At 73.4% G+C, this 55,190-nt stretch carries 52 protein-coding genes and 3 pseudogenes (1 of these 55 running past the window's edge); 33 read left to right on the top strand and 22 right to left on the bottom strand.

Annotated features, from left to right (window positions below; translation table 11 throughout):
- The 3 genes in view from ACFF45_RS11645 to ACFF45_RS11635 are tightly spaced (at most 33 nt apart) and all read right to left on the bottom strand, a layout consistent with a single transcriptional unit that may run on beyond the window.
- Window positions 1–2,096, bottom strand: partial view of a 3-hydroxyacyl-CoA dehydrogenase NAD-binding domain-containing protein gene (locus tag ACFF45_RS11645; protein ID WP_381345432.1) — the 5' portion only. Its footprint begins 103 nt before the window's first position; the window shows 2,096 of its 2,199 coding nt (coding positions 1–2,096); the start codon lies at window positions 2,094–2,096; the stop codon falls past the left edge of the window.
- A 33-nt stretch (window positions 2,097–2,129) separates the two neighbouring features.
- On the bottom strand, window positions 2,130–3,344 hold the full coding sequence (locus ACFF45_RS11640) for an acetyl-CoA C-acetyltransferase (RefSeq protein WP_381345430.1): 1,215 nt from the start codon (window positions 3,342–3,344) through the stop codon (window positions 2,130–2,132).
- A complete protein-coding gene (locus ACFF45_RS11635; RefSeq protein ID WP_381345428.1) occupies window positions 3,341–4,528 on the bottom strand; it encodes a CaiB/BaiF CoA transferase family protein in 1,188 nt (395 codons plus the stop codon). The genes ACFF45_RS11640 and ACFF45_RS11635 overlap by 4 nt, the downstream gene beginning before the upstream one ends.
- Window positions 4,529–4,937: 409 nt before the next feature.
- Between ACFF45_RS11635 and ACFF45_RS11630 the strand changes: the two genes are divergently transcribed.
- Window positions 4,938–6,128 carry a saccharopine dehydrogenase family protein gene (locus ACFF45_RS11630; protein ID WP_381345426.1) on the top strand — a complete coding sequence of 397 codons (1,191 nt, stop codon included), beginning with the start codon at window positions 4,938–4,940 and terminating at the stop codon, window positions 6,126–6,128.
- A gap of 14 nt (window positions 6,129–6,142) precedes the next feature.
- Here the strand turns inward: ACFF45_RS11630 and mmpA are convergent, their stop codons facing one another.
- From mmpA to ACFF45_RS11615, 3 genes are all read right to left on the bottom strand, one after another.
- Window positions 6,143–6,295 carry a morphogenic membrane protein MmpA gene (gene mmpA, locus ACFF45_RS11625; RefSeq protein WP_381345424.1) on the bottom strand — a complete coding sequence of 51 codons (153 nt, stop codon included), beginning with the start codon at window positions 6,293–6,295 and terminating at the stop codon, window positions 6,143–6,145.
- Between the two features lie 196 nt (window positions 6,296–6,491).
- The gene (locus tag ACFF45_RS11620) at window positions 6,492–7,208 is read right to left on the bottom strand and encodes an endonuclease V (protein WP_381345422.1); all 717 of its coding nucleotides are present in this window, start codon (window positions 7,206–7,208) and stop codon (window positions 6,492–6,494) included.
- A 57-nt stretch (window positions 7,209–7,265) separates the two neighbouring features.
- Window positions 7,266–7,589: a plasmid stabilization protein gene (locus tag ACFF45_RS11615; RefSeq protein WP_381345421.1), complete on the bottom strand. Its 324-nt coding sequence runs from the start codon at window positions 7,587–7,589 to the stop codon at window positions 7,266–7,268.
- Window positions 7,590–7,825: 236 nt separating this feature from the next.
- On the opposite strand from ACFF45_RS11615, the gene ssgD reads away from it, so the two are divergent.
- The 4 genes and pseudogenes from ssgD (at window position 7,826) to ACFF45_RS11595 (ending at window position 10,901) form a co-directional block, all read left to right on the top strand.
- Window positions 7,826–8,242 carry a spore wall synthesis regulator SsgD gene (gene ssgD / locus ACFF45_RS11610; RefSeq protein WP_381345419.1) on the top strand — a complete coding sequence of 139 codons (417 nt, stop codon included), beginning with the start codon at window positions 7,826–7,828 and terminating at the stop codon, window positions 8,240–8,242.
- Between the two features lie 291 nt (window positions 8,243–8,533).
- Window positions 8,534–8,821 (top strand): annotated as a pseudogene (locus ACFF45_RS11605) (ABC transporter ATP-binding protein); the annotation flags it as partial.
- A 169-nt stretch (window positions 8,822–8,990) separates the two neighbouring features.
- Entirely contained in the window at window positions 8,991–9,767 is a 777-nt protein-coding gene (gene ddaH, locus ACFF45_RS11600; protein WP_381345417.1) for a dimethylargininase, read from the top strand.
- A 159-nt stretch (window positions 9,768–9,926) separates the two neighbouring features.
- A complete protein-coding gene (locus tag ACFF45_RS11595; RefSeq protein WP_381345415.1) occupies window positions 9,927–10,901 on the top strand; it encodes an acyl-ACP desaturase in 975 nt (324 codons plus the stop codon).
- A gap of 41 nt (window positions 10,902–10,942) precedes the next feature.
- Here the strand turns inward: ACFF45_RS11595 and ACFF45_RS11590 are convergent, their stop codons facing one another.
- Window positions 10,943–11,188: a WhiB family transcriptional regulator gene (locus ACFF45_RS11590; RefSeq protein ID WP_381345413.1), complete on the bottom strand. Its 246-nt coding sequence runs from the start codon at window positions 11,186–11,188 to the stop codon at window positions 10,943–10,945.
- Between the two features lie 293 nt (window positions 11,189–11,481).
- Between ACFF45_RS11590 and ACFF45_RS11585 the strand changes: the two genes are divergently transcribed.
- Complete coding sequence (locus ACFF45_RS11585; protein ID WP_381345411.1) at window positions 11,482–11,892, top strand: hypothetical protein; 411 nt, start codon at window positions 11,482–11,484, stop codon at window positions 11,890–11,892.
- Between the two features lie 33 nt (window positions 11,893–11,925).
- Here the strand turns inward: ACFF45_RS11585 and ACFF45_RS11580 are convergent, their stop codons facing one another.
- Both ACFF45_RS11580 and ACFF45_RS11575 read right to left on the bottom strand, forming a co-directional pair.
- Window positions 11,926–12,960 carry a LacI family DNA-binding transcriptional regulator gene (locus ACFF45_RS11580; protein WP_381345409.1) on the bottom strand — a complete coding sequence of 345 codons (1,035 nt, stop codon included), beginning with the start codon at window positions 12,958–12,960 and terminating at the stop codon, window positions 11,926–11,928.
- A gap of 265 nt (window positions 12,961–13,225) precedes the next feature.
- Window positions 13,226–14,266, bottom strand: a complete 1,041-nt coding sequence (locus ACFF45_RS11575) for a multicopper oxidase domain-containing protein (protein WP_381345408.1) — start codon at window positions 14,264–14,266, stop codon at window positions 13,226–13,228.
- Between the two features lie 197 nt (window positions 14,267–14,463).
- Between ACFF45_RS11575 and ACFF45_RS11570 the strand changes: the two genes are divergently transcribed.
- Window positions 14,464–16,956 (top strand): ThuA domain-containing protein, encoded by a 2,493-nt coding sequence (locus ACFF45_RS11570; RefSeq protein WP_381345407.1) that lies wholly within the window; start codon window positions 14,464–14,466, stop codon window positions 16,954–16,956.
- 44 nt (window positions 16,957–17,000) lie between these two features.
- A complete protein-coding gene (locus tag ACFF45_RS11565) occupies window positions 17,001–19,154 on the top strand; it encodes an OmpL47-type beta-barrel domain-containing protein (protein WP_381345525.1) in 2,154 nt (717 codons plus the stop codon).
- Here the strand turns inward: ACFF45_RS11565 and ligD are convergent.
- Window positions 19,141–20,166, bottom strand: a complete 1,026-nt coding sequence (gene ligD / locus ACFF45_RS11560) for a non-homologous end-joining DNA ligase (protein WP_381345405.1) — start codon at window positions 20,164–20,166, stop codon at window positions 19,141–19,143. The two genes, ACFF45_RS11565 and ligD, sit on opposite strands and share 14 nt — an antisense overlap.
- Window positions 20,167–20,236: 70 nt before the next feature.
- On the opposite strand from ligD, the gene ACFF45_RS11555 reads away from it, so the two are divergent.
- Window positions 20,237–21,307 (top strand): ATP-dependent DNA ligase, encoded by a 1,071-nt coding sequence (locus ACFF45_RS11555; RefSeq protein WP_381345403.1) that lies wholly within the window; start codon window positions 20,237–20,239, stop codon window positions 21,305–21,307.
- Window positions 21,308–21,320: 13 nt separating this feature from the next.
- Here the strand turns inward: ACFF45_RS11555 and ACFF45_RS11550 are convergent, their stop codons facing one another.
- Complete coding sequence (locus tag ACFF45_RS11550; protein ID WP_381345401.1) at window positions 21,321–22,511, bottom strand: zinc-dependent alcohol dehydrogenase; 1,191 nt, start codon at window positions 22,509–22,511, stop codon at window positions 21,321–21,323.
- Between the two features lie 248 nt (window positions 22,512–22,759).
- Here ACFF45_RS11550 and ACFF45_RS11545 point away from each other — a divergent pair, with 248 nt between their 5' ends.
- Window positions 22,760–23,779, top strand: a complete 1,020-nt coding sequence (locus ACFF45_RS11545; protein ID WP_381345399.1) for a DUF3048 domain-containing protein — start codon at window positions 22,760–22,762, stop codon at window positions 23,777–23,779.
- Window position 23,780: 1 nt separating this feature from the next.
- Here the strand turns inward: ACFF45_RS11545 and ACFF45_RS11540 are convergent.
- Window positions 23,781–24,243 (bottom strand): annotated as a pseudogene (locus ACFF45_RS11540) (MarR family winged helix-turn-helix transcriptional regulator); the annotation flags it as partial.
- On the opposite strand from ACFF45_RS11540, the gene ACFF45_RS11535 reads away from it, so the two are divergent.
- From ACFF45_RS11535 to ACFF45_RS11525, 3 genes and pseudogenes are all read left to right on the top strand, one after another.
- Window positions 24,196–24,408 (top strand): hypothetical protein, encoded by a 213-nt coding sequence (locus ACFF45_RS11535; RefSeq protein WP_381345540.1) that lies wholly within the window; start codon window positions 24,196–24,198, stop codon window positions 24,406–24,408. The pseudogene ACFF45_RS11540 and the gene ACFF45_RS11535 sit on opposite strands and share 48 nt — an antisense overlap.
- Window positions 24,405–24,479 (top strand): annotated as a pseudogene (locus ACFF45_RS11530) (hypothetical protein); the annotation flags it as partial. The gene ACFF45_RS11535 and the pseudogene ACFF45_RS11530, both read left to right, overlap by 4 nt.
- Before the next feature lie 283 nt (window positions 24,480–24,762).
- A complete protein-coding gene (locus ACFF45_RS11525) occupies window positions 24,763–25,272 on the top strand; it encodes a hypothetical protein (RefSeq protein WP_381345538.1) in 510 nt (169 codons plus the stop codon).
- Here the strand turns inward: ACFF45_RS11525 and ACFF45_RS11520 are convergent.
- Window positions 25,265–27,952 carry an ATP-binding protein gene (locus ACFF45_RS11520; protein ID WP_381345398.1) on the bottom strand — a complete coding sequence of 896 codons (2,688 nt, stop codon included), beginning with the start codon at window positions 27,950–27,952 and terminating at the stop codon, window positions 25,265–25,267. The two genes, ACFF45_RS11525 and ACFF45_RS11520, sit on opposite strands and share 8 nt — an antisense overlap.
- 198 nt (window positions 27,953–28,150) lie before the next feature.
- Between ACFF45_RS11520 and ACFF45_RS11515 the strand changes: the two genes are divergently transcribed.
- From ACFF45_RS11515 to ACFF45_RS11505, 3 genes are all read left to right on the top strand, one after another.
- Entirely contained in the window at window positions 28,151–29,440 is a 1,290-nt protein-coding gene (locus ACFF45_RS11515; protein ID WP_381345396.1) for an MFS transporter, read from the top strand.
- A gap of 4 nt (window positions 29,441–29,444) precedes the next feature.
- Window positions 29,445–30,599, top strand: a complete 1,155-nt coding sequence (locus ACFF45_RS11510; RefSeq protein WP_381345394.1) for an anhydro-N-acetylmuramic acid kinase — start codon at window positions 29,445–29,447, stop codon at window positions 30,597–30,599.
- 85 nt (window positions 30,600–30,684) lie between these two features.
- Window positions 30,685–31,713 carry a DUF2510 domain-containing protein gene (locus ACFF45_RS11505; protein ID WP_381345392.1) on the top strand — a complete coding sequence of 343 codons (1,029 nt, stop codon included), beginning with the start codon at window positions 30,685–30,687 and terminating at the stop codon, window positions 31,711–31,713.
- A 148-nt stretch (window positions 31,714–31,861) separates the two neighbouring features.
- Here the strand turns inward: ACFF45_RS11505 and ACFF45_RS11500 are convergent, their stop codons facing one another.
- On the bottom strand, window positions 31,862–32,476 hold the full coding sequence (locus tag ACFF45_RS11500) for a TetR/AcrR family transcriptional regulator (protein WP_381345391.1): 615 nt from the start codon (window positions 32,474–32,476) through the stop codon (window positions 31,862–31,864).
- Between the two features lie 174 nt (window positions 32,477–32,650).
- Between ACFF45_RS11500 and ACFF45_RS11495 the strand changes: the two genes are divergently transcribed.
- Entirely contained in the window at window positions 32,651–33,436 is a 786-nt protein-coding gene (locus ACFF45_RS11495) for a phosphatase PAP2 family protein (protein ID WP_381345389.1), read from the top strand.
- A complete protein-coding gene (locus ACFF45_RS11490) occupies window positions 33,433–34,335 on the top strand; it encodes a DMT family transporter (protein ID WP_381345387.1) in 903 nt (300 codons plus the stop codon). The genes ACFF45_RS11495 and ACFF45_RS11490 overlap by 4 nt, the downstream gene beginning before the upstream one ends.
- 17 nt (window positions 34,336–34,352) lie before the next feature.
- On the opposite strand, the gene ACFF45_RS11485 is transcribed toward ACFF45_RS11490, so the two are convergent.
- Window positions 34,353–36,278 carry a phosphocholine-specific phospholipase C gene (locus ACFF45_RS11485; protein ID WP_381345385.1) on the bottom strand — a complete coding sequence of 642 codons (1,926 nt, stop codon included), beginning with the start codon at window positions 36,276–36,278 and terminating at the stop codon, window positions 34,353–34,355.
- Window positions 36,279–36,341: 63 nt separating this feature from the next.
- Between ACFF45_RS11485 and ACFF45_RS11480 the strand changes: the two genes are divergently transcribed.
- The 5 genes from ACFF45_RS11480 (at window position 36,342) to ACFF45_RS11460 (ending at window position 41,105) form a co-directional block, all read left to right on the top strand.
- Window positions 36,342–37,913 (top strand): recombinase family protein, encoded by a 1,572-nt coding sequence (locus tag ACFF45_RS11480; protein WP_381345383.1) that lies wholly within the window; start codon window positions 36,342–36,344, stop codon window positions 37,911–37,913.
- A 796-nt stretch (window positions 37,914–38,709) separates the two neighbouring features.
- Complete coding sequence (locus tag ACFF45_RS11475; RefSeq protein WP_381345381.1) at window positions 38,710–39,393, top strand: AAA family ATPase; 684 nt, start codon at window positions 38,710–38,712, stop codon at window positions 39,391–39,393.
- A gap of 145 nt (window positions 39,394–39,538) precedes the next feature.
- The gene (locus ACFF45_RS11470; protein WP_381345379.1) at window positions 39,539–39,733 is read left to right on the top strand and encodes a hypothetical protein; all 195 of its coding nucleotides are present in this window, start codon (window positions 39,539–39,541) and stop codon (window positions 39,731–39,733) included.
- Between the two features lie 689 nt (window positions 39,734–40,422).
- Window positions 40,423–40,833, top strand: coding sequence for a hypothetical protein (locus tag ACFF45_RS11465; RefSeq protein WP_381345377.1), 411 nt, complete (start codon window positions 40,423–40,425; stop codon window positions 40,831–40,833).
- Window positions 40,833–41,105, top strand: coding sequence for a hypothetical protein (locus ACFF45_RS11460; RefSeq protein ID WP_381345375.1), 273 nt, complete (start codon window positions 40,833–40,835; stop codon window positions 41,103–41,105). Before ACFF45_RS11465 ends, ACFF45_RS11460 begins: the two co-directional genes overlap by 1 nt.
- A gap of 118 nt (window positions 41,106–41,223) precedes the next feature.
- On the opposite strand, the gene ACFF45_RS11455 is transcribed toward ACFF45_RS11460, so the two are convergent.
- Entirely contained in the window at window positions 41,224–42,549 is a 1,326-nt protein-coding gene (locus ACFF45_RS11455; RefSeq protein WP_381345373.1) for a tetratricopeptide repeat protein, read from the bottom strand.
- A 127-nt stretch (window positions 42,550–42,676) separates the two neighbouring features.
- On the opposite strand from ACFF45_RS11455, the gene ACFF45_RS11450 reads away from it, so the two are divergent.
- From ACFF45_RS11450 to tgmC, 6 genes are all read left to right on the top strand, one after another.
- A complete protein-coding gene (locus tag ACFF45_RS11450) occupies window positions 42,677–42,862 on the top strand; it encodes a hypothetical protein (protein ID WP_381345372.1) in 186 nt (61 codons plus the stop codon).
- Window positions 42,863–43,232: 370 nt separating this feature from the next.
- Window positions 43,233–43,436, top strand: coding sequence for a hypothetical protein (locus ACFF45_RS11445; protein WP_381345370.1), 204 nt, complete (start codon window positions 43,233–43,235; stop codon window positions 43,434–43,436).
- A complete protein-coding gene (locus ACFF45_RS11440; RefSeq protein ID WP_381345369.1) occupies window positions 43,433–43,627 on the top strand; it encodes a hypothetical protein in 195 nt (64 codons plus the stop codon). Before ACFF45_RS11445 ends, ACFF45_RS11440 begins: the two co-directional genes overlap by 4 nt.
- A gap of 148 nt (window positions 43,628–43,775) precedes the next feature.
- On the top strand, window positions 43,776–44,036 hold the full coding sequence (gene tgmA, locus ACFF45_RS11435) for a putative ATP-grasp-modified RiPP (RefSeq protein ID WP_381345367.1): 261 nt from the start codon (window positions 43,776–43,778) through the stop codon (window positions 44,034–44,036).
- A complete protein-coding gene (gene tgmB, locus ACFF45_RS11430; protein ID WP_381345365.1) occupies window positions 44,036–45,001 on the top strand; it encodes an ATP-grasp ribosomal peptide maturase in 966 nt (321 codons plus the stop codon). The genes tgmA and tgmB overlap by 1 nt, the downstream gene beginning before the upstream one ends.
- Window positions 44,998–46,233: an ATP-grasp peptide maturase system methyltransferase gene (tgmC, locus tag ACFF45_RS11425; protein WP_381345363.1), complete on the top strand. Its 1,236-nt coding sequence runs from the start codon at window positions 44,998–45,000 to the stop codon at window positions 46,231–46,233. The genes tgmB and tgmC overlap by 4 nt, the downstream gene beginning before the upstream one ends.
- Before the next feature lie 130 nt (window positions 46,234–46,363).
- Here tgmC and ACFF45_RS11420 read toward each other — a convergent pair whose 3' ends face one another.
- Complete coding sequence (locus ACFF45_RS11420) at window positions 46,364–46,543, bottom strand: hypothetical protein (protein ID WP_381345537.1); 180 nt, start codon at window positions 46,541–46,543, stop codon at window positions 46,364–46,366.
- A gap of 290 nt (window positions 46,544–46,833) precedes the next feature.
- Window positions 46,834–47,502, bottom strand: a complete 669-nt coding sequence (locus ACFF45_RS11415) for an MmyB family transcriptional regulator (protein WP_381345361.1) — start codon at window positions 47,500–47,502, stop codon at window positions 46,834–46,836.
- Between the two features lie 223 nt (window positions 47,503–47,725).
- Between ACFF45_RS11415 and ACFF45_RS11410 the strand changes: the two genes are divergently transcribed.
- The 3 genes from ACFF45_RS11410 to ACFF45_RS11400 all read left to right on the top strand — a co-directional run bounded on the left by ACFF45_RS11410 (window position 47,726) and on the right by ACFF45_RS11400 (window position 49,352).
- Window positions 47,726–48,382, top strand: coding sequence for a helix-turn-helix domain-containing protein (locus tag ACFF45_RS11410; RefSeq protein WP_381345523.1), 657 nt, complete (start codon window positions 47,726–47,728; stop codon window positions 48,380–48,382).
- A 32-nt stretch (window positions 48,383–48,414) separates the two neighbouring features.
- A complete protein-coding gene (locus tag ACFF45_RS11405) occupies window positions 48,415–48,945 on the top strand; it encodes a toxin-antitoxin system, toxin component (protein ID WP_381345521.1) in 531 nt (176 codons plus the stop codon).
- 170 nt (window positions 48,946–49,115) lie between these two features.
- Entirely contained in the window at window positions 49,116–49,352 is a 237-nt protein-coding gene (locus ACFF45_RS11400; protein WP_381345360.1) for a hypothetical protein, read from the top strand.
- Between the two features lie 22 nt (window positions 49,353–49,374).
- Here ACFF45_RS11400 and ACFF45_RS11395 read toward each other — a convergent pair whose 3' ends face one another.
- Together ACFF45_RS11395 and ACFF45_RS11390 are read right to left on the bottom strand one after the other, a co-directional pair.
- A complete protein-coding gene (locus ACFF45_RS11395) occupies window positions 49,375–50,055 on the bottom strand; it encodes a 4'-phosphopantetheinyl transferase family protein (protein ID WP_381345358.1) in 681 nt (226 codons plus the stop codon).
- Window positions 50,052–50,912 carry a metallophosphoesterase family protein gene (locus ACFF45_RS11390; RefSeq protein WP_381345357.1) on the bottom strand — a complete coding sequence of 287 codons (861 nt, stop codon included), beginning with the start codon at window positions 50,910–50,912 and terminating at the stop codon, window positions 50,052–50,054. The genes ACFF45_RS11395 and ACFF45_RS11390 overlap by 4 nt, the downstream gene beginning before the upstream one ends.
- Window positions 50,913–51,207: 295 nt before the next feature.
- Between ACFF45_RS11390 and ACFF45_RS11385 the strand changes: the two genes are divergently transcribed.
- Window positions 51,208–52,335, top strand: coding sequence for an ATP-grasp domain-containing protein (locus ACFF45_RS11385; protein ID WP_381345355.1), 1,128 nt, complete (start codon window positions 51,208–51,210; stop codon window positions 52,333–52,335).
- Between the two features lie 97 nt (window positions 52,336–52,432).
- On the opposite strand, the gene ACFF45_RS11380 is transcribed toward ACFF45_RS11385, so the two are convergent.
- Window positions 52,433–53,254: a sulfotransferase family protein gene (locus tag ACFF45_RS11380; protein ID WP_381345354.1), complete on the bottom strand. Its 822-nt coding sequence runs from the start codon at window positions 53,252–53,254 to the stop codon at window positions 52,433–52,435.
- 245 nt (window positions 53,255–53,499) lie between these two features.
- Window positions 53,500–54,840, bottom strand: coding sequence for a 6-phospho-beta-glucosidase (locus ACFF45_RS11375; protein ID WP_381345352.1), 1,341 nt, complete (start codon window positions 54,838–54,840; stop codon window positions 53,500–53,502).
- Between the last annotated feature and the right edge of the window lie 350 nt (window positions 54,841–55,190).

The following is a 55,190-nucleotide window of genomic DNA, read 5'->3' as shown; positions in this document are numbered from 1 at the left end:
GCGCGGGCCACGAAGCCGGGCAGGCCGGTACCGCCCCCGCCGCCGTCGTAGCCGTTGACGTACTGCAGCACGCCGCCGGTCCAGCCGGGGAAGCCGATGCCGAGGATCGAGCCGATGTTGGCGTCGGCGACCGACGTCAGCACGCCCTCCTCCAGCAGCCGGACGGTGTCCAGGGCCTCGGCGAAGAGCATGCGCTCCTGCATGTCGCGGAAGGGGATGTCGGTGCCCGGGCGGGTGAAGTGCTCCCGCAGGCCGGGCCACAGGCCGGTGCGCCCGCCGTCCTCCGCGTAGTCGTAGAAGCCGGCGCCGCCGCTGCGGCCGGTGCGGCCGAACTCGTCGACCATGCGGTCGATGACGGCCTCCGCCGGGTGCGGGGTCCAGGTGCCGCCCGCCTCCTGCACGGCCCGCCTGCTCTCGTCGCGGATCCTGCGCGGCAGGGTGAGCGTCAGCTCGTCCACCAGGGACAGCACCCTGGCCGGGTACCCGGCCTGGGCCGCCGCCTGCTCGACGGAGGCGGGCTCGACGCCCTCGCCGACCATGGCCACGCCCTCGTTGAGGAAGTGGCCGATGACCCGGGAGGTGAAGAAGCCGCGCGAGTCGTTGACGACGATCGGCGTCTTGCCGATCTGCCGGACCAGGTCGAAGGCGCGGGCGAGGGTCTCGTCGCCGGTCCGCTCGCCCTTGATGATCTCGACCAGCGGCATCTTGTCGACCGGCGAGAAGAAGTGCAGCCCGATGAAGTCGGACTGGCGCTCGACGCCCTCGGCGAGGGCGGTGATCGGGAGCGTGGAGGTGTTGGAGCACAGCAGCGCGTCCGGCGCCACGACCTGCTCGGTCTCCTGGAAGACCTTGTGCTTGAGCGCGGTGTCCTCGAAGACCGCCTCGATCACCGCGTCGCACCCGGCGAGGTCCTGGACCTCGGCGCTGGGCGTGATGCGGGCGAGCAGCGCGTCGGCCTTCTCCCGCGTCGTCCGGCCCTTGGCGACGGCCTTGGCGCACAGCCTCTCGGAGTGGCCCTTGCCCTTGAGGGCGGCCTCCAGGGAGACGTCCTTCAGGACGACCTCGATGCCGGCCCGCGCGCACGCGTAGGCGATGCCCGCGCCCATCATCCCGGCGCCGAGGACGGCCGCCTTGCGGACCTGGCGGGGCTCGACGCCCGGGGGGCGGTTGGCGCCGGAGTTGACGGCCTGGAGGTCGAAGAAGAACGCCTGGATCATGTTCTTCGAGGTCTGGCCGGCCGCCAGCTCCACGAAGTAGCGGGCCTCGATGACCTGGGCGGTCTCGAAGTCGACCTGGGAGCCCTCGACGGCGGCCGCGAGGATGTTGCGCGGGGCCGGGTAGGGGGCGCCGTTCGTCTGCTTGCGCAGGTTGGCGGGGAAGGCGGGCAGGTCGGCGGCGAACTTCGGGTGGGCGGGCGTACCGCCGGGGATCCTGTAGCCGGGCCGGTCCCAGGGCTGCTGCGACTCGGGGTGGGCGTCGATGAAGGCGCGCGCCTTGGCGAGCATCTCCTCCGGGGTCTCGGCCACCTCGTCGACCAGGCCGTTGTCCAGGGCGCGGCGCGGGCTGTACTGGGTGCCCTGGAGGAGGACCTTCAGCAGGGCGTCGGCGATGCCCAGCAGACGGACCGTGCGCACCACGCCGCCGCCGCCGGGCAGCAGGCCGAGGGTGACCTCGGGGCAGCCGATCTTCGAGCCGGGCGCGTCCAGGGCGACGCGGTGGTGGCAGGCCAGGGCGATCTCGTAACCGCCGCCCAGGGCGGCGCCGTTGATCGCGGCGACGACCGGCTTGCCCAGGGTCTCGATGCGGCGCAGGTCGCGCTTGACCGCCAGGCCGCCGTCGAACAGTTCCTGGGCGGTCTCGGGGGTGACCCGGATCAGGTCGCGCAGGTCGCCGCCGGCGAAGAAGGTCTTCTTGGCGGAGGTGAGGACGACGCCGCGGACGGAGTCCCGCTCGGCCTCCAGCCGGTCGGCGACCGCGGCGAGGGAGTTGTGGAAGGCCTGGTTCATGGTGTTCGCGGACTGGCCCGGGTCGTCCAGGACGAGGGTGACGACGCCGGTCTCGTCCTGCTCCCAGCGGATGGTGGTGCTCTCGGTCATGGCTTCTCCGTATCGGGGTCCGGGACGGGCCGGTCAGACGCGTTCGACGATCGTGGCGACGCCCATGCCGCCGCCGACGCACAGCGTGGCGAGGCCGAACCGCTTGTCCTGGCGCTCCAGTTCGTCCACGAGGGTGCCGAGGATCATCGCGCCGGTGGCGCCGAGCGGGTGGCCGAGGGCGATGGCGCCGCCGTTGACGTTGACCTTGTCCAGGTCCAGGCCCATGTCCTTGACGAAGCGCAGGACGACCGCGGCGAACGCCTCGTTGATCTCGACCAGGTCGATGTCGTCGATGGTCAGCCCGGCCTTGGCGAGCGCCTTGCGGGTGGCGGGGGCGGGACCGGTGAGCATGATGGTCGGCTCGGAGCCGGAGACCGCGACGGAGACGATCCGCGCGCGGGGGGTGAGGCCGTACCGCTCCCCCACCTCCCGGGAGCCGACCGCGACGAGGGCGGCGCCGTCGACGATGCCGGAGGAGTTGCCCGCGTGGTGGACGTGGTCGATCCTCTCCACCCAGTGGTACTCCTGCAGTGCCACGGCGTCGAAGCCGCCGAGGTCGCCGATGTCCGCGAACGACGGCTTGAGCCCGGCCAGCGAGTCGGCGGTGGTGCCGGGGCGCAGGTGCTCGTCGCGGTCGAGCACGACCAGGCCGTTGCGGTCCCGCACCGGCACGACCGAGCGGTCGAAGCGGCCGTCCTTCCAGGCGTGGGCGGCCCGCTCCTGCGACAGCGCCGCGTACGCGTCGACGTCCCGGCGGGAGAAGCCCTCGATGGTGGCGATCAGGTCGGCGCCGATGCCCTGCGGGACGAAATTGGCCGCGAGGTTGGTCATCGGGTCGTGGAACCAGGCGCCGCCGTCCGAGGCCATCGGCACCCGGGACATCGACTCCACGCCGCCCGCCAGGACGAGGTCCTCCCAGCCCGAACGGACCTTCATCGCGGCCATGTTGACGGCTTCCAGGCCGGACGCACAGAAGCGGTTCTCCTGCACGCCGGCCACCGTGTCCGGCAGGCCGGCGGCGATCGCGGCGATCCGGGCGATGTCGGAGCCCTGGTCGCCGACGGGGCCGACGACGCCGAGCACGATGTCGTCGACGGCGGCGGGGTCGAGGTCCGGGAAGCGGTCGCGGATCTCGTGGATGAGCCCCACGACCAGGTCGATGGGCTTGGTGCCGTGCAGGGCGCCGTTGGCCTTGCCGCGTCCGCGCGGGGTGCGGATCGCGTCGTACACGTACGCTTCGGTGGTCACTGGGCGGCCTTTCGGTGAGGGGCTGTGGACGGGGCCTGGGACGTCCCGGACCCGCCGGGCGCCAGGCCTGGCAGGTCCCAGTCGCGGGCCACGTCCGCGGTGTGGGCGCCGGGCTCTGCCGGGCCGGTGCGGACCGCGGTGGGGGTGGCGGAGAAGCGGGGGGCGGGGGCGGGCTGGGTGATGCCTCCGTGGTCGGTGAAGGTGCCGCGCGCGGCGAGATGCGGGTGGTGCGGGGCCTCCCGCAGCGACAGGACGGGCGCCACGCAGGCGTCGGTGCCCTCGAAGACGGCCGTCCACGCGTCCCTCGTACGGGTCTTGAAGCGGGCGGCGACGGCCTCGCGCAGTTCACTCCAGCGGGCGACGTCCTCGCGGGCCGGGGCCCGGTCGGCGATGCCGAGCAGCGTGACGAACTCGTCGTAGAACCGCCGCTCCAGCGCGCCGACCGCCATGTACCGGCCGTCGGCCGTCTCGTAGGTGCCGTAGAACGGGCAGCCGCCGTCCAGGAGGTTGGCGCCGCGCCGGTCCTGCCAGGCGCCGGCGGCGAGCATGCCGTGGATCATCGCGGCGAGGTGGGCGGCGCCGTCCACGATGGCGGCGTCGACGACCTGGCCGGTGCCGGTGGCGCGGGCGTGGTGCAGGGCGGCGAGGACGCCGACGACGAGGTAGAGGGAGCCGCCCGCGTAGTCGCCGAGCAGGTTGGCGGGGACGGCCGGGGCCTCGCCGGGGCGGCCGATCAGGCCGAGGGTGCCGGTCGGGGCGAGGTAGGCGATGTCGTGGCCGGCGCGGTCGGCGAGGGGGCCGTCCTGGCCCCAGCCGGTCATCCGGCCGTAGACGAGCGCGGGGTTGCGGGCGTGGCAGGCCTCGGGGCCGACGCCGAGGCGCTCGGCGACGCCGGGGCGGTAGCCCTCGACCAGGATGTCGGCGCGGGCCGCGAGGTCCAGGACACGGGCCGGGCCGTCGGGGGACTTGAGGTCGACGACCACCGAGCGCTTGTTGCGGTGGGTGACGTCGTGGGCGGGGTCGATCGCGAGGCCGGGGCCGCCGGGGCGGTCCACGCGGACCACGTCGGCGCCGAGGTCGGCGAGGAGCATGGCGGCGAAGGGGCCGGGGCCGATGCCGGCCAGTTCCACCACCCGGACGCCGGTGAGCGGGCCGTGCGGTGACGGCGTCGTCGCCGTGGTCATCGAGCCCCCTGTCGCTGTGACACGACCGGTGTAACACCGGTGATGGTAGGAACGGGTTCCCGTCGGGCACGAGGCCTGGACGAGCAAGCGCTTGAACATCAAGGGTGCCAGGCGGTGGGCCGCACCACCACGCGGACGCGGCGTCAGGTCACGGGCCACCTCCGGGCTCGTCGTCGAGCTCCGCACCGGCCACGCTAGTGCGTGAGGGCAGGCAGCGTCTGCCCGTGGCGGAGCGGCGTCCGGTGCGTGCTCCCGGCGTGCCGGCCGGAAGCCCTGTACGGGACGTACCCGGGCTTCCGGCCGGTGCGGCGGGAGTGCGTGCCGGGCGTCGTGACGGGGTGAACGTCGCCTGCCGCGGCACTGGCCTCGGCCACCGACAGCGGCGCGGGCTGCGGGAACGAGGGGCGTCATGACCAAGCCGAGCAGGGCGGACCGTCCGTACGACATCGTGCTCTTCGGGGCCACGGGCTTCGTCGGGACGCTCACGGCCGAGTATCTCGCCGCGCACGCTCCCTCGGACCTGCGCTGGGCCGTCGCCGGCCGCAGTGAGCCGCGGCTGGCACGGCTGCGCGAACGGCTGCGGGAGCGGCCGCCGCGGGGCGCGGAGACCGGGGTGGTGCGGGCCGACGTGGCCGATCCGGCGTCGCTGCGCCGGCTCGCCGGGCAGGCGCGCGTGGTGGCCACCACGGTGGGCCCCTACGTGACGTACGGGGAGGACCTGGTGGCCGCCTGCGCGGACCTCGGCACGGACTACCTCGACCTGTCGGGCGAGCCCGAGTTCGTGGACCTGACGTACGTCCGGCACGACGCCCGCGCGCGGGAGACCGGCGCCCGCCTGGTGCACGCCTGCGGCTTCGACTCGGTACCGCACGACCTGGGCGTGTACGTCACCGTCCGGCAGCTGCCCGAGGGCGTGCCGCTGACGGTGGACGGGTTCGTGACCGTCGACGCCGCCTTCTCGGGCGGGACGCTCGCCTCCGCGCTGAACCAGTTCGCCCGGCCCCGGCAGCTGGCGGCCGCCGCACGCGAGCGGCGCCGGCACGAGCCGCGGCCGGCGGCGCGGCGGGCGGCCGCGCCGGACGGGGCACCGCGGTTCGTCCCCGAGGTACGGGCCTGGGCGCTGCCGCTGCCGACCGTGGACCCGCAGATCGTGCGCCGGTCGGCGCGGGCGCTGGAGCGGTACGGCCCCGACTTCCGCTACCGGCACTACGCCGCCGTCCGGCGGCTGCCGGTCGCGGTGGGCGGGATCGCGGCGGTCGGCGCGGTGGCGGCGGTGGCCCAGGTGCCGCCCGCGCGGCGCTGGTTGTCCGGGCGGCTGCGGCCCGGGCAGGGGCCGAGCGCCGAGCGGCGGGCGAGGAGCTGGTTCACCGTGCGCTTCGTGGGCGAGGGCGGCGGGCGCAAGGTGTTCACCGAGGTCGCGGGCGGCGATCCCGGGTACGGCGAGACGGCGAAGATGTTCGCCGAGGGCGCGCTGGCCCTGGCCTGCGACGACCTGCCGCCGGCCGCCGGGCAGGTCACCACGGCGGTGGCGATGGGCGACGCGCTGCTGGACCGGCTGCGCCGGGCGGGGATCACGTTCCGCGTGGCGGCGAGCCGGTGACCCCCGCGGCCCCGCTACAGCGACCACACGGCCAGCGTGTAGACCATCGCGGCGAGCCAGGCGAGACCGGCCGGCACGGCCAGGACCAGCGCGAGGGTCACGACCCGCTCGCCGGACCGGCTCGCTCGGGCGGGGTGCTGGGGAGCGCGGGCGCGGTGCGTCGTCATGCGGGCCAGCCTGCCGACCAGGCCGGTGCCCCGGCATCCGTAGGGGTACTCAGAAGGGCCGCGCCGGGCAGGTGCGGGTACTCAGTCCGGCCGTTCCGCGCCCGGGACGAAGGGCCCTCGCCGGCAGCGCGGGCACGCACGCGGGCGGGGCGCCCGGCCGCGGAGGGCCGCACGCAGGCCGCGCCCACGCCCCTGCTCACTCCGGGCCCGGGCCCGTCCCCGGGGTGGTGGCGTCGCGCAGGGCGCGGCGGCACAGGGCGTCGGCGCGGCGGGTGGACTCCGGCAGGCGGTAGCGCGGGCTGAGCCGCAGCACGTGGGCGCAGGCCCGGTCCAGGCCGACGCGGTGCCCGACGGAGACGTAGACCGGCTTGACGCCCTCCTGGGTGCGCAGGGCGCGGCCGACCTCCTCGTCGCCGGCCAGCAGCGGGGACGACGACCCGCGCGCGGGCGCCGGGTCGGCGTGGGTGAAGGCGAAGGGGTTCTTCGCGACGCCGATCGTGGGCAGGCCGGTGAGGACGCCGAGGTGGCTGGCGAGCCCGAAGCGGCGCGGGTGGGCGAGGCCGTAGCCGTCGCAGACCACCAGGCCGGGCGGGCACGGCAGGGCGTCGAGGGCGGCCAGCACGGTGGGGATCTCCCGGAAGGCCAGCAGGCCGGGCACGTACGGGAAGGAGATCCGCCCGACCGCGGTGGCCTCGGCGACGACCTCCAGGGTGGCCGCGTCCAGCACCACGGCCGCGGCCGCCACCGTGTCCCGCTCGTCGTCGTAGGCGACGTCGACGCCGGTGACGTGGCCGGTGCCGGGCGGCGGCCCCGGCTCGTCCAGCACCACCCGGCGGCGCAACTCGTCCTGGATCGCGCGGGCCTCCTCCTCGGTGCCGGGCCAGCCCTCGGGAACGCGTACGGTCGTCGTCATGGTGAGGACGAGGGTACGGGGCCGGGCGGCCCGCCGGCCGGGCCGCCCGAGGCGGCCTCACTTACCGAGGGCCCGCTGCAACTGCTGCTTGTTCATGTCCGAACGGCCGTGGACGTTGCGCCGCTTGGCCTCCTCGTACAGCTGGTCGTAGGTGGGCCCCTGGGATCCCTTGCCGGACCGCCGGCCGCCCCGCTTGCCGGACGGCGTGTCCTGGGTGGACGTACGGCCGGCCGTCCTGGACTCGCCGGAGCGGGCGCGTTCCTTGTTCACCGTGCGCGCCGCGATCTCCTTGGCGCGGCCGGTGCTCTCGCCCCGCTCCTGCGCACTCTTCTTGATGTGCTCGTACTGTCGTTCCCGCTTCGGGCTCGAACCGCTCGGCATGTCCTCTCACTTCCTCTCGCGTCGGGCGACCGAGTACCCCCGTCGTGGGGCACTACTACGGCACTCGGGGCCCGGTCAGCTCTGCGGACGGGCGACGCGGCCCCCTCACCGCGCGCCGTGCACGGTGACGGAGGTCACCCCGCGCGCGGGTGCACGGACGCGCCGATTCCGTCGTCTCACCCAGTGCCCGGCCTCGGCGCCGGCAGTCCGTCCGGCCGTCACAAGGGAGCAAGGCCATGTCCACCGTCATCGAGCAGCCCGTCGAGGCGCGCCTCGTCGCCGCCGCGCCGCGGATGCCGAGCATCCCCGCGACGCTCGGCTACGACCTGGGCGATCCGTTCGCGGTCCGCATGACCTTCCCGGCCCCCGCCACGCTGCGGGGGGAGGCGGTCTGCTGGACGTTCGCCCGCGAGCTGCTGGCGGCCGGCCTGCGGGGCGCGGAGGGCCAGGGCGACGTGCGGGTGCGGCCGTACGGCTACGACCGTACGGTGCTGGAGTTCCACGCCTGCGAGGGCGTCGCCGTCGTGCACGTCCGCTCGGGTGAGCTGCGCCGGTTCCTCCGGGCGACGCGCGCGCTGGTGCCCGAGGGCCTGGAACACGCCCGCCTCGACCTGGACCACGACCTGACGGAGCTGCTGCGGGACGCGTACTGAGCCCGGCCGGCGTGCCGGTGCGCCCCGGCGGCGGACGCCCGTGAATCCTTTGACGGGGCACCGGCGCCGCTCCTACGGTGTTCAGCGTCCTGTTGCCGCCGATGGGAGAAGGACGTTGCTCCTCTGAGGTCCTGAGACACCGCGTCACACCCGTCCGGTGTGCACGCCGCGTGCGACCTCGGCGGCCGAGCCGTCCTTGCGGAGCAGGGCTTCACCCGTTCTCCCCCACCCTTCGGGCTCACGGCCCGCCCGGTGGTCGCCGCCTTCCGGTGTCTCGACACGCGTTGCCCCGCCGACCAGCAGGTGGCCACGCTGTCCGGCGGCGAACGCTTCCGCGCGACGCTGGCCGCGCTGATGCCGGCCGAACCGGCGCCCCAGCTGCTGATGCTGGACGAGCCGACGAACAACCTGGACATGGCGAGCGTGCGGCAGCTCACCACGGCCCTGGAGTCGTACCGGGGGGCGCTGGTCGTGGCCGGCCACGACCTGCCGTTCCTGGAGTCGATCGGCGTCACGCGCTGGCTGCCGCTGGACGGGGAGCTCCGGGAGACCACTCCGCAGGCCCTCGCGGCCCTCTGAGGCCGGCGGACCGGAGCACGTCGTCGCGGCGGGTCCGTCCGTTCCGGGCGGCCCGCGGGCCCGCCGTCTCCGACAATGGCCCTGCAGGACGCCGGCCGGTCCGCGACCGGTTCCGGCCGCACCCGGGCAACCGGACCGGCAAGCAGCCCATCCGATACGGAGACCGCACGTGCCCAGCAAGAAGGCCCTCATCCGTCGCCCCGGCCCGCGCCTCGCCGAAGGCCTGGTGACGCACATCCAGCGGGAGAGGGCCGACGTCGAGCTCGCGGCCGGGCAGTGGGCGGCGTACGCGGAGGCGCTGCGCACGCACGGCTGGGAGACGGTCGAGGTCGACCCGGCCGACGACTGCCCGGACGCGGTCTTCGTCGAGGACACCGTCGTCATGTACCGGAACGTCGCCCTGATCGCGCGTTCCGGCGCCGCGTCCCGGCGGGACGAGACCGCGGGCGTCGAGGAGGTCGTCGCCCGTCTGGGCTGCTCGGTGAACCGGGTCCGGGAGCCGGGCACGCTGGACGGGGGTGACGTGCTGAAGATCGGGAACACGCTCTACGTCGGCCGTGGCGGGCGCACCAACGCCGCCGGCGTGCGGCAGCTGCGGGCCGCCTTCGAACCGCTCGGCGCGCGGGTGGTCGCCGTCCCCGTCGGCACGGTGCTGCACCTGAAGTCGGCGGTCACGGCGCTGCCCGACGGGACCGTGATCGGGCACATGCCGCTGCGGGACACGCCGTCCCTGTTCGGGCGTTTCCTGCACGTGCCGGAGGCCTCCGGCTCCGCCGTGGTGCTGCTCGGCGGCGACAAGCTGCTCATGGCGGCCGGCGCCCCGAAGACGGCCGCGCTGTTCACGGACCTCGGCTACACGCCGGTCGTCGTGGACATCAGCGAGTTCGAGAAGCTCGAAGGGTGTGTGACATGCCTCTCGGTACGGCTGCGGGAGCTGTACGCCTGAAGTGTTCGTTCGGCCGGGCAAGCGGGCCTGAACAGCGGTCTTTACAGCGCCCTTAACCTACGGCTTCGTAACCTACGGGTTCGTAGCCTACGATCCCGTAAGTTCCGGCACCGCCAGCCGGACCTGATTCCGTTCGTCCCACGTCCCCCTGGAGTACCCGTGACGATCACCTCTCCGCACCTCGGCAGCCCTTCCGTCTGGACCGACGCCCGGCTGCTGTACGCCCTGGAGGAAGTGGTCGAGAAGGAGCTCAACCGCCATCTGAAGACCACCAAGGACTGGATGCCGCACGAGTACGTGCCGTGGACCGACGGCCGCAACTTCCCCGGCCTCTTCGAGGACGGCGAGGCCTGGGACAAGGAGCAGTCCAAGGTCACGGAGATCGGCCGGATCGCGCTGGTCGTCAACCTGCTGACCGAGGACAACCTGCCCAGCTACCACCACGAGATCGCCTCCCTGTTCGGCCGCGACGGCGCCTGGGGCACCTGGGTGCACCGCTGGACCGCCGAGGAGGGCCGGCACGGCATCGTGATGCGGGACTACCTGCTCACCTCGCGCGCGGTGGACCCGGACCAGCTGGAGCGGTTCCGCATGGCGCACATGAGCGAGGGCTTCGAGTCGGACAACCGCCACTCGATGCTGCACTCGATCGCCTACGTCGCCTTCCAGGAGCTCGCGACCCGCATCTCGCACCGCAACACCGGCCACCAGTCGGGCGACCCGGTCTGCGACCGGATGCTGGCGCGGATCGCGACCGACGAGAACCTGCACATGGTGTTCTACCGCAACCTGCTGAAGTCGGCCTTCGAGCTGGCGCCCGACCTGACCATGCAGGCGGTGCGGGACGTCGTCGTCAACTTCCGCATGCCCGGCCACGGCATCCCCGGCTTCGAGCGGGCCGCCGCGCAGATGGCCATCGGCGAGGTCTACAACCTGCGCATCCACCACGACGACGTGCTCCAGCCCGTGCTGCGCTTCCTGAAGGTGCTGGAGATCGACGGGCTCGGGCCCGAGGGCGTCAAGGCGCAGGAGGAGCTCGGGCTCTTCATGAACGGCCTGGACACCGAGGCCGCGAAGTTCGACGAGAGGCTGGCGGCGCGCAAGGCGCGGATGGCCGCGCGCGGGGCGGCCTGACCGACGCGGCGCGCGGGCGCCGGACGGCGCCCGCCCCCCGGTCACCAGGGAGTGCGGCGCAACTGGAGGCGTTCCTTCTCGGACAGGCCGCCCCAGACGCCGAAGCGTTCGTCGTTGGCCAGGGCGTACTCCAGGCAGGCGGCGCGCATCTCGCACAGGCCGCAGATGCGCTTCGCCTCCCGCACGGAGCTGCCCGGCTCGGGAAAGAAGAAGTCCGCCCCGGTCTGCGCGCACAGCGCCTGGGCCTGCCAGGCGGTGTCCGCGGGGCTGATGGTTTCGGAGTGCATGGATCCGAGCCTGCCGCGGCGTGAAAAACGTTCGATCAACGCACGCTCAACGCCCCGTTGCGGGGCTCCGGCGCCGCCCCGGCCACCCTCCATGACGGCCGCCCTCCCTGTGACGGCCGCCCCGATGATGCCCGCGCGTCGGGGCGTGGCGCACGGCGGCGCGCGGGCGCGGCCGGAACGCGCGGAACCCCGCCCGCCCCGGCCGGTGACCGCCGGCGCGGCTTCGGCACGCGGGGGTCCACGGGTGGTGCGAGTCCCGGCACTGCGGGCAACGGCGCCTCCGGGAGGCGACGATGCTCACCTCCCGTTCCGTCCACGCCACGCCGAACCGGCTCGATGTCGGCGCCCCCGGCCTCGACGGCGCCGTCCGCTTCGTACACGCCGGGCGTCGCGTCCGCCGCCGGCTGCTGCAACGCGCTGCTCGGCCGGGGGACGCCGTCGGTGGGCATCCCCGCGTCTCGAACACCTGCGTGAACCCGGCCGGGCTGGGCGAGGACGCCGGGTTCGGCGGTGACGGTCCGCCGGCCGACGCCCCCATGGAGGACGTGGCGCACTGGCTGCCGTACTGCGAGGTGCCCGACGCGGACGCCGCGGTGGGCCGGGCGCGGGAGCCGGCGGCACGGTCCGGACGGAGGCCGTCGACGTGCCGGACGTGGGGCGCGTCGCCGAGCCGGCCGATCCGTACGGCGCCCGCTTCGCGGTGATCCGGAGCCCCGAGCCGCAGGACTGAGCCGCCGCTACGCGGAGGCGCGGCGGACCAGGGTCGTGGACAGGACGACGCCGGCCGCCGTGCCGCCGGCCGCCTCGCCGGGCCCGCCGCGCAGGCGGCCGAGCAGGAGGCGGGCCATCAGGCGGCCCATCTCCTCGATGTCCTGACGGACCGTGGTCAGCGGCGGGTCGGTCTGCTCGGCGAGGGGCGCCATGTCGTCGAAGCCCACCACGGCGACCTCGCCGGGGACCCGCCGCCCGCGTTCCCGCAGGACCCGCAGGGCGCCGGAGGCCATGAGGTCGTTGGCGGCGAACACGGCGTCCAGGTCGGGACAGCGCTCCAGCAGCGCGCGCATCGCCCGCTCGCCCCCGGCCGGGGTGAAGTCGCCCTCGGCGATCAGCCGCGGGTCGGCGCCGGGCAGCACGTCCCGGTAGCCGTCGAGCCGGTCCACCGCGGACGTCTGGTCCAGGGCCCCGGCGATGTGCGCGACGCGCCTGCGGCCCAGGCCGACGAGATGGCGTACGGCCGCCCGGGCGCCGCCCCGGTTGTCGCTGTCGACGTACACGGCGCCGTCGTCGTCGCTGCTCCAGCCCGGCCGTCCGCCGAACACGGTCGGGATGCCGGCGCCCTGGATCAGGGCGGGCAGGGCGTCGTCGAGGTGCAGGGAGAACACCAGCACGCCGTCCACATGGCCGCCGGCGAGGTACCGGCCGACGCGGGCGTGGTCGTCGCGGCCCTCGGTCAGCAGCAGCACGAGCTGGTTGTCGTGGGTCGTCAGCTCCTTGCTGATGCCGCGCAGCTGGAGGGCGAAGAAGGGGTCGGCGAAGACCCGCGTCTCCGGCTCGGCGATGACGACGGCGACGGCGTCGTGGCGTCTGGTCACCAGGCTGCGGGCCGCCTGGTTGGGGACGTACCCGAGTTCCTCGACGGCCCGCCGCACCCGCTCGGCCAGCGGCTCGCGCACCCCGTCGCCGCCGTTGACCACCCGCGAGACGGTGGCCCGTGACACCCCGGCCCGGGCGGCCACGGCCTCCAGCGTGGGACGGGAACCTGCCTCGGACACTTGGGGACTCCTCACCGGCGATTGCCGATCAGGATAACCGCACGCCACAAGGGCGCGACGGCCGCTCCCGGCAGCCCCGCACCGCCCCGGGCGCCGGCCACGTGACGCGGATGGGCCGGTGCCGCCCCGGGCGCGGGCCGCTCCGCGCCGACGCCCCCCACGCCGCCCCGGAACACAGACCACCCGGCGCTCGACGGCCCCGCACCGCCCCGAGCACAGACCACCCGGCGCTCGACGGCCCCGCACCGCCCCGAGCACGGCCCGTTCAGTGCTGGTGGGCCCCGTGCGCGCCCCCGGCCTCCCCGGCGCCCGCGTGCGCGCCCCCGGCCGTCCCGGTGCCGTCCGCCCCCTGCGGCTCGTGGGGTGCGTGCGGCTCGTAGCCCGGGATCGTGCCGTCCGCCTTCTTCACCAGGAACAGGCCCGCCATCCCCATGTCCGAGTGGCTCTGCACGTGGCAGTGGTACATCCACGCCCCGGCGCCCACCCCCTCCCCCGCGATCACCTGGAAGCCGAAGGAGTCGGCCGGGCCCACGATCTTGTTGTCGATGACCTGGCTGGGGTCCTCGGGGCCGGTCAGCGTGCCGGTGCGGTTGTCGGCCCAGCGGTGTCCGTGCAGGTGGAAGGTGTGGTAGTACTCGCCGTGGGTGATCATGACGAACTCGACCCGGTCGCCCACCGTGGCCTCGAAGTCGGGTCCGGTGTGCGGCGGCCGGTTGTTGATGAGCAGGTCGTTGAAGACGATCGTATGGGTGCGGTCGGGAAGGACGTCGCCCCTCCGGCGGACGATCACCGGGCCGTACAGGCCCCTCCTGACTCCGCCGGTGCCGTGGTCGGTGCCCACCACGTGGTCGTGGTAGTGCCAGTAGCCCGCGCTGCCCGCCCGCCAGGTGCCGTCCGTGCGGCGGCCGGGGGCGTGGGTGCGCCAGGTGTAGGTGCGCGTCGCGCCCGGCTCCACATGGCTCCTGCTGAGTCTGGTGCCGTCGCTGGTGATCTCGTAGTCCAGGCCGTGCACGTGCAGGCTCGCCGCCACGTCGGTGGTGTTCTCGAACTCGATGTGCAGCGTGTCGCCCTCGTTGAGCTCGATCAGCGGGCCCGGGATGCTCGCCCGGCCCTTCTCGAAGCCGTAGCCGAGCTGCCCGTCGGCCAGCTTCTCGGCGTAGAGCTTGAGGTGCCGGACCGCGCCGCCGGCCGGGGCCGTCCGGGCCGGCGCCTCAGCGGCGCCGGTCGCCTCCGAACTCAGGGACAAGGATGTCGCGACGGCGGCGCCGCCCAGGAGGACCCGCCGGTTGAAACCACGTCTGTCCATGCCGAACTCCCCACTCCGGTACGGGATTCGAGACGCTAGCGGGACGTGCCGCGTTTATCCACACCCAGGACAAAGTTCGTCCGATTGCGGTCATACCTATTGGCGAACCGAGCAAAGGGGTCTAGCTTCTCAGGCGCTGTTGCTGTGACCGACGAGGGGTGGATGACCACATGCGGTCCACATCGCACCACAGACCCATGACTTCGAGGGAGCCGAACCGGACTAGGGTGGGAAAGCGGGCCGGGACGGCCCTCTTGACAGCTGGATTAGTCGTCGCGGGGCTGCTCTCCGGCCCCGCCGCGGGTGCGCTCCCGGCTCCGGAGCCCTCGCCGACAACGATGTCCCTCCCGTCGCCGCCCGGCGGCGCGAACGTCCGCGTGCTGATCTTCTACGGTTCCGCGGCGGCCGGCGACGAGTCGCCGGTGGTGAACGCCGGTATCGAGGCGATCGAGCGGATCGGCCTGTCCGGTCCGGCGAACGAGCGCTTCAGGGTCGAGGCCACCGACGACGCCGCGGTCTTCACCGACGCGACCAGCCTGGGCCGTTACAACGCAGTGGTCTTCCTGACCGGCGGCGGCGACATGCTGGACCCGGAACAGGAGGCGGGCCTGGAGACCTACATGGAGGCGGGCGGCGGTTTCGTCGGCATCCATGACGCGGCCCGCGCGGAGCCCTACTCCGACTGGTTCACCGGCCTCGTCGGCGCCCGCCCGGCAGCGAACAGCCCGGCGGCCGTGCAGCGGGCCACCGTGGAGGTGGGCGACCGCCTGCATCCGGCCACCAAGGACCTGCCGGTGCAGTGGAAACGCCCCGACCAGTGGCCGAACTGGGTGAGGAACCCCTCCGGCACGGTGCACACCGTGGCCCGGGTGCGCGAGTCGTCGTACCGGCCCGGCGCGAGCGCCAACGGCTGGGACCACCCGATCAGCTGGTGCCACGACTACGACGGCGGCCGCTCCTTCTACACCGGCATGGGCGGCACGGTGTCGTCGTACGACGAGACCGACTTCCGCGCCCATCTGCGCGGCGCCCTGATGTGGACCACCCGGCTCGTCCGGGCCGACTGCAAGGCGACCATCAGCGGCAACTACCGGGCCGAGCGGCTGACGCGGCCCAACCAGCCGGGACAGAACGACCAGATCGGCGAGCCGCACGGCCTGGTCACCGCCCCCGACGGCCGCGTCCTCTACATCGGCCGCGGCGGCGCCGACTCCTCCCGGCCGGTGGTCACCGACTGGAACGACCCCGAGATCGGCAAGGGCTCGGGCGAGATCCACGTCTACGACCCGAAGACCGAGGAGGTCACGCTCGCCGGGGCGCTCACCGTCTTCGGCAACAAGGGCGGCGGCGACGAGCTGGTGAAGGTCGAGGAGGGCCTGCTCGGCATCGAGCTCGACCCGCGCTTCGAGGACAACGGCTGGGTGTACCTGCACTACACGCCGCACTCGGAGATCGACCGGGATGCCCGGACGGCCGAGCGCCGCGTCTCCCGCTTCACCCTGGACCTCGCCACCAACAAGCTCGACCTGGGCAGCGAGAAGGTGCTCCTGGCCTGGCCGGTGCAGATCCACAGCTGCTGCCACGCGGGCGGCGGGATGACCTGGGACTCCCGGGGCAACCTGTACATCGCGACCGGTGACAACAACTCCAGCGGCTTCAGCGGCGGTTACTCCGGCAACAACCCGGAGCCGAACTACAAGGGCCTCTCCTTCGCCGACGCGCGCCGCACCGCCGGCAACACCAACAACCTCAACGGCAAGATCCTGCGCATCCACCCCGAGCCCGACGGGACCTACACGCTCCCGGAGGGCAACCTCTTCACCGGCGAGGAGACCGACGAGGGCGGCGGCAAGACGCGCGGCGAGATCTATGTGATGGGGGTCAGGAACCCGGCCCGCATCTTCGTCGACAAGAAGACCGACGTCCTGTACGCGGGCTGGGTCGGCCCGGACGCCTCGGCGCCCTCCACGACCTGGGGCCCGGCCAAGTACGACACCTTCGCCGCCATCACCGAGGCGGGCAACCGGGGCTGGCCGTACTGCATGGGCAACAAGCAGCCCTACCGGGACCGCAACCTGCCGGATCCGTCGAAGCCGCTCGGCTGGTACGACTGCGACCACCCGAGGAACGAGTCGCCGAACAACGACGGCCTGGTCAACCTTCCGCCGGTCACCGGCAACAACATCTGGTACTCGCCCCAGGGCGGCGCCCCGGACTTCCCGCGGGACGCGAACGGCGTCCCGTCCTACCGGCAGGAGGAGGCCACCTACCGGCTGCCGTGGCTCAAGGGCGGCGGGCAGGCGGCGATGAACGGGCCGGTGTACCGGTCCGAGGACGTGTCGGCGGCCAGCGAGGTCAAGTGGCCCGCGTACTGGGACGGCAAGTGGTTCGTCGGCGACTTCTACGACGCCGACCAGCCGCGCAACGCCGTGCTGATGGATCCGGAGACGCTGGGTGACGGCGGGCTGCCGGTGCACTCGGAGTCGCTGAAGAAGATCGTGCCGGTCGGCAACGACGGCATCAGGAACCTCATGGACTGGAAGTTCGGTCCGGACGGCGCGCTGTACGTCCTCGACTACGGGCGCGGCTTCTTCACCTCGGACGCCAGGTCGGCGTTGTGGCGCGTGACGTACACCGGCGGCGGTGCCACGCCGGCCGCCGACCAGCTGGCGAGAGGGGCACAGCGGTGACGGGCCGACGAAGAGTGTGGGCGGGGCTGCTGGCCGCGCTCCTGATGGTGCTGGGCCTGCAGGCCACGACGGCGACCGGGCAGCAGGCCCGGGAGCCCGCACGGGCCGCCGCCCAGGTCCTGACCTGGACGGCGGGCAACGGCATCGACAGGTACCTCTCGGCCCCCGCGACCGCGGTGGCCGGGCCGGCCACGATCGTCTTCGAGAACAGCGAGGCCACCGGCAACACCACCGGCATGCCGCACACGCTGACGTTCGTCACCAGCGACCCGGAGTTCAACGGCGACGTCCAGCTCAACCTCCTCGCCAACCCCAACGACGACCAGGGCGGGCGGCACACCGCCGAGGTCACGCTCACCCCGGGCCGGTACTTCTACCACTGCACGATCCCCGGCCACGGGCAGATGCAGGGCATCCTGACGGTCACCGAGGGCAGCGGCGAGGACACCACCGCGCCGTCGACCTCGGCGCAGGTCAGCGGCGTCCGCAACCAGGCGGGCGAGTACGTCGGCTCGGCCAGCGTGACCGTTGACGCGACGGACGAGACGGGTGGCTCCGGCGTCGACCGGATCGAGTACGCGATCGGGCCGGACGGCGCCTGGCAGCCGTACACCGCCCCGGTCGTGGTCGACCAGGTCGGCAGTCACCAGGTCCGCTACCGGGCGTTCGACAGGGCGGGCAACGTGTCCGCCGAGCGGAGCGCCGCGTTCACGGTGGTGGCGCCGCAGACGGACGACACGACGGCGCCGGAGACCTCGGCGACGGTCAGCGGCGTCACGAACCCCGACGGCAGCTACGTCGACATGGCGACCGTCACCGTCACCGCGTCCGACACCGGGTCCGGCGTCAACACCGTCGAGTACGCGATCGGCGCGTCCGGGGCCTGGCAGCCGTACACCCAGCCGGTGATGGTGCACCAGGTCGGCACCCACACCGTCCGCTACCGCGCCACCGACAAGGCGGGCAACGTGGCGGCGGAGAAGAACGTGCAGTTCACCGTGGTCAGCGCGCCGCCGCAGGACACCACCCCGCCGGTGACCGGTGCGACCGTCGAGGGGACGCGGAACTCCGACGGGGCGTACGTGGCGAGCGCCAGGGTCACCGTCAGCGCCACCGACGACGGAGGGGTCGCGGGCGTCGAGTACTCGCTCGACGGCGGGCCGTACCTCGCGTACACCGGGCCCGTGACCGTCGACCGGGCGGGCGCGCACACGCTCGCGTACCGGGCGACCGACCGGGCGGGCAACACCTCCGCGGCGCTGACCGTGAGCTTCACGGTGGTCGCCGGCAACGTGCCCGCGCCGCCCTGTCCCGAGTACGACGAACGGGAGACGGTGATCGTCGGCACGGTCGACTCGGGGGTGCCGAACCGGCTCACCGCGGACCGGTGCCGGATCAACGAGCTGATCGAGGACGAGAGGGAGTGGACGTCGCACGCGCTGTTCCTCAAGCACGTGAAGACGGTCCTCGACGAGCTCCTCACGGACGGCGTGATCGACCAGCGGGAGCACAACCGGATCACCCGGGCCGCCCGGCAGTCCGGCATCGGCCGCCCCGGCCAGACCGAGGGGTACCACGCGCTGTTCGACGGCACGGCCGGCTCCTTCGCCCGGTGGCAGCACGTGGGCGGCGGTTCGTTCGCCCTGAACGCCAACGGGTCGATGACCAGCGGCACCACCGAGGCCGGGCTCGGCATGCTGTGGTTCCCGCAGCGCAAGTACGGCGACTTCTCGCTGAGGCTCCAGTGGCGGGACGACGCTCCCGGCACCGGCAACGCCAACTCCGGGGTGTTCGTGCGGTTCCCGTACGTCCACGACCACCCGGAGGAGCCGCGGCCGGAGTGGGTCGCCATCAAGTACGGGCACGAGGTGCAGGTGCTCGACCGGCCGGACGGCGACATGTACAAGACGGGGTCGGTCTACGGCTTCGACCGGGTCGGGCTCGCGGGTGCGGGCGTGACGCAGAAGGGCACCTGGAACGACTACGAGATCCGGGTGGTGGACCAGCACTACTCGGTCTACCGCAACGGCCGGCTGATCAACGAGTTCGACAACGTCGGCGGTCTGGACTTCGCCCCGCCCCGCTCGGACGACCCGGGCACGGACGGGCGGCGGTTCGCCTCGGGTTACCTCGGGCTCCAGGTGCACGGCACGACGGACGTCGTCTCCTACCGCGACATCCGGATCAAGGAGCTGTAGGCCGGCTCTTCTTCGCGCGGCTCGGCTGTACCCGCTTGGGCTCCCCCGGCATCTTGGGGTACTCGGGCGGGTACGGCAGGTCGCCGAGCCCGTGGTCGTGCTCGTCCTGGGCGGCCAGCTCCAGCAGCGCGTCCAGGGAGTGACGACGGTCGTCCATGCCCGCGTGCACGTCGCCGAGTTCGGCGAAGCGCGCGGGCATCGTCGCGAGGTCGAAGTCCCGGGGGCGGGCCACCCCGACCTCCTCCCAGCGCAGCGGCGCCGAGACGGGGGCGTGCGGGCGGGGGCGCACGGAGTAGGCGGAGGCGATCGTGCGGTCCCGGGCGGTCTGGTTGTAGTCGACGAAGATCTTCTCGCCCCGCTCCTCCTTCCACCACCGGGTCGTGACGTGCCGCGGCATCCGCCGCTCCAGCTCCCGGCCCACGGCGATGGCGGCCCGGCGGACCTGGGTGAAGGTCCAGCGCGGCTCGATCGGCACGAAGACGTGCAGGCCCCGGCCGCCGGAGGTCTTGGGGAAGCCGCGCAGGCCGCCGAACTCGTCCAGGACGGCGCGCAGTTCGCGGGCGGCGCGGACCGCGTCGTCGTAGTCGGTGCCGGGCTGCGGGTCGAGGTCGATGCGCAGTTCGTCGGGGCTGTCGACGTCGGCGCGGCGCACCGGCCAGGGATGGAAGGTGAGGGTGCCGTACTGGGCGGCCCACAGCACGGCGGCCTCCTCGGTGGGGCACATCTCGTCGGCGCTGCGCCCGCTGGGAAAGGTGATGTGGGCGGTGGGGATCCAGTCGGGCATGTTCTTGGGGGCCCGTTTCTGGAAGAAGGACTCGCCGGTCACGCCCTCCGGGTAGCGCTCCAGGGTGGTCGGCCGGTCGCGCAGGGCGCGCAGGATGCCGGGGCCGACGGCGAGGTAGTAGCGGGCGAGGTCCAGCTTGGTGAAGCCGCGCTCCGGGAAGAAGACCTTGCCGGGGCTGGACAGCCGTACGGTCCGGCCGCCCGCCTGGAGTTCCACCGCGTCACCCATGTCAGCCACGGTAGGCGCACCCCGTGCGCCTCGCACGGCGCCGCGTCCGCGGTCCGCCTACAGTCGAGTCATGGACCTGCCGGTGATGCCGCCCGTCAAGCCGATGCTCGCCAAGTCCGTGGCCCGGATCCCGCCGGGGATGCACTACGAGGCGAAGTGGGACGGCTTCCGGGCGATCGTGTTCCGTGACGGGGCCGAGGTGGTACTCGCCAGCCGCACCACCAAGCCGCTGACCAGGTACTTCCCGGAACTGGTGGCGGCTTTGGCGGAGCGGTTGCCGCAGCGCTGCGTGCTGGACGGAGAGATCGTGATCGCGCGGGAGGGACGGCTCGACTTCGACGCGCTCACCGAGCGGATCCACCCGGCCGGCTCACGGGTGCGGACGCTGGCCGAACGGACGCCGTCCTCGTTCGTCGCCTTCGACCTGCTGGCGCTGGCCGACCGGTCGCTGGTGCGGGTGCCGCTCGCCGACCGCCGCGCGGAGCTGGTCACGGCGCTGTCCGGGGTGACCGCCCCGGTGCACGTGGCGCCGGCGACGACCGACATCGAGCTGGCGGGGCGGTGGTTCGAGCAGTACGAGGGAGCGGGCCTGGACGGTGTGGTCGCCAAGCCGCTCACGCTGCGCTACCTCCAGGACGAGCGGGCGATGTTCAAGGTCAAGCACGAACGCACCGCGGACGTCGTGGTGGCCGGCTACCGGCTGCACAAGAGCGGGCCCGTCGTCGGCTCCCTGCTGCTCGGCCTGTACGACGGCACCGGCGCCCTGCAGCACGTCGGCGTGTCCGCCGCCTTCTCCATGGCCCGGCGCGCGGAGCTGGTCGAGGAGCTGGAGCCGCTGCGCCTGGACGACGCGGCGGGGCATCCGTGGGCGGCCTGGGCCCAGGAGGCGGCGCACGAGACGGCCCGGCTGCCGGGGGCACCGAGCCGCTGGTCCGGCAAGAAGGACCTGTCGTGGGTGCCGCTGCGTCCGGAGCGGGTGTGCGAGGTGGCGTACGACCACATGGAGAACGGCGCGCGGTTCCGGCACACGGCCCGCTTCCGCCGCTGGCGGCCGGACCGGGCACCGGAGAGCTGCACGTACGCCCAGCTGGAGGAGCCGGTGCGCTACGACCTCGCGGAGATCCTCGCGCCGCGGGCCTGAGCCGGACCCGGACTCAGGGCCGCATCACGACCTTCACGGCGCCGTCCCGCTTGTGCTGGAACATCTCGTAGGCCCGGGGCGCCTCGTCCAGCGGCACCCGGTGGGTGGCGAAGTCGTCGACGCCGAGCGGGTCCTCGTCGGTCAGGTACGGCAGGATCTCGTCGACCCAGCGGCGGACGTTGGCCTGGCCCATCCGGATCTGCAGCTGCTTGTCGAACATGGTGAGCATCGGCAGCGGGTCGGCCATGCCGCCGTAGACGCCGACCAGCGACAGGGTGCCGCCGCGGCGGACCAGTTCGATGGCGGTGTGCAGGGCGGCGAGCCGGTCGACGCTGAAGCGTTCGGCGAGCGGGCCGCTGAGCTTGCGGGGCAGCATGCTGGAGGCCTGCTGGGCCAGGCGGGCGGCGAGACTGCCGTGCGCCTCGGTGCCGACCGCGTCGATCACGGCGTCGGGGCCGCGGCCGTCGGTCTGGTCGCGGATCGCGGCGACGAGCTCCTTCTCGCTGTCGAAGGCGCGCAGGTCGTAGGTCTCCACACCGCGTGCCGCGGCCCGGCGCAGCCGGTCGGAGACCAGGTCGACGCCGAACACCCGGCCGGCGCCGCGGACCTGGGCCACCCGGCAGGCCATGTCGCCGATCGGCCCGAGCCCGAGGACGGCGATGGAGCCGCCCTGCGGCACGTCGGCGTACGCGACCGCCTGCCAGGCGGTGGGCAGCACGTCGGACAGGTACAGGAACCGGTCGTCGGGCGGGCCCTGCGGGATCTTGATCGGTCCGTACTGGGCCTGCGGGACGCGCAGGTACTCGGCCTGGGCGCCCGGCACCGCGCCGTACAGGCGGGTGTAGCCGAACAGGGCCGCGCCCATGCCCTCGCCGGTGACCTGGGTCGTCTCGCACTGCGTGGGCAGCGAGTTGAGGCACATCCAGCAGTTGCCGCACGCGATCTGGAACGGCACCACGACCCGGTCGCCGACCGCCAGGTCCGGTACGCCGGGGCCGACCTCCTCGACGATGCCCATGGGTTCGTGGCCGAGGACGTCGCCCGGCGTCATGAACGGGGTGAGCACCTCGTACAGGTGCAGGTCGGAGCCGCACAGCCCGGTCGAGGTGATACGGATGACGGCGTCGGTCGGCTCCTCGATCCGCGGATCGGGTACGTGCTCCACCCGCACGTCCCGCTTGCCCTGCCACGTCACAGCCCTCATCACCCGCACTCCCTCCGTCGCGGTCACACCTGCCGGTACTGCGGTGCGGGCCGGGTACCCGGGGCGCCCACGGCGAATCGTGGCGGGTCCGGACCCGCCGGTCCGGGCGGGGCCGGACCGGCGGGTGACTGGGCCGACCGGGCCGGCCGGCGTGCGCGATCGGCGTGTTCGTAGTAATGCGCCTGTCTGACCAGGTATGACCATCGATGAACGTATTAACGGACGATCGAGCGCACAGGACTGGTCGGGTGGCAGCGGTGGGCAAGAGCACGGGACGGAGAGCGCGCGGACGGCGTGCCGCCGCGACGGCGGTGGTGGCGGGCGCGGTGGCGGCGGGTTCACTCACGGCGGGCTGCGCGGGCGGGGGCACACCGGACGACGGACGGCCGCCCCGGCCGCCCCGGACGGCGGCCTGGACGCCGGCCCCGGTCCCGAGCCGGCCGCAGCAGGCGCGGCGCGCGGCGCCCGTGCTGGCCGTGAAGATCGACAACGCGCGCGCGGCCCGCCCGCACACCGGTCTCGGCGCGGCGGACGTCGTCTACGTCGAACCGGTCGAGGGCGGCCTGAGCCGGTTGCTGGCGGTGTACGCGAGCACGCTGCCGGAGGCCGTCGGGCCGGTGCGCAGCGCCCGCGAGACCGATCTCGAACTGCTGCGCCAGTTCGACCGCCCGGCGCTCGCCTTCTCCGGCGCGCAGCGCAGGCTGCTGCCGCTGGTCGGCCGGGCACCGCTGCGCGCCGAGCCGCCCGGCCGCAGGCCCGACGCCTACTTCCGCGGCGCCGGCGCCGTCCCGCACAACCTCTACGTGCGCCCGCACCGCCTGCTGCGTGCCACGCCCGGCGTCTCCGCCCTCACCACCGGCTTCAGCTACGGCGCCGCCCCGGACGGCGGTGTCCCGGAGCCCGTCCGGACCGTGCGCTACCCGGCGGCCCGCTTCACCTTCACCTGGGACGGGAGCCGGCAGCGCTACCGGGTCGCGCTGGACGGCACGGCCGCCGCGACGACCGACGGCCGGCCGGTGGTGCCCTCGACGGTCGTGGTGCAGAACGTGCGGATCCGCCCGTCCGGTTACGCCGACTCCCGGGGCCACAACACGCCGTACACCGAGACCGTCGGCTCGGGCACCGCGAAGGTGCTGCGCGGCGGGAAGGCGTACGACGCGCTGTGGAAGCGGCCGGAGCCGGGGGACGGCACGCGGTTCACCACGGTGGACGGCGAGCCGCTGAACTTCGCCACCGGTCAGGTGTGGGTGGTGTTCGTCCGGGCCTGAGTCAGGTCCGCGTCAGGGGCTCCGCGGGGCCGGCCGGGTCGCGCAGCCCCTCCGCCGCGTCCGCGACCCGCCGGACGAGGTCCAGGAACTGCGTCTGCTCCGCCGCGGTCAGCGGCGCGAGGACCACCCGGTGCATCCGGGCCGTGCGCAGCGCCGGCCTCCGCGCTGGGCGCGCGTGCCGCCGTCGGTCGGGCGCAGCGGGAAGCGGCGGCCGTCGTGCGGGGCGCGGACCTGGTCCGGCAGTCCCCTGCGGTGCGGCCGAGCCGGCTGATCACCTCGGCGACGGCGGACCGGTCCGGCGCCACCCGCTCCCCCACCGCGCGCTGGTCCGGTCCCGGTTCGTCGGCGAGCGCGTCGAGCACCGCGCACCGCGGCGCGGTGGTCTCCTCGGACACCATCGCGTTCCACAGCGGGGAGTGCGCCCGCTGGAGCCGCCGGACGAGATGCCCGGGCTGGTCGGTGAGGTGGCGTACGCGGCCCGCCGCGACGCGCCGGCCGCGTACGGCCTGCGGGAACGGCTCGCCGTGATCTCCGCGCCGACCGCCCGGTGCCCCGAGGCGGTGCTCACGGCACCGCGGGGCCACCTCGACGGTCCGGCCCGGCGCTCTCCCGCCGGGACCGCAGCATGATCACGCCGACCGCGCCGGTGGCGCACGGCCGCTACCAGGAGCCGGCCATGCGTGTCCGGGCCGCGCGGCGCAACGGGCTCACGCCCGAGGAGATCGGGGCGGTGCTGCTGCCTGCCGGGCGTGCCGCCGGACGGCCGTGTACTGCGGGGTGCCGGCGGCGGACTCGGCGTTCGCGGCGGCCCAGCGGGTGCCCGCCGGGGCGGACACCGGCCGAGGGTGCGGCATGTCAAGTCCCGGCTTCCCGTGTCGTGACGCGGGGTGCCGCCCGGTGGCTGACTGGATGCACGGCCGACGCCGCCGCCGGCGGACCGGCCGGCCTTCCTCCAGTCCCCGAGCAGGCAAGGACCGACTCCCATGTTCCTCACCAGCACCCGCCGCTACGTCCTCCTCATGGCCGCGACCGTCCTGGCCGCCGGAGCCACGTCCCTGTCCGCACCCGCGTTCGCCGCCACGGCGAGCCAGAACCCCAAGGTTCCCGACACGTGCGGATGGATACTGACCGACGACGGCTCCAACCCGTGCGTCTCCTCCGGCACCTCCGTCGCGCGCGGCGGTGACACCGGCGCGGCACCTCCCGAGGACCCCTCCGACGCGGGCGGCGAAGACACCGGCACCGACCAGGCACCCCCCGAGGACCCTTCCGGCGCCACCGGCGGAGACACCGGCACCGGCACCACACCCCACGGAGAACCCTCCGACGCGGCCGGCGGAGACACCGGCACCCCACCCGGAGGAGCACCCTCCGGCGCCACCGGCGGAGACACCGGCACCGACCAGAACGGTGGCCTGCCCGGCGACGACTTCGACTACGGGATCTTCACGCCGCCCGCCACCGGCGGCGGTTCCGGGCCCGTCGTCAACTGAGTCCGCCCTCCAGCGCCGCCAGCCCCTGCTTCGCCCGCCGCGCCAGTCCGTCCGCCCCGCACGAGCGGGCCAGGGCCAGACCCCGGTCGAGCTCGCCGGTGGAGCCGGCGGCGAGGCCGTACTCGATGCGGGCGGCGGCGTGCTCGTACTGGCAGGGCGAGGCCTCCAGGTAGGTGACGGCCCGCGCGGCGAGGTCCACCTTGCGCCGGCCGGTCGCCAGGCGGGCGGCGCAGCGCAGGGCCTCGCCGATGGCGGTGTCGGTGCCGAACCGCTCGGCCCGGCGGCGGGCGTCGGCGGCGAGCCGGGCGGCGCGGGCCGGGTCCTGGGCGGCGAGGGCGCCGGCGAGGTCGACGGCCCAGGGGGCCAGCACCGGGTTGTGGCCGCCCCGGACGGCGGCCGCCTTCTCCGCCGCCTCCAGTTCGTTGACGCCGTCCTCGGTGCGGCCCACGGCGAGCAGCAGGCGGCCGCGCACCGAGCGGGTGTCCGGCAGCACGATCGTGGACGGGTAGGGCGGGGCGAAGCCGTACTGCTCGGCGGTGGTCCAGGCCTCGCGCACATGGCCGCGGGCGAGCAGGGTGTCGACCAGGCCGCACATCGCCGACCAGTACAGGGGCAGTCCGCGGCCGACCCGTTCGGCCAGGCGCAGGGACTCGCGCAGCACGGTCTCGGCGTCCCTCAGGCGGCCCTGCCGGCGGAAGGCCAGGCCGAGGAAGGCGTGGGCGAGGGCGAGGTGGCCGCCGCTCCAGCCGGCCGTGGTGTAGGTGCGCAGCGCCTCCGCGAACAGGTTCTCGGCGCGGTCGAGGCGGTCGGCGTAGGCGTAGGAGCTGCCGAGCATCATCAGCAGTTCGACGCCCCACTCGGTGTCGGTCCAGCCGAGCCCGGGGGCGAGCCGCCCGTTGACGAGGGCGCGGTCGCAGGCCTCGACGACCTCCTCGGCGTTCTCGCCGTGGGTCATGGCGTCGAAGCCGCGCAGGATGAGCAGCGCGCGCTCGGAGTTGTCGCGGCCGGTGCAGGTGCGGGCGAGCCCGGCGAGCCGCTCGGAGCGCCGCGGGGCCGGTGCCTCACCGGCGTGGACGCCCTCCCACATGTACTGCACGGCCCGCAGCCGCAGCCGGGCGGGGCCCTCCTCGTGCCGGGCGGCCTCCGCCTCGACCGTGCGGACGGCCTGTTCCAGCTGGTCGTTGTGGAGCAGGGCCTGGGAGAGGCGGAAGACGGCGTCGACGCGGGCGGGGCCGTCGAGACCGGGCATGGCGAGCGCGGTCCGCAGCTGGCCGATGGTCCGGGCGGGCGCGGTGAGCAGGGTGGCGCAGCCCAGTTCGTAGAGCAGGCGCGCGTGCACGTCGGGCCGCGGCGGTTCCCGCAGGGCGCGTTCCAGGCAGCGGCGGGCGGCGTCGGGGGCGCCGACGGCGAGGTGCTCGCGGGCGGCCTCGCGCAGCTGCTCGACGAGTTCCCAGTCGTCGTCCGGGTGGACCTGGAGCAGGTGCCGGGAGGCGGCCGCGGCGCCGCGTCCGGAGTCGGTGACGATCTGCGCGGCGATGCCGTGCATGGCGGTGCGCAGGGCGTCGGGGATGGAGTTGTAGACGGCGGTGGCGATCAGCGGGTGGACGAACTCCAGGTCGCCGTCGCCGGCCCGCGCACCCGCCGGGTCGGGGGCGGTGAGGATGCGCGCCGTGCACAGTGACCCGGCGCAGCGCAGCGCCTGTCCGGGGCGCATGGTGGTGAGCCGGGCGACCAGGTTGACGGAGATGCCGGTGCCGAGGACGGCCGCCGCCCAGGCGAACCGGGTGGCGTCGATGCCCAGCCCCTCCAGGCGGGCGACGAGCCCGCCGCCGCGTGCCGAGCGGTTCAGCGCGCGCAGTTCACCGGCCGAGGACTCGGCCGGCTCCAGCTCGCTGTCCTGCACCTTGGCCAGGAGTTCGACGGTCTCGTAGGGGTTGCCGCCGGTGACGGTCCAGACCTCGCGGCAGAACGGGGCGTCGGCGTGCGGGCCGACGGTCGCGCGGGTGAGCCCGGCGGTGGCGTCGGGGGTGAAGGCGCTCAGCGTCGTCTCGGGGCGGGCCGCGGCGGCGGCGACCGCGTCGAGGTGGCGGGCGCTGTCGCCGGTCACCTCGCCGGGCCGGCGGGCCACCACGACCAGCACGGACAGATCGTGCAGCCGCTCGGCGAACGCGGCCAGCCAGCGCAGCGTCTCCTGGTCGGCCCAGTGCGCGTCGTCGACCAGCAGTACCAGTGGCCACTCCCGCCGGGCCAGCCGGCGCACGGCGGCGACCAGCCCGTCGCACACGCCCTGCGGGTCGGCCCGCCGTCCGCCGGGGTCGGCGATGCCGAGGGCGGGGCCGGCGATGTCGTACCAGTCGCCGAGGTACTCCCTGGCCTCCTCGGGCAGCAGGGACACCAGGGCGGGTTGCAGCAGCCGGCGTACGACGTTGAAGGGGACGGACCTGAGGGTCTCCCCGCCGCGGGCCGACCACACCGTGCAGCCGCGCTCCTCGGCCAGCCGGCGGGTCTCGGCCAGCAGCGCGGTCTTGCCGAGTCCGGCCTCGCCCCGGAACACGAGCAGACCGCCCGACGACGAACGGTCCGCGCACAGGACGTCGAGTGCCTCGACGACCGCGGCGATCTCCTCGTCCCGCTCCCACAGGGGAGCCGGGGCGCCCGCCGCCGGCGGTACCTCCGTCATCCCGCTGCCTCCCCCAGTCGCCCGAACGACGTACAGGGCGAGCGTAGCCCCCGGGCTGGTCCGGCGGTGGCCGGTCGGGGCCGGGTGGCCGAGCCGGGTGACGTCCCCGGGGAGGTCATTGACAGGTGACGCTCCGTCAGCTGACGCTGATCCTCCACCAGCGCGGCCGGCCTGCGGCGGCCGGACGGGAGGCCTCGGATGAACGCGCCCGCGACAGCGACCGGCGCCGGGCCCCGGCGGTCCCGCCGGGCGCTGGCCGCGGGCTCGGCCGGCAACTTCGTCGAGTGGTACGAGTTCGGCGTCTACGGCTCCTTCGCCACCGTCGTCGCCGCCCGCTTCTTCACCCCCGAGGGCGGCAGTGCGGCCGAGGCGCTGGTGCAGACGTACGCCTCCTTCGCGCTGGCCTTCTTCTTCCGGCCCGTCGGGGCGGCCCTGTTCGGCCGGCTGGGCGACCGGATCGGCCGGCGTCCGGTGCTGATCCTGGCGGTCGGGCTGATGACGGGCGCGACCACCCTCATCGGCGCGCTGCCGGCGTACGACACCGTGGGCGCCCTCGCGCCCTGGCTGCTCACCCTGCTGAGGGTGGTCCAGGGGCTGTCGGCGGGCGGGGAGTTCGGCGGCGCGGTGTCGCTGATGACGGAGTTCGCGCCGCCGGGCAGGCGCGGGCTGTACGGCTCGTGGCAGTCGTTCACCGTGGCGCTGGGGCTGCTCGGCGGGGCGTGCGCGGCGGCGCTGCCGGCCACCGTGCTGACGCAGGCCCAGCTGGAGGACTGGGGCTGGCGGCTGCCGTTCCTGCTGGCGCTGCCGATGGGGCTGGGCGCGCTGTGGCTGCGGCTGGGGCTGGAGGAGACGCCGGTGTTCCGCGAGGAGCGGAAGCTGCCGCCGCCGCCCGCGCGCGAGGTCGTGCGGACGATCGCGCTGGGCGCCGGGCGGATCATGGGCTGGGCGGCGGCCGGGTACACCTTCCTGGTCGTGCTGCCGTCCTACCTCCAGCACAGTCTCGCCGCGAGCTTCCAGCAGGCGCTGGCCGCCACCGTGCTGGCCAACCTCGGCTTCGCGGCGACGATCGTCCCGGCGGGGCTGCTCAGCGACCGGCTGGGGCGGCGGGCGGTGATGCTGACCGGGGCGCTGCTGGTGGTGGTCCTGGCGGTGCCGCTGCTGGACCTGCTCCAGGACCCGGGGGTGTCCACGGCGCTCAAGGGCCTGGCCGTGTCCGGGGCGGGTGCCGTGGTGGGGCTGATGGCGGGACCGGGCCCGGCGATGCTGTCGGAGATGTTCCCGACGACCGTGCGCCACACCGGCCTGGGACTCGCCTACGCCCTGTCCAATGCGGTGTTCTCGGGCTGTGCCGGGCTCATCATCACGGAGACGGTCGAACGGACCGGCGACGTGGACGTCCCCGCGTACTACGCGGCGGCCGCCTGCGCGGTGAGTGTGCCGGCCCTCGCCACGCTCCCGGCCGGCGGCGCCGGCCGGAAGGCGAGGTGAACGAATGCGGGTGATCGGGCTGATGTCCGGCACGTCCTACGACGCGATCGACGCGGCGGCGGCCGAGCTGAGCCTCGACGGCGACAGCCTGGTGCTGGAGCCGCTCGGCCTGGTGAGCGAGCCGTACGACGGGGAGCTGCGGGCGGCGCTCGCGGCGGCGCTGCCGCCGGGGACGGCGTCGGTGGCGGAGGTGTGCCGGCTGGACACCCTGATCGGGCAGGCCTTCGCTGCGGCGGCCGTGCGGGCCGACCGCGAACTGTGCGGCGGGCGGGCGGAGCTGGTCGCCTCGCACGGGCAGACGGTGTACCACTGGGCCGAGGCGGGCCGGGTGCGCGGCACCCTGCAGCTCGGGCAGCCCGCGTGGATCGCCGAGGCGACCGGGCTGCCGGTGGTCGCCGACTTCCGGCCCCGGGACATCGCCGCCGGGGGCCAGGGCGCGCCGCTGGTCAGCCTGGTCGACCTGCTGTGGCTGCGCGGCCGCCCCGGCACGCCGGTCGCCCTCAACCTCGGCGGGATCGCCAACCTCACCGCGCCGGACGGGACCGCCTTCGACACCGGCCCGGGGTGTGCGCTGATCGACGCGGCGGCCCACGACTTCAGCGGCGGGCGGCTGGCGTACGACGTGGACGGTGCGCTGGCCGCCCGCGGCCGGGTGCGTGCGGAGTTGCTGGAACGGCTGCTGGCGGAGCCGTACTACGCGCTGCCGGCGCCCAAGACGACCGGCAAGGAACTGTTCCATGTCGGCTATCTGCACGAGGCGCTGGCCCGGGCCGGCCCGCTGCCGGCCGAGGACGTGGTCGCCACGCTCACCCGGCTCACGGCGCGCACGGTCGCCGACGCGCTGCGGACGGTGGGCGCCACGGAGGTGCTCGCGTCCGGCGGCGGCACCCGCAACCCGGTGCTGATGCGGCTGCTCGGCGAGTCGCTGCCGGGCGTGGCCGTGCGCCGCTCCGACGAGCTCGGGCTGCCGTCGGACGCGAAGGAGGCGTACGCGTTCGCGGTGCTCGGGTTCCTCACGGCGCACGGCCTGCCCGGCACGGTCCCGGCGAGCACGGGCGCCCGGCACGCGAGCGTGCTGGGGTCGGTGACGCCCGGGCGGAACGGGCCCCGGCTGCCCGCGGCCGCCGGGGCCGCTCCGGCGCGGCTGGTGCTGAGGTGACCGGACGTCAGGCCGGGCGGCCGGCGTGCGCCGTGGAAGGGGTCCCTCTCATCCCGCTTTCACCGAGGCCTCATACGGTGGGGTCATGACGCAGGTGACTCCTCCCGGGTGGTACCCCGACCCCGGGCAGACAAGTGACGGTCCCGCCACCGAGCGCTGGTGGGACGGCAGGGCATGGACGGACCAGGTCCGTCCGGCGGGGTCGGCCGCGGGCTGGGGTCCCCCGGCGGGCCCCTCGCCGGCCGCCGGCACGCAGCCGGTGTACCAGGGCGGACCGGGGGCTCCGGGGCACGCGGCGTTCCCCGGGCATCCGGGGTATCCCGGATACCCGGTCCAGCCGCCGGGCGGGCGGCGGCGCGCCCTGCGGACCGGGATAGCCGTCGCGGCGGCGACCGCGGTCCTGGCCAGCATCGGCATCGGCGTGTACGCGCTGACCAAGGACGACGGCGGCGGGGCGGACCGCGCCGACTCGCAGCAGCAGGCGCCGGACGGGCGGAGCAGCGACCCGGGCGGACCCGGTGACTCGGGCGGTCCGGGCGGGGAGCCGTCCGGACCGCCCGAGGAGCCCCAGGCGCCGGAGGTCGAGGGCGGCGGCACGCTGTCCGACCCGGTGAACGGGATCAGCCTGCCGGTGCCGGAGGGCTGGACCGGCCAGTCCTTCACCGTGGGCGCGCAGATGACGTCCGACGACAGCTACCCGTGCCCCGGGGACACGTCCAAGTCGTGCACGACGGGCGGGGCGTACTCGGCGCCCGCCGAGGTGCTGGAGACCGAGGGCAGCACGCCGGAGGAGGTCGCCAAGGCGGACATCGCCGCGAACGCCGAGGAGTCGTACGGCGGGAACAGCTACGGGGAGATCACCTCGCACCAGGTGCTGGCGTCCCGGGCGGTGACGGTGGCCGGGCAGCAGGGCTATCTGGTCCGCTGGAGGGCGATCACCAGCCAGGGCGCCGACGGCCTGGTCGAGTCGCTGGTCTTCCCGTCGCCCGCCGACTCCGGCCGGCTCGTCGTGGTCCGCTTCGGCATCGACGCCGACCAGAGGGCCTCCCTCATCGACGAGATCACCCGGGGCATCAAGGTGTCGTCCGGCGGCGGCGACGGGCAGAGCGTCTGACGCCCGCGCCACGACATCCGGCCGGGCGGGGCACCTCTCCGCTCCAGAGGTACCCCACCCGGCCGGGGTGCGCGCCGCGCCCGTCCCCACGGTGCGGCGCGAGCAGGCCGGTCGTCCCGTCATCCCGTGGACGACGCGGCCTGGGTCCTCAGTCGAGGCCGAGGGCCGGCAGCACGGCCGCCTCCACGAACCTCTGCAGGTAGTCCGGGTCGGCGTCCCGGCCCTCCATGATGGGCCGTACCCGCAGCACGCCGAACAGTTGCGCGGTCACGTACGGCAGCGCCGGGTGGTCGGCGGTGACCTCCCCGCGTTCCACCCCGCGCCGCAGGATCTCCGCGATCGCGGCGTTCTCCGGCTCGATGAGCGCCTCGCGCAGCGCCTGCGCCAGTTCCCGGTCCTCCACGACCGCGTGGCCGAGCGCCTGCACGAGCCGGTGGTCGCGGCCCGACCACTCCCCCACCGCCCGCGCGGCCTGCCGCAGGTCCTCGGCCAGCGAACCGGTGTCGATGTCGGCGAACCCCACCCGGCGCCGCGAACGCAGCGCCGCCGCCACGAACTGGGGCTTGGTCCTCCACTGCCGGTACAGCGTGGACTTGCTGCACCGGGTGCTGGCGGCGACGCCGTCCATGGTCAGGGCGTCGTAGCCGTACTTGCCGATCTGCTCGATCACCGCGTCGAAGAACTCCTGCTCCCGCTCGCGCGTCAGCTTGGAGCGGCGCGAAGCGCCGACCGGGTCCGGTCGGTCCGCGGCCTGCGACGTCATCGGTCCGTCTCCTCGCTTCCGTCCGGCGGCCCGAACAGGGCCCGCAGTCCAGTGTGTCGTACGCAATCGATACGCCAGTGTACCGGTACACAGCGGTATCGGTACACTGGCGTATCGGTACGACTTCGTATCGATCAGCAGTTTCCGCACCGCCGTCAGTGAGGGGGCCGGGGGATGGACGCCCGTACCGAGCCTGCCGAGGAGGGCACCGCGACCCCGCGGCCGCCCCTCGTCCGAGAGTTCCTGCTGGTCGCGGGGCTCTTCATGGTCTACAAGTGGGGCCGGCTGCTGGAGACCGGCCACACCGCCGAGGCCTTCCGCAACGCCCGCCGGGTGTGGGACCTGGAGCGGGACGTCCACCTGCCGGGCGAGGGCCTCGTGCAGTCCCTGCTGCTGCACGACGGCGCCCTGGTGCACCTGGCCAACACCTACTACGCGACGGTCCACTTCCCGGCGACCGCCGCCTTCCTCGTCTGGCTGTACCTGCGGCGCCCGGGCCACTACGTGTGGGCCCGCCGGGTGCTCGCCGCGGTCACCGCGGCCGCGCTGGTGCTGCACCTGGCGTTCCCGCTGGCGCCGCCGCGGATGCTCGCGGCGACGGGGCTGGTGGACACCGGGCGGGTGTACGGGCCGTCGGTGTACGGCTCCCCGGAGACCGACCAGCTGGCCAACCAGTTCGCGGCGATGCCCTCGCTGCACTTCGGCTGGGCGCTCATGGTGGGGATCGGCCTGGTCGTGGCGACCCGGTCGCGCCTGCGCTGGCTGTGGCTGCTGCACCCGTCGCTGACCCTGCTGGTGATCGTCGGCACGGCGAACCACTACTGGCTCGACGCGCTCGTCGCGGCCGCGCTGCTGGGCGGGGCACTCGCGGTGATCCGGCCGACGGCGCGCACGACCGCGCCGCCCGCCCGGGCCGTCCTGCCGGCGCAGCGGCGGGCGCTCGTGGAGGCGGGCCGATGAGCGCGACCGTGCTCGCCGTCGTCCTGTCGCTGGTCTCCGCCGTCGCCTACGCGGCCGCCGCCGTCGCCCAGGAACGGCTCGCCGCCCGCACGGCGGGCGCGGCGGGCGGGCTGCGGCTGCTGGGCAGCGCCGCGTGGTGGGTGTCGGTGGCGCTGAACGCCTGCGGCGCCCTGCTGCACGTGGTGGCCCTGAGGTACGGGCCGCTCACGGTGGTGCAGCCGCTGGGGGCGCTGACGCTGGTGGCCGCGGTGCCGATGGGGGCCCGGCTGGCCGGGCGCCGGGTCAGCGCGGTGGAGTGGCGGGGCACCGCCCTCACCCTGGCCGGGCTGGGCGCGCTGCTGGTCACGGCGTCCGGGCCGGCCCCCGACGACATGCTCGGCGGGACCGAGGCGCTGGTGGTGGCGGGCTCGGCGGTTGTGCTGATCGGCGCGCTGGCCCGGCCCGGCGCCCGGCCCGGTCTGCGGCACGCCACCGCGTCCGGGGTCGCCTCCGGTGTCGGCTCCGCCCTCACCCAGACGGTGACCGTCGCGGCGACGGATGCCACGGGGCCGCTGCTCAGCGGCCAGGTCGTCGGCGTGGCCCTGCTGGTGGCGGCGTTCGCCACCGGGGGCCTGCTGCTGTCGCAGACCGCCTACCGGGGCGGGCTCGGCGCCCCGCTCGCGGTGGTGACCCTGAGCAACCCGGTGGTGGCCGCGGTGATCGGCCTGTGCCTGCTGGGCGAACGGCTCCGCGGCGGGCCGGTGGGTGTCCTGGCGGCGCTCGCGGGAGCGCTGCTGGCCTCCCGGGGCGTGGTGCTGCTGTCCCGGGCGGCACCCGGGGACCGCCCGGCGCCGCCGCCCGCGACGCCGGATCCGCAGGTGCCCCGGCCCCGGCGGCCGGAGCACCTGACCCGGCTGTGAGCGCGGCGCCCGCGCCGCTACTCGGTGACGACCGCCGGGTCGCTCACCCCCGGACGGCCGTTCTCGACGTGCCCCGCGAAGCGCCGCAGGAACGCCGGGTCGGCGTCGGACGTGACCGTCAGGTCGTACCAGCGCCGGCTCGCCGCCAGGTCGACGACGTGCCGCGCCGTCGCACCGGCGCGCACCTTCAGGGTCCTCGTGCGGCCCGTGTAGCCGTCGGCCAGCTTCAGCTGCACCGTGCCGGAGCCCTTGTTGGTGAGGGTCAGCTCGACGTCGTCGCCCGAGTGACGGGCGGTGACCTCCGGGCCGGCCGCCTTGTTCTGGCCCTCGAAGACCCGCACGAAGCCGTTGGGGCCGTGCACGGTCAGGTCGTAGGAGCCCCGGGAGTACGCCGAGTCCCAGGTGTCGGAGACGCGCTTGCCGGCCTCGGTGGTGTACTGCCAGGGCCCGTCGGTGCGGTTGCCGGAGGTCACCAGGAACGCGGCGCCGGCTTGGGCGCCGGAGGCGAAGGTCAGCGCGAACTTCCCGGCCGCCGCGTCCACCGCGCCGTCCGCCAGCGGGTCGTACCGCAGCGGGCGGGCCGGGCGCAGGCCCCGCTCCTGCTTCGGCATGTCCGGGTGGGCCGGCGGCGTCGGACGGTAGTCGGGGTGGCGCTCGCGGTCCGGCGGCCGGTAGCCGTCGGTGTCCGGCAGCGCGGCCGGCCCGGTGTCCTTGCGGGAGAAGTCGAACGCGGACGTCAGGTCACCGCAGACGGCGCGCCGCCAGGGCGAGATGTTCGGCTCCTCGACGCCGAAGCGGCGCTCCATGAAGCGCACGAGGGAGGTGTGGTCGAGGGTCTCGGAGCAGACGTAGCCGCCCTTGCTCCACGGCGAGACCACCAGCATCGGCACGCGCGGGCCGAGTCCGTAGGCGCCGGCCGGGCGCTCGGCGTCGCCCGGGTAGAGGTCCAGGGAGACGTCCACCGTGGACCGGCCCCGCGCGGCGGACTCGGGCGGCAGCGGCGGCACCACGTGGTCGAAGAAGCCGTCGTTCTCGTCGTACGTGATGAACAGGGCCGTCCTCGCCCACACGTCCGGGTTGGAGGTGAGCGCGTCCAGGACCTGGGCGATGTACCAGGCGCCGTAGTTCGAGGGCCAGTTGGAGTGCTCGCTGAAGGCCTCGGGGGCGGCGATCCAGGAGATCTGCGGCAGCGTGCCGGCCTTGACGTCGGCGCGCAGCCGGTCGAAGTAGCCGTCGCCGTTCTTGACGTCGGTGCCGGTGCGGGCCTTGTCGTACCAGGGCTCGCCGGGCACGGCGTTGCGGTACCTGTTGAAGTACAGCAGCGAGTTGTCGCCGTAGTTGCCGCGGTAGGCGTCGCTGATCCAGCCCCAGGAGCCGGCCGCGTCCAGGCCGTCGCCGATGTCCTGGTAGATCTTCCAGGAGATGCCGGCCCGCTCCAGGCGCTCGGGGTACGTCGTCCAGTCGTAGCCCAGTTCGTCGTTGCCGAGGACCGGGCCGCCGCCCTTGCCGTCGTTGCCGGTGTGGCCCGACCACATGTAGTAGCGGTTGGGGTCGGTGGATCCGATGAACGAGCAGTGGTAGGCGTCGCAGACGGTGAAGGTGTCGGCGAGGGCGTAGTGGAACGGGATGTCCTCGCGGGTCAGGTACGCCATGGTCGTGGTGCCCTTGGCGGGCAGCCACTGGTCGTACTTGCCGCCGTTGTAGGCCTGCCGGCCGTCGTTCCAGGCGTGCGGCAGGCCCTCCAGGAAATGCATGCCGAGGTCGTCGGCGTCCGGGTGGAAGGGCAGCACCTCCGTGCCGCCGTCCGCCTGGTGCCACACCGGCTTGCCGCTGTCGAGCGTCACCGGCCGCGGGTCGCCGAAGCCGCGGACGCCGCGCAGCGTGCCGAAGTAGTGGTCGAAGGATGGGCGAAGCCTCCTGTAGGTCCCTCCTGACCTGGGCAAACGGCTGTCACGCGCCCCAGTGAACAGGCGGGACAAGACACCGCCTGTAGGAGCGCGCCCGACATGAGCACGGCCACGACCACCATCGACCCGTCCAAGCTGGTTGACCTGTACTGCCGCAAGTCCAAGGAACTGGGAGAGGACGACCCCCGGCGGGAGCTGAGCACCGACTCCCAGGAGATGCAGGGGCGGCGTTGGGCGGCCCGTGAAGGACTGACCGTCCGGAAGGTGTGGACGGACATTGCGTCCGGCTTCAAAGAGAACGTGACCCGGACCGATTTCGACAACGCCCTCTCTGCGCTGGCGGCCGGTGAGACGGGCACCCTGTGGTGCTTCACCCTGGACCGGTTCAGCCGCAAGGGTGCAGAGGACCTGTTGAAGGTCATCGGCAAGACCCGCGTGTGGTTCGAGCTGGAGCACCTGGACTCCATGAATCCGTTCGACCGTGAGCGGATCATCACGGAGGCGGAGCGGGCCCGCTCGTTCTCCATGCGGCTGTCAGCCAACGTCCGGCGGACGAAGGACTACCAGCGGGAGCACGGCCAGTGGGTCTCTGGCCGTCCGCCGTACGGGTTGAAGGTCGGAGACGGCCGCAAGCTGTTCGCGGATGACGCCCCGGCGGGCGGGGGCTTCACCAAGGGAGAGGCCGCCACGCTGGCCTTGGAGAAGCTGGCCGCTGGTACGTCCGGCCCGGATGTGGTGCGGATGCTGGACGGTCACGGAATCGCCGGGCCAACCGGCGGGGGCTGGGCACTCGCCACGCTCCACGCGATGACCCGCCATCCCGCGTACGCCGGGTGGCAGATAGCCAAGGTGGACCAGCCGTCCGGCCGGGTCCGGATGCCGTACCTCAACCGCGCCGGTAAGCGCGTCCGTGTCGGCGTGGCGCTGGTCTCCGATGACGTGCTGCGTCGAGCGCAGACGTCCCTTGCGGGTAAGGCCGTGTTCCCCGCTCCGGCTGGCAGCACCAAGGCTCAGCACCTTCTCACCGATCTGCTGCGGTGTGCGGGGTGTGGACGGTCCATGTCCCGTGTCGGTCGGGCCTACCCGTGCTGGGCCCGCAACCAGGGCTCCATCTGCAAGGCCCCCGCGTCGGTCTCCATGGCGGCCGTGGAGCGCTACGTCTCCTTCCGTTGGGTCGAGCGGATCAGCGCTGCCGACATGGATGACCTTGTGTTGCACGCTGTGGCTCAGCGCTGGGCGGCCCGTCAGGCCCCTGAGAGCACCCGTGAGGAGCTGGAGGCCAGGGCTGCTCTCGCGGTCGCGGAGAAGCGACTGCGGCGCCTTCAGGAGGACCGCCAGAACGGGCTCTACGACGACCCGGAGATGGCCCGCCTGTACCCGTCTGCGCTGCGTGACGAGTCAGCCCGAGTGGCGGAGGCCCGGAAGCGCGTGGAGGCATTCACCGTGCGGAGGCTTGACGTGAGCCTGGCGGCGGACTGGGAGGCGCTGCGCTCCTCCTTTGAAGCGGCGGACAGGGAGCTGAAGCGGGATCTTGTACGCCTTGCCGTTGACCGGGTGACCGTGACCCGCGCTCCCTACCAGGGTGCGAAATTCTACGGTGAGAGTCGCTGTGTGATCGGATGGGCGGAGCCGGAGGTGGACCACGACGTGGAGGTGTTGGCCGCCGCTTAGCCGAGCGCGGAGCCGGGCCGGGGCCCATCCTCCCGTCAGGGGTGGCCCCTCCCCAGTCCGCAGCGCCCACAGGGAGGGGCGGCCCCGCCAAGGGACCGGCCCTCCTTTGCGTTGCGTCACGGTCGGCTGAGCTGACAGTGACGGAACGGGGTCCCAGGGGCAAGAAAAGTGCCCTACGACCCTTCTTCTCTATACGCGCATGTAGAAAGAAGGGTCCCAGGGCACTTTTTGTGCCCCCTGACTTTGGGAGGGCTCAGCTCCTGGCGGAGGGCGGCCCCGGTCGGTGTCACGGCCCCCAGTGAATGGAATGGACGGACCGCAGACCGTCCCACGTGCTTGGCCCCCGTTTCGCGGGTGGTGCCTCCCTGGGTTCTGCGGTCCGGGTGAGTGCGCCCCTGTGGCGGGGGTCTTTTTGCTTGGTGCATCGCGCCCCGGACGGTTCTCTCCTCCCGTCCTGGCGTCCAGGCCACGGCGGTGCACCAATACACGCGGGCGGCCATGGGCCGTCCGTTCTCCTGATGAGTCGCCAGCTCCACGGAGGGGCCCCGGCCGGATGCTCTCCCAGCGTCCCGCCGGGGCCGACTGGCGGCCGTTCACGCACCGGGCAGGGTGCCAATCAAGAACGCAGACTCCCGGCGGTGGGCCGGGCCGCCTCCAGGCAAACCAACCCATCCCCGACAGGGCCTGTCCGGCCCCGTGCTCCCAGGCTGCCCCCTGGTTGAGCGCGGAGCCGGACGGGCCCTTTTCGCGTTCCGGGGCCAAGTCGGCCCTGGAGATACCGACTGGGAGTGAACCCATGAGCACGATCAACCCCCATGACGCCCTGGACGACCGCCTCCGCAGGACGGCGGACGCCTGGCCTGTGGTGACACTGGCCTGGCATGAGCCGACGGCCCCCAAGCGGGTCCACGACGCCTATGCGGCCCTCCGGGAAGCCCTGGGCGTGGTGAACCGGCTCCGGGCCGAGTTCTACGAGCTGCGCAGGGCCGACGAACGCCAGGCCCAGGAGCGGCGGGAGGCTCACGCGGCCCACCTGGCCGGCGGCCCGGCTCCCAAGGCGTACAAGCGCGTGGACTACCTGGCCCAGCGGGAGGACAAGCTCCTGGCCCTCCAGGCGGCCCACAACAGGGCCCGGGAGCTGAGGGCCCAGTACGACAACTTGGAGCGGAACGCCGAGGTCATGGCGGAGGAGCGGGAGGCCCTGGTGAAGGCCCTGGAGGGTGAGCACGCCCGCATGGCTGAGCTGGTGGTGAACGCTGAACGCGCGTACCAGCGGTTCGCGGCCGTCAGGGGCCGCGCAATGAGCCTGTCCCTGGAGCTGGGCGACGTGGAGGCCCCGGAGGGCCTGAAGTACGCCACCGACGACGTGAACGACGGGACGGAGTGGGGCGCGATCCTCCGCGTGGCGCAGTCCACGGACCCGAAGGTAACCGGGGAGTGGCTGGTCTCCGGCCTCCAGGACGCCCACCCCAAGGCGTGACCGCCCGCGTGGGGGCCTGGCGGCACGGCCGGGCCCCTTTCCCTGTCCGGGCCCCTGGTGGGCCGCCTGAGAGGCCGTGGAGGCTGATGTGAACTTTGTTGCCTGGCTCCCAGGTCAGACAGACCGGGAGGACGCCACCGGTCGTGTGGCTCTGGCCGTCGTCAACCACCTGGCGGAGGGTTGGACGCCCCGGTCCGGCTCCGTGGATGAGGTCCGCAAGCTGGCCCCGGTGTTGGGCCTGGACCTGGCGGACGTGGATGCGGCGGACGCCCGGTACCGGGTGGGCCACATGGAGAACCCGTTCCGTGCGGAGGAGCTGGAGATGGGGACCGTTCGGTGACGTACCGATCATCGACCAACACCCGCCGAGAGGTACTGAGTTGGCTCCGGGATCACTGGGACCCGTCGGTCCCAACCCTGACGCATCGGGCCCGCATCCTGGCGGCCCTGGCCGTGGAGCGGCCGGAGCTGGTGGCCGCCATCACCAGCACGGAGTTCCGGGGCCTGTGTGCCCACGTCTTCAAGGACCCGCGTGGAGCCCACGTTCCCGGGTTCGTCCGCCACGGCCGTGAGACGGCCGACCCTAAGGGAGTGGCCGCGTGAGTCATCAGAGAACCAACGCCCGGGTGGCCGCCGTGGCCGCTGAAGTTGTGGCCCGTCTGGGCGCCACGCACTCCCACGGTCCGGACCCCACCGCATCGTCCGTGTCCACGGTCGTCCGTGTGGGTCGTGGCGGTCTGGACCCGACGGCCCGGCCGGAGAGTCAGGACCCGGCAGAGCTGGCCAGCCGTGTCCCGCGTGACGTGCGGACCGGCTGCACCGTCCGGCCGAGTGAGGCCGTGGCCTGGCTCGCATGAGCCAGACGGCCCGGTGGGACCTGGGGTATACCCCCCTCCAGAGCGGCCGGGGCATCGAAACGTGATAGCGGCCCTGTCTCTCCGCATTGCTCGGACCGCTCTTTTGCCCGTCAGCCCAGCTCAGAGGGGTCTCCCATGAGCTGCGCATCGACACACCCTGAAGGAGGGCCGCATGACCAACCACCCGACCGCCCCGGCGGGCCTCCGGGGCCGGGGGCGGGACCTATACGAGACCCTGACGGAAGCCCTGGAGTTCACGCCAGCAGAACACGCCACCCTGACGGAAGCCTGCCGGACGGCCACACTCCTGGACGACCTCCAGGAGGCCATGGACGGAGCACCGTTCACGGTTCTGGGCTCCCAGCGCCAACCGGTGGCCAACCCGCTCTTGACTGAGCTGCGCAGCCACCGGCTGGCCCTGGTCCGGCTCCTGGCGGCCCTGGACCTGCCCGACCTGGAGGACGACGACGGGGAAGGCCCGGTGTACCGGTCCGTGTCCTCCATACGTGCCCAGCGGGCGGCCAAGGCCCGATGGAGTGGCCACACCAAGCGGGCGGACCTCCGCCGGGAAGGGGGCCAGTGATGCCCCGTCCCAAGCGTCGGCCGACGACCGTACCCGAGCCTCCCCGGCTCACCCTGGACGCCTACCGACATGTGGCCGACCAGCACCCCGGAGACGGCGTGTGGGCGGCGTACTGCGTCCTCCTGGCCTACACGGACGACACACGGACGTACGAGCGCGTCACGCCCCGCCTGGCGGAGCCGGAGGACGGAGTGGCCAGTCGTCTGGCGGGCCAGCTCCAGGAGGAGCGGAAGGCCCGCACGTTGTACCCGACTCCGCGCGGGTGGACCTAGCGCTCCTCCTGACCAACCGAAAGGGCCCCGACCCTCCCCGCGTGGAGTGGTCGGGGCCCTTTGACGTACCCGCAGCCGGTTACGCGGCGCTCAGCCGGCCGTCAGCTCAGAGTGACGTTCAGGCGGCCACCGCTTGAACCCGGTCGTGCAGCTCTCGGACATGCCCGTTACGGAGGTGGGGCCGGATGAGTGACCGCATGGCCCTGATGCGCTCATCTGCGCGGCCAGACTGGACCAACGGATAGTCATCAAGCACACGGTTCCAGGTGGCGCATGCGGCCTCTAGGTGTCCCAGCTCGAATTGCCATTCCGCCAACAGGGCGTCATAGCGGACACGTGTCCGGCGGTACACGCCGTGGCGGAGCTTGGACGAAAGCTCCAAGTTCTTCACGGCCCCGGCCCGGTCTCCAAGGCCGTACTGGACCTGAGCAACGTGGTAGGCCAATGACGACGGGTCGTAACTGCCGAACGCCTTAGCTCTGGACTCTGCCTTGTCCATGGCCATCTCTGCCTGCCGCACCGACTGGAGGGCGTTGTGGCGATCTCCAGTGGCCGCGTAGGCGTGCGCCTGTTGTCCCGCCAAGAATGCCCGCATGCGCGGCCCGGCGTTGGGTGATGCTGCGGCTGCGGCGTTCGCCAGACGGAGTGCGTGGGCGCTTTGGCCTAGGTCTACCGCCTGAACGCTCATCCCCCGGAGGGTGGTGCAGTAGGTCAGGTGGTCGTCCGCCGCTCCGGCCAGCTCTAGGGCCTTGACGTAGTAACGCTGGGCCAAGCCATGAAGCCCCTCGTCCACAGCCATATACCCAGTGAGGTACAGGAGGTCCGAGGCGGCGGACAGCATGCCCTTACGCACGTCTCCGGGAGCATCGGCTCGCAGATGGGGTGCCACCGTGTTGACCAGAAATGCAGCGGCCATGGGCCGGGCGTAGCGTCCGCCGAACATGTCGTCCAGTTCCGACACCTTTTCGGTCATGGCGGTCACAGCGTCCACCTCGGCCCATCCGATGCGGCGGGAACGGCCAGTCTGGACAGCTTCCATACGGCCCACCACGTCTGGCCAGTTGGGGACGGTGAGGGCGACAGAGAACAGTGCGGCGCCCAGGACGCCACGGCGGGACGGGTCCATGTCTTGCCTCCCCAGCTCAATCAACCCCTCCACCGTATCCGCCTGGGTAGAGGTTCCCGGGGCGGGAGCGGGGAGGCCAGCCTCCGCATGGGTCACGGGGCGGCCTAGCTTGCGGGACAGGGCCTCCACGATGAACGCCCGGACCTTGGCATGAGGCATGGTTCCAGCGAGCCAGTTACTCACGGCGGGTTGTCCGTACTTCAACGGCTTTCCCGCCTCCGTTCCCAGGCGGTTGACCTCCCTGGCGAACCGGGTTTCTGACCAGCCTGTCTCATCCAGGAGACGGGCCAAGTTGAGGTTCGGCTCTTTCATGGCCATGGCCTGACTCCCCGCAGTGCGGCCAACTTTGATGGCTTTGATGCTTCGGTGTCGTTGCAACCGTACCGCGCTGCGTATTCATGCGGTTGCGTAGAGCACGAACGATCACCCCACGGAGGAGACCGTGATGCCCTACAGGAACGGTGCGCCCAAACCGCCCGTAGGCGTCCTGGTGAAAGACACGGACAAAGGCAAGGAGGGTGAGGTCATGGGCCATGAAGGCCCGTACGTCCAGCTCCGCCCGCTTGGCGGTGGTCGGGAGTGGGACGCGGACCCCGGAGCCCTGGAGCCGGTGGAGAGGACGCGTCCGTGATGGTGTTCCTCGGCCGGTACGCGGGGCCCGTGTTGATCGCGGCTGTGGCTGGCGTCTGCGGGTTCGTTCTCGGTATGGCCCTCGGTGGCTGATCAATGATCACCGGTCAGGCCACCGTTCCGGCTCCGCAGGCGGAGCCCCCGCCCACTCCCCACTGTGCCATCTGCCGCGCGGCAGCCACCACCCGCGAGCGGGCCCGCCAGGTCGGCAGCCCGTTGAGTGTCCGCGCGGCAAGCGACACGATCCGCGAGCATCCCCACCGGAGGGTCCAGTGACCGTCAGAACCGTCCCCCGCACGCCGGTACCCCCTCGGCCCCCGGTCATCCGGCCCCGGGCGGAGACGGGTTACCCCAGTCCGGAGGCGGTGCCCGTGGGCGGGATCGTCGTGGACAAGGACAAGGAGATGGTGGCCAGGGTCGATGAGATCGACGGCCGCTGGGTGGAGGTTTCCCGGCCCACGGGCCTGTCCTGGCGGGTCAACTGGATGAGGCTCCGGCCCGCCACTGAACGGGAACACCACCAGCTCCGGGCGCTGGGCAGGCTTCACCAGCAGCAGCGCCGGGGCATGCCGTGAGTGCTCCTGACCCGCAGGCCACCGCCGACCCGTACGCCCGCCCCCCGTACGAGGAGAGCCCCACCGACTGGTGGACGCCGCACGAGGGAGTGCGGGACGTGCGCTCCGGCGTCGTCTACTTCCCACCTGGCTCCAACCCGCCCCGCTCGCCGCACTGCCCGCTGTGTCAGAGGAAGGACGGCAGCAACTGAACTCCGTCCCCGCCGGACGCCTTCGGAGCGGTCCCCCACCGTCTTCCGGAGTCCCGGCGGGGGCGGGCACAACCCTGTTCCGGCCGTCTGCGTGACGGTCGGCGGCTGGGACGGGCCCGCATCCGAGACCGAAGAGAGAGGGAAGGTCATGCAGACCACCGCCACCGCGCCCGCGCGCGTCCCCTGGGGCATCAGCCGCATGCGCCCCTACCCCAGCACCTACCAGCCCGGCTACGCGACGGCCGCACTCGACCCCGCCACCCAGACGACCGTCTTCCGCGATGAGCGCGGCGGTGTCGTGGAGATGGGCAAGCACGGCACCAGCAAGGGCACCGAGACGCAGCCGCAGTCCACCAACCAGGACAGCCGCAACGACACCGACCACGACCAGGACAGCGAGCAGGACTGATGAGCCACGCTGGACCGGTCGCGGTGGTCACCGAGGTGGACGACGTGACCGCTGACATGGTGATCACCGAGCTGAACAAGCGCGGTGTCCCGGTCGTGCGGTTCGACCCGTCCGACATCGGTGACCGCCTCTTACTGTCGGCCCGGTTCGGCGCCAGCCTGGAGGCCGCCCCCGCCGGCCACCTCCGCACGCCCTCCAGGGACACCACCCTGGAGGGCGTGCGGTCCCTGTACTGGCGCCGCCCGACCTGGCCCCACTTCGAGCACCTGGACGACCCCGACGCCCGGTTTGCAGCCGCCCAAGTCCGTCACGGCCTGGGCGGCACTCTCTACGCGTTGGCGAACTGCCGCTATGTGAACCACCCGCTGAGCAACTACGCTGCCGAACACAAGCCGATGCAGTTGGCCGTGGCCGAACGGCTCGGCCTCACGGTGCCGCCCACCCTGATCTCCAACGACCTGGAGGCCGTCCGTGCCTTCATCACCGAGCACGGCCAGGCGATCTACAAGACACTGCGCTGGACTCCCTACCGGCGCAGTGACGGCGTGGGGCTGACCACCTGGACGGAGCCTGTCACCGCCGACGAGGTGGACGAGAGCGTGAGCGTGGTCCCGCACCTGTTCCAGGCCCGCGTCAACAAGGTCGCAGACGTGCGGGTGGTCGTCGTCGGCCCGAAGGTGTTCGCTATCAGGATCGACTCTGACCTGTTGGACTGGCGGGCGGACTACAGCGTCCTGACCTACACGCCCATGACTCTGCCCAGCGGGGTGGAGAAGGCACTGACCGCCCACCTGGAGCATTTCGGCCTTGCATCCGGCAGCTTTGACCTGTGCATCACCCGTGATGGTGACCTCCAGTGGCTGGAGCTGAACCCGAACGGCCAATGGGGTTGGCTCGAAGACGAGACCGGGCTGCCGATCGCCGCCGCTTTTGCTGACCTCTTGGAGCAAGGAGCCACAACGTGACCCACTCCGACCCCGCGAACCTCCGCCGCGTTCTGGCTGACCACCTGACAGACGGAGGAGTCCTGAAGACGCCTGCATGGCGGGAGGCCGTCGAGTCCGTACCCCGGGAACTGTTTCTCCCGTCGTTCTTCAAAGACGAGCCAGGCCCCAACGGCATCACCCAGTACGTCCCCGTCCGCCAGGACACCGACCGGGACGAGCGGCTGGCTCTCGTCTACCAGAACGAAACCTTGGTGACCCAGCTCGACGGCCACCTCACCGCCGACACCGCCGACGGGCCGGTGACCGGCTTTCCCACCTCCTCCTCCACCATGCCGTCCACCGTCGTGGGGATGCTGGAATCCCTGGACGTGGACGACGGGATGAAGGTCCTGGAGATCGGTACGGGCACCGGCTACTCCACGGCCCTGCTGTGCCACCGGCTGGGAGAGGACAACATCACCAGCGTGGAAGTGGACCCTGCCGTGTCGCAGCGGGCGGACGCGGCCCTGGAGACGGCGGGGTACTCGACGTGGACCGTCGCCGGGGACGGCTTGCTAGGCCACCCTCACCGGGCCCCGTATGACCGCACCATCGCCACATGTGCCGTCCGCCGCATCCCCTACGCGTGGGTCAGGCAAACCAAGCCCGGCGGGGTCATCCTCGCCACCGTGGGGCCCAGCGCTTGGTCCTACGGCACCGGCCTGGCGAAACTCACCGTCAAGGACGACGGGACCGCAGAGGGCCGGATCATCGGCCGAACCTCGTTCATGCCTGCCCGAGCGGAGGCGGCCGTCCCGCTCTCCGGCGACCTGTCCGCCCGCGCCGCCTACGCCGACACCGAGCGGCGGAGCAACCTCTCCCCCGACATCCTGAACGACTGGGTGCCCGCCTTCCTGGCCCAGCTCGCCGCACCCGGTACCCAGCTCGTACGGGCGGTCAGCGAGAGCCGAGAGACGGTCTACCTGTTCGACACGGCCCGTGAGGCGTTCGCCGCCCTCACCGCCGACGGGGACGACTGGAACGTCCGGCAAGGGGGACCAGTCGCCATCTGGGACGCCATCGAGAACGCGCTGACGGCGTGGCGGGACGCTGGCGAACCCGACATCACCACCGTCCGCATGGAGGTCACGCCCAAGGCACATGCGTACTGGATCGGCGGACAACAGATCACCACCGATGCCCGCTCTTACTGGATCGGTGAACGGGGCGGCCTTCGCTGGACGCACCCACACCCCCCGTTGAGCGTCTGACCCCCGCCGCGCGAGTGGGGCGGTCCTGCCCCGACGCCTACCGGAGCATCCCCTCCAGCCCGTCTGTCCGGTGCATTAGGCGGCGGGCCCTATGGCGGGCCTGGAGGTGGTTCTAGACTTACAGGAGGCTTCAACCATCCAAAGAGCGGTTCTCCTGCATCAGGACGACGATGTGCTCGACATCCTCGATCGTCCCCTTGCGGTGGTTGGCCGGCAGTGCGGCGGCGCGCTCGATGCTGCTCGCCAGGGCGGTGAAGGCCGTGGTGGCCCCCGCGATCTGGAGGAATCTGCGCCGGTTGACGTCGGGCATGAGTGAGGGACCTCTCGTCCTGGAGGAGTTGCACCGGCCGGGTGATGACGGAATGCGCGCGGTGGGAGTGTTCCAAGGGCACCGAACGTCGGGGAAGGCTGTGATGGCGCCGTTGTGAAACTCGCGAGTACGCGGGGTGCGCCGGGGAGGGCCGCGTGATCGCGGGCCCTCCGGGGCGGGACGGCACGGGACGCCGCGGTGCGGTGCCGCCCTGCGCGGAGACGGGGCACGCGGCCGGTCCCCGGCCCGACCGTGGCGCCGTCGGCGACCTGAACGCCGACGGTGCCCGGTCAGGCCTCGGGGGTGGACACCACCGTGAGATGGCTCGCGGTGCGGCGGACGCGGGGGCGGCGGCGCGGGGCGGCGGGACGGCGCGGCTCGCGCAGCACCAGCGTGAACCGGGTGCAGCCCATGTCCCGCAGGGTCCGCGGCGCCTCGGCGACGATCCGGCACTCGGTGGCGCCCCAGCGCGGATCCGGGTGCAGCAGCGGACGGACCGACCCGTCGTGCTCGACGGCGGCCTCGCCGACCTCGCGCACCCAGTGCGGCAGCCCGTGCCGGTAGGCGGCCTCCATGATGGGGTCCTGCGCGATCTCCCGGCGGATGGCCTGGAGGCCGTGGTCGTGGCCGTGCCGCTCCACGGCGGCGGCGAAGTGGGCCAGCATCGGCAGGCACCAGCGCGACTCGTGCTCACCGAGCACCCCGGCGGCATCCGGGTGGAACAGCACGAACCGCAGGAAGTTGTCGTCCGGCATGGCCGTCGGGTGCGGCGCGACGGCGCGGAACAGCGACGCGAACGCGCTGTTGGCCAGCACGACGTCCCAACGGCGGTCGACGACCACGGACGGGAAGGGCACCGCCTCCATCAGGGCGGCGTAGTCCTGGAGATACGCCTGGGCTTCCGGATCCTCGGGGACGGACCGCAACGCGGACCGCTGCCCTCCTGCCTGCTGTGCCATCGGGAGGTCACCCCTCTTGCCTATGCGGCCTTCACGCGGCGCCACGATCCTGCTGCCCAGAAGCTTGCCGTGTCAACTATCGTGGCATTTCATGCCGGTGGACGGCTGGAATTGGCCACAGTTGTGGCGAGACCTGGATGTGAGTTCGAACCACCCGCTACTCTCCGGGAAGTTCACGGCAACCACTCGCGAGAAGTACGTGAGAGACGTAGGAGACCTGTCGGTGACGGATGGCTACGAGGTTCCGGGCGCCACGGCGACGGCCACCCTGCCGGCCGTGATCGCCCGCGTCACCACGCTCGCCGACCGGCTCGGGGTGCCGCACGCGGAGGTCTTCGACACCGCCCGGCTCTCCGTGGCCTGCGGTGTCCCCGAGCCCGTCGTCCGGGACCTGCTGCGCGGCCGCCCCGCCGGCGAGCCGGACGTGCAGGCGCGGTTCCTGCAACGCCTGGACCTGCTGCGCCGCACCCGGCTGAAACCCAACGGGCGCAAGTACACCCAGCAGGAGATCGCCGACGGCGCCGGCATGTCCCGGCAGCAGGCGGGCGCCCTGATCAACGGCGACCGGCGCCCCACGATGGAGCACTGCGACGCCATCCAGCGCTTCTTCCGGGTGCGCGCCGGCTTCCTCACGGCCGAGGATCCCGAGGCGCTCGCGGACACGCTCCAGCGCACCGAGCAGGAGCTGTTGCAGAAGCTCGCCGACCGGGAGCGGGAGGCGGCCGCGGCGGCCGACGATCCACTGGAGCGGCTGCTCCAGGACCACGGCGTGCGCGGGATCGCCTGGCGGGCCGCCCAACTCCCCACCGACCAGCACCGCGACAAGGTCGCCGAATGGCTGGACATGCTCCTGGAGAGCGTCAAGCGGCCCGAGTCGTGATCCGGGAGAGAACTGTGGGCATCGGTAAGCAAATGCGCCGCCTGTGCGGCGAGCTGGTCGCGGAGCTGTCCCTGCCCGCGCCGGCCCGCCCCGCGGACCTGTACGCCGCGCTGTGCGACGCGATGAGCAGACGCCGCGGCCGCCCCGTCCACTTCCGTACGTCCGCCTTCCCGCCCGGCACGGCCAGCGGGCTGTGGCTCGACATGGCCGACCGGGACCTCGTGGTCATCGAGGAACGCACCGCTCCCGAGCACCAGTTGGTGATCCTCGGGCACGAGCTGTGGCACATGAAGGCCGGGCACTGCAGCCATCACGTCGCGGGCGCCGCGGTGGCGGCCCGTTTACTCCACGACGACGCCGACCTCCAGGCGACCGTCCTGAAGGTCGCCGCCCGCACCCGCTTCGACCTGGCCGACGAGAAGGAGGCGGAGAGCTTCGGGCTGCTGCTCGCCAGCAAGTGCCGCACCTGGCTGGCCGGTTCGGCGCTCAGGGGGCCGGTGCAGCGCGATCACCTGGCGGGGCGGATCGAGGCGTCGCTGGGCTACCTCGGCCCGCAGCACTGACGTTCCCGCCCCGGCGCGGAGGCGGTCGGGCGCTGCGCTGAGTGGGCGAACCGGGGCGCGGCCGGGCCGCATTGTCAGTGGCGGACGGCAAGCTGGGAGTGCGCCGTCGAACGGGGGCGTACGTGCCCTGCGGGCGCGTGTGGCGACGACGAGGCGGGGAGAGCCGACCGATGCCCACTGCCGTACTGACCGACCGGGAACGCACCGCCGTCCAGGCCTACCTGCGCCTGCTGCACACCGTGCGCGCGGCGTTCGACACCGCGGCCGGCCCACCGGAGGCCCGCCGCCCGCCCGTGGTCCCGCCCGCCGTGCTCGCCGAGGCGGAGCAGGCGCTGGCCGAGGCGGGCCTGACGGGCAACGAGGAGGCGTTCTTCCACCTGCTGCGGAGCTGGTGCCCGGAGCACTGAGCGGGGCGGCGGCCGCACGCCGTCAGGCGTGCGGCACCGTCACCGAGGTCGCCACCAGTCCCCGCTGGACCGTCCACCGGCCGTCGAAGGAGCCGAGGCGGCGGCCGCCGACCACGGGCCCGGGGACGAGGAGTCCGGCGCGGAACCGGCCGTGCGGCGCGCCGTCGGGGCCGGCCTCGATCTCGATGTCGGCCTCCGCGAAGTCCAGCCACTTCCGGGTGAGCGGGAACCACGCCTTGTAGACCGACTCCTTGGCGCTGAACAGCAGGCGCTCCCAGTGCACATCCGGACGGCGGGCGGTGAGCCGGCGCAGCCGGTCCTGCTCGCCGGGCAGGGCCACGGCCTCCAGCACGCCGGCCGGGAGCGGCGCGTGCGGTTCGGCGTCTATGCCGAGGGAGGCCAGGTCGGTGGCGCGGACCAGGGCGGCGGCGCCGTAGCCCTCGCAGTGGGTCATGCTGCCGACCAGGCCGGCCGGCCAGCCGGGCGCGCCGCGCTCGCCGGGCAGGACGGCCTGGGGGGGCACGCCCAGCTTCTCCATGGCGCGGCGGGCGCAGGTCCGGACGACGGCGAACTCCCGCCGCCGTTTGTCGACCGCCTGCGCGACGATGGCCGCCTCCTCCGGGTACAGCGGCGCGGGCTCGGTCCCGTCGTCGCCGTGCACCTCCACCGACACCACCGACTCGGGCAGCAGTTCCTCGATCACGGCGTCGTGCCCTCCGTCGGCAGGATCCGGCGCAGTCGGCCCGGCGGCTCCTTGCGCTTGCGCCACTCGCGCGGGTAGCCCACCGACACCTCCTCGAAGCGGACGCCCTCGTGCCAGGTGGTCCGCGGGATGTGCAGATGGCCGTAGACCATCGTCGCCACCCGGAAGCGGCGGTGCCAGTCGGCGGTCAGCCGGGTGCCGCACCACATGGCGAACTCCGGGTACCACAGCACCTCGGTCGGGTGACGGTCCAGGGGGTAGTGGTTGACCAGCACGGTCGGCAGGTCCTCGGGGATCTCGGCGAGCCGCCGCTCGGTCTCGGCGACCCGCGCCCGGCACCAGTCCTCCCGCGTGGGGTAGGGGTCGGGGTGCAGCAGATGCTCGTCGCTGCAGACGATCCCGGTCGAGTGGGCGTAGGCCAGCCCCTCGTCCTTGGTGGAGCAGCCGGCCGGCAGGAACGAGTAGTCGTACAGCAGGAACAGCGGCGCCACGGCGACCGGGCCGCCGGGGCCGTCCCACACCGGGTACGGGTCCTCGGGCGTCGTCACGCCCAGTTCCCGGCACATCTCCACCAGGTGCTCGTAGCGGGCGACGCCGCGCAGGGTGACGGTGTCGGACGGGTGGGTCCACAGCTCGTGGTTGCCGGGCACCCAGATCACCTTGCGGAAGCGGCCCGCGAGGGTCTCCAGCGCCCACCGGATGCGGGCCACGCTCTCCGCGACGTCCCCGGCCACCAGCAGCCAGTCGTCGTCGGTCTCGGGGCGCATTCTCTCGACCAGCTCGCGGTTCTCCGCGTACCCGATGTGCAGGTCGCTGATGGCCAGCAGCTGACCGGCACCGCCGGCCGTCGATGTCACCTGTCGTCCCCCTCACGATCACATGGTCGGGACCACGACAACACATCCGCGCCTCGGTCGGCAAGGGCAACAGGGGTGTACCGGCGAGGCGGCCGGATCCGGTGGTACGGGTGGGTGAGGGCGGGCATTCCGTAACCCGCACGTTGCACGCGCCGCGGCCGGGAAGCCGTATGATCGCCCCAACACCACCGCCGCGAAGCTCCCTTCCTTGAGGGGCGGTTCGGTGTCCCCTCCTCCACCCCAGGCCGGGCCGGCCTCGCTCCGCCGTGCCCGCGAACCGTGAAAGGCGGCCTGCATGGTCTCTCGCGTACGCGTCTGGCTCAACCGCACGTACGCGGAGAACGTGTTCTTCATGGATCAGCTGCGGAGAAATCCCAGCGACCGGGCCGTCGAGATCCATGCCACCCACGGCGACCCCGACTCCCCCGTCCTGGCCGCCGCCGACACCGCCGACCTGGAGCCCGAGGGACTGTCCCCCGCCGCATACGTGGAGTTCGCGCTGGACCTGTGCGCGCGGCGCTCGATCGACGTGTTCGTGCCGCGTCTGCACCAGGCGGCGATCGTGGCGCACCGCGCCGAGTTCGAGGCGGTCGGCACGGCGCTGCTGGCGCCGCCGCCGCAGGCCGTGGCCGTCTTCCAGGACAAGGTGATCGCTTACGAGGCGGTGCAGGCGATCGGCGTGCCGGTCCCCCCGTGGTGGCGGGTGCGCGGCGCCGGCGAACTGCTGGCCGCCGTGGAGGAGTTGGAGGCGGGCGGGCACAAGGCCTGCTTCAAGCCGGCGTCCGGGGCGGGCGGGGTCGGCTTCCGGGTGATCACGCGCGCCCCCTTCTCGCTGCTGCACCTCGACGGCTTCCCCACGCCGTACGTGCAGCTCGACCTGGTGCTGCGGGCGCTGCGGGAGGCCGAGGAACCAGTGGACTGGCTGGTGATGCCGCGGCTGGAGCAGCCGGAGGTGTCCGTCGACTGTCTCACCGGGCGCGACAACCTGGTCCGGCTGGCGGTCGGGCGGACGAAGCACGGGCGGCGCCGCGGTTTCACGCTGCACGAGCAGTTCCTGGAGCCGGCGCGGCGGATCGCCGAGGGGTTCGGGCTGCATCACCTGTCCAACATCCAGTTCCGGATGTTCGGTGAGCGGCCGGTCCTGATGGACGTCAACGCGCGTCCCGCCGGGGGGCTGCACCAGTTGTCGCTGTGCGGGGTCAACGCGCCGTGGGCCGCCGTGCGGCTGGCTCTCGGCGACGACCCCGGGCAGATCGTGCCGCCGTTCCTCGGGCAGGACTACACGGTGGTGTCCGGCCCGCGGCCGCTGCGGCCGGTGTCCGTATCCGCGCGGCGGACGGAACAGGAGGCGGCGGCACCGGTGCGGCCGGCCGTCCCCGCGCACGCGCAGGCCGCGTCCGCGGCGGAGGTCCTGCCGCTCTAGAGCCTGTCCGGCCATGGCGCGCCCGGAGGGGACACGAGGGCGGGGCTCGTCGCCCCGCGCCCCGCTTCTCCCGCCGGGCGCCGTGGTGCGCGGCGGGTTAGGCCGGGTACCCCCAGTCCCTCGCCAACTGCGCCAGCCGCGGCGGGAGTTCGGCGGACGGGTCGGCCGCGCGGGCGGGCTGGATGCGGCCCGACTTGATGGTGCTGCTCCAGTCACCGAGCTGCGGGCGGAACGTGCCGTGGTCGCGGCTGCCGTAGTCGAGCATGCCGCTCTCCCACTCGACCCCGAGGTACGCGCACACGCCGCGCGTCGTCCGCTCCGGCTCGGCGGTGAGTTCCTCGTACGTGATCACGTGCGCGTCGAGGCTGCGGCGCGCCTCGTCGAGCTTCTCGGCGTACGCCAGCACCTCCCGGTGGATGGCCCCGACGTCGGGGTCCTGGCGGCGGTCCGTCAGGGAGGCGATGATCGCGCCCGGGTGGCGGAGCAGGAGGATGTAGCGGGCGTTGGGCCAACATCGCTGGAGCCGGGGCCAGATCAGGGTGTTGGGCGGCGTCTTGTCGACGATGACGTCCTTGCCGCTGCGGGTCAGTTCCAGGTGCAGGATGCGGTCCCACAGGACGTGCTCCAGCTCCTGCCGGTCGAGCTGGAGCTCCTGCATGGCGGCCGGCGTGAAGCTGCGGGTGAGCTGGACGTGCACCGTGCGCAGGTGCATCTCGTGCGGGGCCCGGACGCGGCTGTGGCTGTTGAGCAGGACCCGCAGCAGGGTCGAGCCGGAGCGCACCGAGGAGAGCACGAAGACCGGCGAGTCCACCAGCCGCGGGGCGCGCGGAGCGGTGTAGGCCGGCGTCTCCGGCGTGGCGGTCCGGGGTGCGGGGATGGCGTTCAGGACGCGGCGGGGCGGACTCACCGCCTGCATCATCAGCCTCCCTCGACGCCTCAGCCCCTTGCCGATCGAAGACTTACGCGGGTCTTGCACCGTGACACCTCTCTGTTGCGCCGTGCCTCCGAATGTCACGGGCAACAGGCGAACTGCAGATGTCCAAAGAGCGAAGCACAGGGGTCACAGATGGCTGCTTACCGCCGGTGACCTGGCGCTTCGCCCCTTCCTTAAAACTTCCTACGAGTTGGAGGACCGGATGCGCGGGGGCCGCCGTTCCGCCGGCGCTACCCGAGGTACGCCAGGCCGGGGTGGACGGCCGTGTACCCGTCGACGAGCCGCCGGGCCACGGAGACCGAGTCGACCAGCGGATGCAGCGCGAAGGCCTGCACGGCCGTCGACCGCGAGCCCGACTCGGCGGCCGCCAGCACCTCCCGCTCGACCGCCTTCACCGCGCAGACCAGGCCGGTTGCGTGGCCCGGCAGCGGGTCCACGGCCACCGGGTGCGCGCCGTTGGCGTCGACCAGGCAGGGCACCTCGATCACCGCGTCGGCGTCGAGCACCGTCAGCGTGCCGCGGTTGCGGACGTTGAGGATCAGCGTGGTGCGCTCGTCCCGCGCGACGGCCCGCATCAGCGCCAGCGCCACCTTCTCGTAACCGCCGGAGAGGTCGTCGGCCGCGCGCTCGCCCGCGCCCGCCGTCTCCCGGTTCTCCGCCATGTAGGTGGCCTCGCGCTCGGCGCGGGTCGCCTCCCAGGCCCGCAGCGCGGAGGCGCCCGGGGTGCGCGCCCGCGCGTAGAACCGGGCCTGCTGGTCGCGCAGGAAGGCGCCCCGCGTGAGCTTGGCCTCCTGGTAGGCGCGGACCGTCTCCCGGTTGAAGTAGTAGTAGTGCAGGTACTCGTTGGGGATCGCGCCCAGCGACCGCAGCCAGTCGGCGCCGAACAGCCTGCCCTCCTCGAAGGAGCCGAGCAGACCGGGGTCGGCGAGGAGGCGCGGCAACTCGTCCCGGCCGGCGACGCGCAGGCCGCGCACCCAGCCGAGGTGGTTGAGGCCGACGTAGTCGATCCACGCCCGTGCCGGGTCGCGCACGCCGAGCACGCGGGCGATCCGGCGGCCCAGGCCGACCGGCGAGTCGCAGATGCCGATGACACGGTCGCCGAGGTGGCGGGACATCGCCTCGGTGACCAGTCCGGCCGGGTTGGTGAAGTTGATGACCCAGGCGTCGGGCGCCAGGCGGGCCACGCGCCGGGCGATGTCGACCGCCACCGGCACGGTCCGCAGGCCGTAGGCGATGCCGCCCGCGCCGACCGTCTCCTGGCCGAGGACTCCCTCGGCGAGCGCCACCCGCTCGTCGTCGGCGCGCCCCTGGAGGCCGCCGACCCGGATCGCGGAGAACACGAAGTCGGCGCCGCGCAGCGCCTCGTCGAGGTCGGTGGTGGCGGTCACCTCGGGCGCGCCGGGGACCCCGGCGGCCTGTTCGGCCAGGACACGGGTGACGGCGTCCAGCCGGCCGGCGTCCAGGTCGTGCAGCACGACATGGGTGACCCCGCCCTCGGCGTGATCCCCGAGGAGCGCCCCGTACACCAGCGGCACCCGGAATCCGCCGCCGCCCAGCATCGTCAGCCTCACGCTCGCACCTCTCCCGCCGCGGCCACGTCGGCGCCGGCCGCGGCCGGGGTGAGGAAGCCGACCAGAGAGCGCCACCCGCGGCGGACCGTGCCGCCCGGCACCTTACCGCCCGTCCGGCGCGCGTCCGCGCACGCCAGGGGCCCGCCGGCCGGCCGCTGGACCGCCATCGGGGCCACCCCGCGTCTTCCGGGCGGCCTCATCGGGCGGTTCCGGGATCACGGCGTCCTCCGGCCCGAGAGTGACGGCCAGCCGGGCGCGCGGGCGCCGGGCTGTACGAGCGGGACGCCGCCGCGCCCGGCCGCCGCCGGACGCACGGCGGCGGGGCGCCCGACGCCGGCGGCTCCGGCGCG

Source organism: Streptomyces cinereospinus, from assembly GCF_042430725.1.
GTDB lineage: Bacteria > Actinomycetota > Actinomycetes > Streptomycetales > Streptomycetaceae > Streptomyces > Streptomyces cinereospinus.
The sequence above is the reverse complement of the archived record's forward strand: the minus strand, read 5'-3'. Positions and strand labels throughout refer to the sequence as shown.

Bases quoted from the DNA above. Each gene is read 5' to 3' on its own strand.
- ACFF45_RS11635 (WP_381345428.1), bottom strand. From the start codon at position 4,528: ATGACCACGGCGACGACGCCGTCACCGCACGGCCCGCTCACCGGCGTC.
- ACFF45_RS11630 (WP_381345426.1), top strand. From the start codon at position 4,938: ATGACCAAGCCGAGCAGGGCGGACCGTCCGTACGACATCGTGCTCTTC.
- mmpA (WP_381345424.1), bottom strand. From the start codon at position 6,295: ATGACGACGCACCGCGCCCGCGCTCCCCAGCACCCCGCCCGAGCGAGC.
- ACFF45_RS11620 (WP_381345422.1), bottom strand. From the start codon at position 7,208: ATGACGACGACCGTACGCGTTCCCGAGGGCTGGCCCGGCACCGAGGAG.
- ACFF45_RS11615 (WP_381345421.1), bottom strand. From the start codon at position 7,589: ATGCCGAGCGGTTCGAGCCCGAAGCGGGAACGACAGTACGAGCACATC.
- ssgD (WP_381345419.1), top strand. From the start codon at position 7,826: ATGTCCACCGTCATCGAGCAGCCCGTCGAGGCGCGCCTCGTCGCCGCC.
- ACFF45_RS11590 (WP_381345413.1), bottom strand. From the start codon at position 11,188: ATGCACTCCGAAACCATCAGCCCCGCGGACACCGCCTGGCAGGCCCAG.
- ACFF45_RS11585 (WP_381345411.1), top strand. From the start codon at position 11,482: ATGCTCACCTCCCGTTCCGTCCACGCCACGCCGAACCGGCTCGATGTC.
- ACFF45_RS11575 (WP_381345408.1), bottom strand. From the start codon at position 14,266: ATGGACAGACGTGGTTTCAACCGGCGGGTCCTCCTGGGCGGCGCCGCC.
- ACFF45_RS11570 (WP_381345407.1), top strand. From the start codon at position 14,464: ATGACTTCGAGGGAGCCGAACCGGACTAGGGTGGGAAAGCGGGCCGGG.
- ACFF45_RS11565 (WP_381345525.1), top strand. From the start codon at position 17,001: ATGGTGCTGGGCCTGCAGGCCACGACGGCGACCGGGCAGCAGGCCCGG.
- ligD (WP_381345405.1), bottom strand. From the start codon at position 20,166: ATGGGTGACGCGGTGGAACTCCAGGCGGGCGGCCGGACCGTACGGCTG.
- ACFF45_RS11555 (WP_381345403.1), top strand. From the start codon at position 20,237: ATGGACCTGCCGGTGATGCCGCCCGTCAAGCCGATGCTCGCCAAGTCC.
- ACFF45_RS11550 (WP_381345401.1), bottom strand. From the start codon at position 22,511: ATGAGGGCTGTGACGTGGCAGGGCAAGCGGGACGTGCGGGTGGAGCAC.
- ACFF45_RS11525 (WP_381345538.1), top strand. From the start codon at position 24,763: ATGTTCCTCACCAGCACCCGCCGCTACGTCCTCCTCATGGCCGCGACC.
- ACFF45_RS11520 (WP_381345398.1), bottom strand. From the start codon at position 27,952: ATGACGGAGGTACCGCCGGCGGCGGGCGCCCCGGCTCCCCTGTGGGAG.
- ACFF45_RS11515 (WP_381345396.1), top strand. From the start codon at position 28,151: ATGAACGCGCCCGCGACAGCGACCGGCGCCGGGCCCCGGCGGTCCCGC.
- ACFF45_RS11510 (WP_381345394.1), top strand. From the start codon at position 29,445: ATGCGGGTGATCGGGCTGATGTCCGGCACGTCCTACGACGCGATCGAC.
- ACFF45_RS11505 (WP_381345392.1), top strand. From the start codon at position 30,685: ATGACGCAGGTGACTCCTCCCGGGTGGTACCCCGACCCCGGGCAGACA.
- ACFF45_RS11500 (WP_381345391.1), bottom strand. From the start codon at position 32,476: ATGACGTCGCAGGCCGCGGACCGACCGGACCCGGTCGGCGCTTCGCGC.
- ACFF45_RS11495 (WP_381345389.1), top strand. From the start codon at position 32,651: ATGGACGCCCGTACCGAGCCTGCCGAGGAGGGCACCGCGACCCCGCGG.
- ACFF45_RS11490 (WP_381345387.1), top strand. From the start codon at position 33,433: ATGAGCGCGACCGTGCTCGCCGTCGTCCTGTCGCTGGTCTCCGCCGTC.
- ACFF45_RS11480 (WP_381345383.1), top strand. From the start codon at position 36,342: ATGAGCACGGCCACGACCACCATCGACCCGTCCAAGCTGGTTGACCTG.
- ACFF45_RS11475 (WP_381345381.1), top strand. From the start codon at position 38,710: ATGAGCACGATCAACCCCCATGACGCCCTGGACGACCGCCTCCGCAGG.
- ACFF45_RS11465 (WP_381345377.1), top strand. From the start codon at position 40,423: ATGACCAACCACCCGACCGCCCCGGCGGGCCTCCGGGGCCGGGGGCGG.
- ACFF45_RS11460 (WP_381345375.1), top strand. From the start codon at position 40,833: ATGCCCCGTCCCAAGCGTCGGCCGACGACCGTACCCGAGCCTCCCCGG.
- ACFF45_RS11455 (WP_381345373.1), bottom strand. From the start codon at position 42,549: ATGGCCATGAAAGAGCCGAACCTCAACTTGGCCCGTCTCCTGGATGAG.
- ACFF45_RS11450 (WP_381345372.1), top strand. From the start codon at position 42,677: ATGCCCTACAGGAACGGTGCGCCCAAACCGCCCGTAGGCGTCCTGGTG.
- tgmA (WP_381345367.1), top strand. From the start codon at position 43,776: ATGCAGACCACCGCCACCGCGCCCGCGCGCGTCCCCTGGGGCATCAGC.
- tgmB (WP_381345365.1), top strand. From the start codon at position 44,036: ATGAGCCACGCTGGACCGGTCGCGGTGGTCACCGAGGTGGACGACGTG.
- ACFF45_RS11420 (WP_381345537.1), bottom strand. From the start codon at position 46,543: ATGCCCGACGTCAACCGGCGCAGATTCCTCCAGATCGCGGGGGCCACC.
- ACFF45_RS11415 (WP_381345361.1), bottom strand. From the start codon at position 47,502: ATGGCACAGCAGGCAGGAGGGCAGCGGTCCGCGTTGCGGTCCGTCCCC.
- ACFF45_RS11405 (WP_381345521.1), top strand. From the start codon at position 48,415: ATGCGCCGCCTGTGCGGCGAGCTGGTCGCGGAGCTGTCCCTGCCCGCG.
- ACFF45_RS11400 (WP_381345360.1), top strand. From the start codon at position 49,116: ATGCCCACTGCCGTACTGACCGACCGGGAACGCACCGCCGTCCAGGCC.
- ACFF45_RS11385 (WP_381345355.1), top strand. From the start codon at position 51,208: ATGGTCTCTCGCGTACGCGTCTGGCTCAACCGCACGTACGCGGAGAAC.
- ACFF45_RS11380 (WP_381345354.1), bottom strand. From the start codon at position 53,254: ATGATGCAGGCGGTGAGTCCGCCCCGCCGCGTCCTGAACGCCATCCCC.